This is a genomic window from Sphingomonas sp. CCH5-D11, from assembly GCF_001557395.1.
Lineage (GTDB): Bacteria > Pseudomonadota > Alphaproteobacteria > Sphingomonadales > Sphingomonadaceae > Sphingomonas.
The window spans coordinates 1-54656 of the sequence record NZ_LSKH01000186.1 but is presented as its reverse complement, the minus strand read 5'-3'; the positions used below and the strand labels follow the sequence as shown (position 1 = coordinate 54656).

At 64.7% G+C, this 54656-nt stretch carries 60 protein-coding genes, 1 tRNA gene and 3 pseudogenes (1 of these 64 running past the window's edge); 35 read left to right on the top strand and 29 right to left on the bottom strand.

Translation table 11 applies throughout. The features are described 5' to 3' along the window. Positions 1-549, bottom strand: the 5' portion of a protein-coding gene (locus AX702_RS11710; protein WP_066779746.1) for a LysR family transcriptional regulator. 339 nt of this gene lie to the left of the window's left edge; the window shows 549 of its 888 coding nt (coding positions 1-549); the start codon lies at positions 547-549; its stop codon lies off the left edge, out of view. Between the two features lie 119 nt (positions 550-668). On the opposite strand from AX702_RS11710, the gene AX702_RS11705 reads away from it, so the two are divergent. Together AX702_RS11705 and wrbA are read left to right on the top strand one after the other, a co-directional pair. Then, positions 669-1385: a pirin family protein gene (locus AX702_RS11705; protein ID WP_082746221.1), complete on the top strand. Its 717-nt coding sequence runs from the start codon at positions 669-671 to the stop codon at positions 1383-1385. 81 nt (positions 1386-1466) lie between these two features. Next, positions 1467-2069, top strand: a complete 603-nt coding sequence (gene wrbA, locus AX702_RS11700) for an NAD(P)H:quinone oxidoreductase (RefSeq protein WP_066779742.1) — start codon at positions 1467-1469, stop codon at positions 2067-2069. A gap of 115 nt (positions 2070-2184) precedes the next feature. On the opposite strand, the gene AX702_RS11695 is transcribed toward wrbA, so the two are convergent. After that, entirely contained in the window at positions 2185-2973 is a 789-nt protein-coding gene (locus AX702_RS11695) for a M15 family metallopeptidase (protein ID WP_066779740.1), read from the bottom strand. Between the two features lie 47 nt (positions 2974-3020). On the opposite strand from AX702_RS11695, the gene AX702_RS11690 reads away from it, so the two are divergent. The 4 genes from AX702_RS11690 to AX702_RS11675 all read left to right on the top strand — a co-directional run bounded on the left by AX702_RS11690 (position 3021) and on the right by AX702_RS11675 (position 5621). Continuing rightward, a complete protein-coding gene (locus AX702_RS11690) occupies positions 3021-3674 on the top strand; it encodes an RluA family pseudouridine synthase (protein ID WP_066779780.1) in 654 nt (217 codons plus the stop codon). Further along, positions 3667-4065 carry an alternative ribosome rescue aminoacyl-tRNA hydrolase ArfB gene (arfB, locus tag AX702_RS11685; protein ID WP_066779738.1) on the top strand — a complete coding sequence of 133 codons (399 nt, stop codon included), beginning with the start codon at positions 3667-3669 and terminating at the stop codon, positions 4063-4065. The genes AX702_RS11690 and arfB overlap by 8 nt, the downstream gene beginning before the upstream one ends. 51 nt (positions 4066-4116) lie before the next feature. Continuing rightward, entirely contained in the window at positions 4117-4446 is a 330-nt protein-coding gene (locus tag AX702_RS11680) for a hypothetical protein (RefSeq protein WP_066779737.1), read from the top strand. A 254-nt stretch (positions 4447-4700) separates the two neighbouring features. Then, positions 4701-5621, top strand: coding sequence for a helix-turn-helix transcriptional regulator (locus tag AX702_RS11675; RefSeq protein ID WP_156455458.1), 921 nt, complete (start codon positions 4701-4703; stop codon positions 5619-5621). A gap of 9 nt (positions 5622-5630) precedes the next feature. Here AX702_RS11675 and AX702_RS11670 read toward each other — a convergent pair whose 3' ends face one another. Further along, entirely contained in the window at positions 5631-6818 is a 1188-nt protein-coding gene (locus AX702_RS11670) for a mechanosensitive ion channel family protein (RefSeq protein WP_066779735.1), read from the bottom strand. Positions 6819-6951: 133 nt separating this feature from the next. Then, positions 6952-7902: a DNA topoisomerase IB gene (locus AX702_RS11665; protein WP_082746224.1), complete on the bottom strand. Its 951-nt coding sequence runs from the start codon at positions 7900-7902 to the stop codon at positions 6952-6954. A gap of 170 nt (positions 7903-8072) precedes the next feature. On the opposite strand from AX702_RS11665, the gene AX702_RS11660 reads away from it, so the two are divergent. Next, positions 8073-8624, top strand: a complete 552-nt coding sequence (locus tag AX702_RS11660) for a type 1 glutamine amidotransferase domain-containing protein (protein ID WP_066779730.1) — start codon at positions 8073-8075, stop codon at positions 8622-8624. Positions 8625-8664: 40 nt separating this feature from the next. Continuing rightward, complete coding sequence (gene fdhD / locus AX702_RS11655; protein ID WP_066779778.1) at positions 8665-9453, top strand: formate dehydrogenase accessory sulfurtransferase FdhD; 789 nt, start codon at positions 8665-8667, stop codon at positions 9451-9453. A gap of 54 nt (positions 9454-9507) precedes the next feature. On the opposite strand, the gene AX702_RS22900 is transcribed toward fdhD, so the two are convergent. Next, positions 9508-9807, bottom strand: coding sequence for an HNH endonuclease (locus AX702_RS22900; protein WP_082746220.1), 300 nt, complete (start codon positions 9805-9807; stop codon positions 9508-9510). 134 nt (positions 9808-9941) lie between these two features. Between AX702_RS22900 and AX702_RS11650 the strand changes: the two genes are divergently transcribed. Continuing rightward, positions 9942-10703 (top strand): SDR family NAD(P)-dependent oxidoreductase, encoded by a 762-nt coding sequence (locus AX702_RS11650; RefSeq protein WP_066779728.1) that lies wholly within the window; start codon positions 9942-9944, stop codon positions 10701-10703. After that, positions 10703-11770 carry an oxidoreductase family protein gene (locus tag AX702_RS11645; protein ID WP_066779726.1) on the top strand — a complete coding sequence of 356 codons (1068 nt, stop codon included), beginning with the start codon at positions 10703-10705 and terminating at the stop codon, positions 11768-11770. The genes AX702_RS11650 and AX702_RS11645 overlap by 1 nt, the downstream gene beginning before the upstream one ends. Before the next feature lie 639 nt (positions 11771-12409). On the opposite strand, the gene AX702_RS11640 is transcribed toward AX702_RS11645, so the two are convergent. Together AX702_RS11640 and AX702_RS11635 are read right to left on the bottom strand one after the other, a co-directional pair. Then, on the bottom strand, positions 12410-13300 hold the full coding sequence (locus tag AX702_RS11640) for an alpha/beta fold hydrolase (protein ID WP_066779724.1): 891 nt from the start codon (positions 13298-13300) through the stop codon (positions 12410-12412). Beyond that, positions 13297-14085 carry an SDR family NAD(P)-dependent oxidoreductase gene (locus tag AX702_RS11635; protein ID WP_066779722.1) on the bottom strand — a complete coding sequence of 263 codons (789 nt, stop codon included), beginning with the start codon at positions 14083-14085 and terminating at the stop codon, positions 13297-13299. The genes AX702_RS11640 and AX702_RS11635 overlap by 4 nt, the downstream gene beginning before the upstream one ends. 97 nt (positions 14086-14182) lie before the next feature. Here AX702_RS11635 and AX702_RS11630 point away from each other — a divergent pair, with 97 nt between their 5' ends. From AX702_RS11630 to AX702_RS11615, 4 genes are all read left to right on the top strand, one after another. Next, positions 14183-15520, top strand: coding sequence for a flavin-containing monooxygenase (locus AX702_RS11630; RefSeq protein WP_066779720.1), 1338 nt, complete (start codon positions 14183-14185; stop codon positions 15518-15520). Continuing rightward, on the top strand, positions 15517-16584 hold the full coding sequence (locus AX702_RS11625) for an acyl-CoA dehydrogenase family protein (protein WP_197420581.1): 1068 nt from the start codon (positions 15517-15519) through the stop codon (positions 16582-16584). The genes AX702_RS11630 and AX702_RS11625 overlap by 4 nt, the downstream gene beginning before the upstream one ends. Next, on the top strand, positions 16581-17774 hold the full coding sequence (locus tag AX702_RS11620; protein ID WP_197420580.1) for an acyl-CoA dehydrogenase family protein: 1194 nt from the start codon (positions 16581-16583) through the stop codon (positions 17772-17774). Before AX702_RS11625 ends, AX702_RS11620 begins: the two co-directional genes overlap by 4 nt. Positions 17775-17849: 75 nt before the next feature. Next, positions 17850-18614 (top strand): SDR family oxidoreductase, encoded by a 765-nt coding sequence (locus AX702_RS11615; protein ID WP_066779713.1) that lies wholly within the window; start codon positions 17850-17852, stop codon positions 18612-18614. A gap of 62 nt (positions 18615-18676) precedes the next feature. Here the strand turns inward: AX702_RS11615 and nth are convergent, their stop codons facing one another. Next, positions 18677-19345 (bottom strand): endonuclease III, encoded by a 669-nt coding sequence (nth, locus tag AX702_RS11610; RefSeq protein ID WP_066779711.1) that lies wholly within the window; start codon positions 19343-19345, stop codon positions 18677-18679. Continuing rightward, complete coding sequence (gene dapB / locus AX702_RS11605) at positions 19342-20070, bottom strand: 4-hydroxy-tetrahydrodipicolinate reductase (RefSeq protein ID WP_066779776.1); 729 nt, start codon at positions 20068-20070, stop codon at positions 19342-19344. The genes nth and dapB overlap by 4 nt, the downstream gene beginning before the upstream one ends. A gap of 114 nt (positions 20071-20184) precedes the next feature. On the opposite strand from dapB, the pseudogene AX702_RS22075 reads away from it, so the two are divergent. Beyond that, positions 20185-20298: pseudogene (locus tag AX702_RS22075) on the top strand (NAD-dependent protein deacylase); the annotation flags it as partial. 44 nt (positions 20299-20342) lie between these two features. Here AX702_RS22075 and AX702_RS11600 read toward each other — a convergent pair. Continuing rightward, positions 20343-20567: a hypothetical protein gene (locus tag AX702_RS11600; protein WP_156455457.1), complete on the bottom strand. Its 225-nt coding sequence runs from the start codon at positions 20565-20567 to the stop codon at positions 20343-20345. 42 nt (positions 20568-20609) lie between these two features. On the opposite strand from AX702_RS11600, the gene AX702_RS11595 reads away from it, so the two are divergent. Further along, positions 20610-21344 (top strand): NAD-dependent deacylase, encoded by a 735-nt coding sequence (locus tag AX702_RS11595; RefSeq protein WP_066779708.1) that lies wholly within the window; start codon positions 20610-20612, stop codon positions 21342-21344. Between the two features lie 42 nt (positions 21345-21386). On the opposite strand, the gene era is transcribed toward AX702_RS11595, so the two are convergent. From era to lepB, 3 genes are all read right to left on the bottom strand, one after another. After that, complete coding sequence (gene era, locus AX702_RS11590; RefSeq protein ID WP_066779774.1) at positions 21387-22277, bottom strand: GTPase Era; 891 nt, start codon at positions 22275-22277, stop codon at positions 21387-21389. Between the two features lie 158 nt (positions 22278-22435). Beyond that, complete coding sequence (gene rnc, locus AX702_RS11585) at positions 22436-23128, bottom strand: ribonuclease III (RefSeq protein ID WP_066779706.1); 693 nt, start codon at positions 23126-23128, stop codon at positions 22436-22438. Next, entirely contained in the window at positions 23121-23975 is an 855-nt protein-coding gene (gene lepB, locus AX702_RS11580; protein WP_066779704.1) for a signal peptidase I, read from the bottom strand. Before lepB ends, rnc begins: the two co-directional genes overlap by 8 nt. A 163-nt stretch (positions 23976-24138) precedes the next feature. Between lepB and pgi the strand changes: the two genes are divergently transcribed. Genes pgi through gorA form a run of 4 tightly spaced genes read left to right on the top strand, consistent with a single transcriptional unit; the run spans position 24139 to position 27648 of the window. Further along, entirely contained in the window at positions 24139-25632 is a 1494-nt protein-coding gene (gene pgi / locus AX702_RS11575; protein WP_066779702.1) for a glucose-6-phosphate isomerase, read from the top strand. 44 nt (positions 25633-25676) lie between these two features. Continuing rightward, positions 25677-25889 (top strand): type II toxin-antitoxin system VapB family antitoxin, encoded by a 213-nt coding sequence (locus AX702_RS11570; protein ID WP_066779698.1) that lies wholly within the window; start codon positions 25677-25679, stop codon positions 25887-25889. Beyond that, positions 25880-26299, top strand: a complete 420-nt coding sequence (gene vapC, locus AX702_RS11565; RefSeq protein ID WP_066779696.1) for a type II toxin-antitoxin system VapC family toxin — start codon at positions 25880-25882, stop codon at positions 26297-26299. The genes AX702_RS11570 and vapC overlap by 10 nt, the downstream gene beginning before the upstream one ends. Further along, the gene (gene gorA, locus AX702_RS11560; protein ID WP_066779694.1) at positions 26299-27648 is read left to right on the top strand and encodes a glutathione-disulfide reductase; all 1350 of its coding nucleotides are present in this window, start codon (positions 26299-26301) and stop codon (positions 27646-27648) included. Before vapC ends, gorA begins: the two co-directional genes overlap by 1 nt. 31 nt (positions 27649-27679) lie before the next feature. On the opposite strand, the gene AX702_RS11555 is transcribed toward gorA, so the two are convergent. From AX702_RS11555 to AX702_RS11540, 4 genes are all read right to left on the bottom strand, one after another. After that, on the bottom strand, positions 27680-28150 hold the full coding sequence (locus AX702_RS11555; protein ID WP_066779693.1) for a hypothetical protein: 471 nt from the start codon (positions 28148-28150) through the stop codon (positions 27680-27682). A gap of 61 nt (positions 28151-28211) precedes the next feature. Then, positions 28212-28670: a vgr related protein gene (locus AX702_RS11550; protein WP_066779691.1), complete on the bottom strand. Its 459-nt coding sequence runs from the start codon at positions 28668-28670 to the stop codon at positions 28212-28214. Between the two features lie 49 nt (positions 28671-28719). After that, entirely contained in the window at positions 28720-29451 is a 732-nt protein-coding gene (locus tag AX702_RS11545; protein WP_156455456.1) for a class I SAM-dependent methyltransferase, read from the bottom strand. Positions 29452-29537: 86 nt separating this feature from the next. Then, entirely contained in the window at positions 29538-29987 is a 450-nt protein-coding gene (locus tag AX702_RS11540; RefSeq protein WP_066779681.1) for a copper chaperone PCu(A)C, read from the bottom strand. Positions 29988-30168: 181 nt separating this feature from the next. Here AX702_RS11540 and dnaK point away from each other — a divergent pair, with 181 nt between their 5' ends. From dnaK to AX702_RS21635, 5 genes are all read left to right on the top strand, one after another. Next, positions 30169-32079: a molecular chaperone DnaK gene (gene dnaK, locus AX702_RS11535; protein WP_066779679.1), complete on the top strand. Its 1911-nt coding sequence runs from the start codon at positions 30169-30171 to the stop codon at positions 32077-32079. Positions 32080-32211: 132 nt separating this feature from the next. Beyond that, complete coding sequence (dnaJ, locus tag AX702_RS11530) at positions 32212-33333, top strand: molecular chaperone DnaJ (RefSeq protein WP_066779677.1); 1122 nt, start codon at positions 32212-32214, stop codon at positions 33331-33333. A 28-nt stretch (positions 33334-33361) separates the two neighbouring features. Beyond that, positions 33362-33733: a hypothetical protein gene (locus AX702_RS11525; protein ID WP_066779674.1), complete on the top strand. Its 372-nt coding sequence runs from the start codon at positions 33362-33364 to the stop codon at positions 33731-33733. A gap of 456 nt (positions 33734-34189) precedes the next feature. After that, positions 34190-34274, top strand: a tRNA-Leu gene (locus tag AX702_RS11520). Between the two features lie 5 nt (positions 34275-34279). Further along, the gene (locus AX702_RS21635; protein ID WP_082746218.1) at positions 34280-34513 is read left to right on the top strand and encodes a hypothetical protein; all 234 of its coding nucleotides are present in this window, start codon (positions 34280-34282) and stop codon (positions 34511-34513) included. A 48-nt stretch (positions 34514-34561) separates the two neighbouring features. Here the strand turns inward: AX702_RS21635 and AX702_RS11515 are convergent, their stop codons facing one another. Continuing rightward, positions 34562-35188 carry an FMN-dependent NADH-azoreductase gene (locus tag AX702_RS11515; protein ID WP_082746217.1) on the bottom strand — a complete coding sequence of 209 codons (627 nt, stop codon included), beginning with the start codon at positions 35186-35188 and terminating at the stop codon, positions 34562-34564. A 125-nt stretch (positions 35189-35313) separates the two neighbouring features. Between AX702_RS11515 and AX702_RS11510 the strand changes: the two genes are divergently transcribed. Both AX702_RS11510 and AX702_RS11505 read left to right on the top strand, forming a co-directional pair. Beyond that, positions 35314-35607, top strand: coding sequence for a hypothetical protein (locus tag AX702_RS11510; protein ID WP_197420579.1), 294 nt, complete (start codon positions 35314-35316; stop codon positions 35605-35607). 6 nt (positions 35608-35613) lie between these two features. Continuing rightward, positions 35614-36312 carry a helix-turn-helix transcriptional regulator gene (locus tag AX702_RS11505; protein ID WP_066779667.1) on the top strand — a complete coding sequence of 233 codons (699 nt, stop codon included), beginning with the start codon at positions 35614-35616 and terminating at the stop codon, positions 36310-36312. A gap of 393 nt (positions 36313-36705) precedes the next feature. On the opposite strand, the gene AX702_RS11500 is transcribed toward AX702_RS11505, so the two are convergent. Together AX702_RS11500 and AX702_RS11495 are read right to left on the bottom strand one after the other, a co-directional pair. Further along, a complete protein-coding gene (locus AX702_RS11500; RefSeq protein ID WP_066779772.1) occupies positions 36706-37071 on the bottom strand; it encodes a cupin domain-containing protein in 366 nt (121 codons plus the stop codon). Positions 37072-37173: 102 nt separating this feature from the next. Next, positions 37174-37491, bottom strand: a complete 318-nt coding sequence (locus AX702_RS11495; protein ID WP_066779666.1) for a DMT family transporter — start codon at positions 37489-37491, stop codon at positions 37174-37176. Positions 37492-38046: 555 nt separating this feature from the next. On the opposite strand from AX702_RS11495, the gene AX702_RS11490 reads away from it, so the two are divergent. The 3 genes from AX702_RS11490 (at position 38047) to AX702_RS11480 (ending at position 40097) form a co-directional block, all read left to right on the top strand. Beyond that, positions 38047-38256 carry a CsbD family protein gene (locus tag AX702_RS11490; protein WP_066779664.1) on the top strand — a complete coding sequence of 70 codons (210 nt, stop codon included), beginning with the start codon at positions 38047-38049 and terminating at the stop codon, positions 38254-38256. Between the two features lie 180 nt (positions 38257-38436). After that, a complete protein-coding gene (locus AX702_RS11485) occupies positions 38437-39066 on the top strand; it encodes an RNA polymerase sigma factor (RefSeq protein ID WP_066779662.1) in 630 nt (209 codons plus the stop codon). An 86-nt stretch (positions 39067-39152) separates the two neighbouring features. Next, positions 39153-40097: an arginase family protein gene (locus AX702_RS11480; RefSeq protein WP_197420578.1), complete on the top strand. Its 945-nt coding sequence runs from the start codon at positions 39153-39155 to the stop codon at positions 40095-40097. Positions 40098-40188: 91 nt separating this feature from the next. Here the strand turns inward: AX702_RS11480 and AX702_RS11475 are convergent, their stop codons facing one another. Continuing rightward, a complete protein-coding gene (locus AX702_RS11475) occupies positions 40189-41397 on the bottom strand; it encodes an ATP-binding protein (protein WP_066779651.1) in 1209 nt (402 codons plus the stop codon). Then, a complete protein-coding gene (locus AX702_RS11470; RefSeq protein WP_066779648.1) occupies positions 41397-42092 on the bottom strand; it encodes a response regulator in 696 nt (231 codons plus the stop codon). Before AX702_RS11470 ends, AX702_RS11475 begins: the two co-directional genes overlap by 1 nt. A 125-nt stretch (positions 42093-42217) precedes the next feature. Here AX702_RS11470 and AX702_RS11465 point away from each other — a divergent pair, with 125 nt between their 5' ends. The 5 genes from AX702_RS11465 (at position 42218) to AX702_RS11445 (ending at position 49640) form a co-directional block, all read left to right on the top strand. Beyond that, positions 42218-43267, top strand: coding sequence for an efflux RND transporter periplasmic adaptor subunit (locus tag AX702_RS11465; protein ID WP_066779645.1), 1050 nt, complete (start codon positions 42218-42220; stop codon positions 43265-43267). 8 nt (positions 43268-43275) lie between these two features. Next, complete coding sequence (locus AX702_RS11460) at positions 43276-46362, top strand: efflux RND transporter permease subunit (protein ID WP_082746223.1); 3087 nt, start codon at positions 43276-43278, stop codon at positions 46360-46362. Beyond that, on the top strand, positions 46359-47885 hold the full coding sequence (locus AX702_RS11455) for an efflux transporter outer membrane subunit (protein ID WP_082746216.1): 1527 nt from the start codon (positions 46359-46361) through the stop codon (positions 47883-47885). Before AX702_RS11460 ends, AX702_RS11455 begins: the two co-directional genes overlap by 4 nt. Beyond that, complete coding sequence (locus AX702_RS11450; RefSeq protein WP_066779642.1) at positions 47882-48547, top strand: GAP family protein; 666 nt, start codon at positions 47882-47884, stop codon at positions 48545-48547. Before AX702_RS11455 ends, AX702_RS11450 begins: the two co-directional genes overlap by 4 nt. Before the next feature lie 145 nt (positions 48548-48692). Further along, positions 48693-49640 (top strand): LysR substrate-binding domain-containing protein, encoded by a 948-nt coding sequence (locus tag AX702_RS11445; RefSeq protein ID WP_066779641.1) that lies wholly within the window; start codon positions 48693-48695, stop codon positions 49638-49640. A gap of 1058 nt (positions 49641-50698) precedes the next feature. Here the strand turns inward: AX702_RS11445 and AX702_RS22070 are convergent. The 7 genes and pseudogenes from AX702_RS22070 to trbE form a co-directional block, all read right to left on the bottom strand. Next, positions 50699-50875, bottom strand: coding sequence for a hypothetical protein (locus AX702_RS22070; protein WP_156455454.1), 177 nt, complete (start codon positions 50873-50875; stop codon positions 50699-50701). A 28-nt stretch (positions 50876-50903) separates the two neighbouring features. Further along, positions 50904-51140, bottom strand: a complete 237-nt coding sequence (locus tag AX702_RS11440) for a DUF2274 domain-containing protein (protein ID WP_066779640.1) — start codon at positions 51138-51140, stop codon at positions 50904-50906. After that, positions 51137-51289 (bottom strand): annotated as a pseudogene (locus AX702_RS22895) (TrbI/VirB10 family protein); the annotation flags it as partial. The pseudogene AX702_RS22895 and the gene AX702_RS11440, both read right to left, overlap by 4 nt. 12 nt (positions 51290-51301) lie before the next feature. Next, a pseudogene (locus AX702_RS11435) lies at positions 51302-51796 on the bottom strand (type IV secretion system protein); the annotation flags it as partial. A 19-nt stretch (positions 51797-51815) separates the two neighbouring features. Beyond that, the gene (locus AX702_RS11430) at positions 51816-52112 is read right to left on the bottom strand and encodes an EexN family lipoprotein (RefSeq protein WP_066779638.1); all 297 of its coding nucleotides are present in this window, start codon (positions 52110-52112) and stop codon (positions 51816-51818) included. Then, the gene (trbJ, locus tag AX702_RS11425) at positions 52109-52882 is read right to left on the bottom strand and encodes a P-type conjugative transfer protein TrbJ (protein WP_231731831.1); all 774 of its coding nucleotides are present in this window, start codon (positions 52880-52882) and stop codon (positions 52109-52111) included. Before trbJ ends, AX702_RS11430 begins: the two co-directional genes overlap by 4 nt. Further along, positions 52882-54656, bottom strand: a 1775-nt coding sequence (gene trbE, locus AX702_RS11420; protein ID WP_066779633.1) for a conjugal transfer protein TrbE, incomplete at its 5' end; no start/stop codon positions are given. The genes trbJ and trbE, both read right to left, overlap by 1 nt.

Sequence of the window (54656 nt, the reverse complement as noted above, 5' to 3'; positions counted from 1 at the left end):
AGGGTGCGTCGGAGTGCCGTGACGTTCAAGATAGGAGGGGGCGGCGACCATATAGGATTGGATCGAACACAGGCGCCGCGCCCGAAGCGAGCTGTCCGGCAGGTCCGCGATGCGCAGTGCCACATCGAAACCCTCAGCGACGATATCGACGCGGGCGTCGGAGAGATGCAGTTCCACCTCGATGCCGGGATGATCGCCAAGAAAGCGGGTGAGAAGCGGAGCGACATTGCTGACGCCGAAGGTCATGGGTGCGGCAAGCCGGATCCTGCCCACCGGATCCAGCGCCCCGTCGCGCGCGGCTTCTTCCGCGGCATGGGCCGAAGCAAGGATCATGGCGGCATGTTCCGCGAGGGGGCGGCCGGCCTCCGTCAGCGCCAGTCGACGCGAGGTGCGGTGAAACAGCGACTGGCCAAGATCTGCCTCGAGCCGCGAAATCGCCTTGGAGATGGTCGCCTTGCTCAGCCCGAGCGCCTCGGCAGCGCCGGTAAAGGAGCGGTGCTCGGCGACGGTGGCGAAGATGGCCCAGGCTTCGAGGTCCGGAAGGCGCATGGCGGCGACTCTTGTTTTTGATGCCGGGCGCAGCTTATTACTAGAAACAATCAGTTTCAATCGTTTCTGTTTATGTAGATCGGCTGTGATCCTACCTTCGCTTCAACACACGGAGGTTTATCATAACCGACACCCGCAACAACATCGACGTCAGACCGTTCGCCAGCCTTGGGCATGCCGATCACGGGTGGCTGGATGCGCGACATCATTTCAGCTTTGCGAGCTATCATGATCCGGCCCGCATGGGCTGGGGCGCGATCCGCGTCTGGAACGACGACACGATCGCGCCGCAGGCCGGCTTCCCGCCGCATCCGCACAGCGACATGGAGATCATCACCTATGTTCGCAGCGGTGCGATCACGCATCAGGATTCGATGGGCAATCGGGGGCGCACCGGCGCAGGCGACGTTCAGGTGATGAGCGCCGGCTCCGGCGTTCGCCACGCCGAATACAATCTGGAAAGCGAGCCCACGACGTTGTTCCAGATCTGGATCCATCCGCGCAGCAGCGGCGGCAGCCCGAGCTGGGGTGCGAAGCCATTCCCGAAGGGCGACCGCTCTGGCCGCTTCGTCACGCTGGCGAGCGGGTTCGCTGAGGACAATGATGCGCTGCCGATCCGCGCCGATGCGCGGGTGCTGGGCGCGACGCTGAAGAAGGGCGAGCGCGTCACTCATGTCGTTGGTGAAGGTCGCCACGCCTATCTCGTCGCCGCGACCGGTGCCGTGACCGTGAACGGCAAGGCCGTGTCGACCCGTGACGGCGTCGCCCTGGAGGGCGGATCTTATGACATCCTGGCCGCCGAGGACGCCGAACTCGTCCTTGTCGACGCAGAGTGATCGATACCGCGCCGCCTGTTGAGGGCGGCGCGGCGACGGACCAACATTTCGCCCGAGAGGGCCAATCAACGGAGATGCGCGATGACCAAGGTTCTTGTTCTCTATTATTCATCTTACGGCCACCTGGCGACGATGGCCGAGGCCGTGGCCGAAGGCGCGCGTGAGACCGGCGCCCAGGTGGATGTACGCCGCGTGCCGGAAACGGCGCCCAAGGAAGTTGCCGCTGCAGCCGGCTTCCGGGTTGATGAAACTCACCCTCAGATCGAAGGCGTCAATGCGCTGGCCGATTACGACGCGATCATCATCGGCGCGCCGACGCGGTTCGGGCGCATGCCGAGCCAGATGGCGGCGTTCCTCGACCAGGCCGGTGGTCTGTGGGCACGTGGTGCGCTGAACGGCAAGGTGGGCGGCGCCTTCACCTCGACCGGCAGCCAGCATGGCGGCCAGGAAGTGACGCTGTTCTCGATCATCACCAACCTGCTTCATTTCGGCATGACGGTGGTCGGCCTCGATTATGGTTATCAGGGCCAGATGACCATGGAAGCGATCCATGGCGGCTCGCCTTATGGCGCAACGACTCTCGCCGGCGGCGATGGCAGCCGGCAGCCCAGCGATATCGACCTGGGCGGTGCCCGCTATCAGGGCAAGCGGATTGCCGAAACGGCGGCCAAGCTGACCGCCTGATCCCCGATGCCTCGATCGATCGGCCGCGGCTCACCTGTATGAGGGTGGGCCGAGGCCGATCGCTCCGTTCGTGGGACACGGTGTGACGGACCACCTCCTCGGACGGTGACTGCGATCAGCGATCGCTGCGATCGCCGCGATCGCGACGCCGGTCCTTTTTCTTGCGTTTGCCTTTTATCGGCTCCTCGGCAGGTGCGGGCGCAAGCGTGGGGACGACGGCGGGCGGGACAATCATTGGCGCCGGATCGACCGCAGGATTGGCCGCGAAGTCCCGGCGCGCGCGTGCGAACAGGAAACGCGCACGTGCCGCACCGGGCGCCGCGCGAGACACGCCTACCCAGCGCCAGTGCCACGGTTCCCACTTCACGCCCTGCTTGTTGCTGGCCGGGAACGACATCTCGAAACCGTAACGCGCTGCATTGGCAGCGAGCCAGCGGAACGCCGGCTTGGCGGCCATGCAGGCTTCGGCGTCGGGGCAGCCATCGGCCGGACGGACGGTGAAATCCAGCGCATAGCCGGTTGCATGTTCGCTATGGCCGGGAGGAGCGGCCGAGATCGCCCGGTCGACCCCGCTTTCGCTTTCGCGCGTACGACAGAAGGTGCTCTGCTGATGCGACAGCGAGCGGTGGCAGGAAAAGGCGTACAGGCGGCCCTGTACCGCAGGGTCGCCGGCCGCCGCGGCAATCAACCGCTGTAGATCAGCGATCACTTCCGGCCGCAACCGGCATGGCCCCACGGCAAGATAGGCGGGCGCCGCGACCAATGTTCCAGGCGCGGCATCGCCATAGGGCAAATGGCCGAGCGCCCGCCCATCCTTGCCGATGGAGACGCTGACGCCGTTGCACAATTGTGCCTGAACGGGGGTGGCGGCAAAGAGGATGAGGAGCGGAATGTGACGACGCATCCTTGTCACTCTGGCCTCCGGACGCTGGTGATGGCAAGGGCAGCGGCATGATTGGAGATCAGGTGCTGTTCCTCGATGGCGAGGCGTTGATCATCGACAAGCCGGCGGGCCTGCCGGTCGATCGGCCGCGCGACGGCGCGATCAGCCTCGAAAATCATCTTTCGAACCTCACCTTTGGTTTCCGCCGGTGGCCGCAACCCGTCCACCGACTGGATCGGGATACGAGCGGTTGCCTGCTCCTGTCGCGCAATCCCAAGGCGCATGCCCGGTTCCAGCAGGCGTTCGAAAGCGGTGCCGTAATCAAGCGATACCTCGCCATTCTGGACGGAGTGCCGAGCGGCGGCGAGGCGGGCGAGATCGACATGCCGCTTGCGAAGACATCCACGGCGGAACAGGGCTGGCGAATGCGCCACGATCCCGCCGGCAAGGCGGCGCGCACCGCATGGCGCCTGATCAAGGTGCAGGACGGGCAAGCGCTGGTCGAGTTCCGTCCGGCGACCGGGCGGACGCACCAGATCCGGGTCCATGCGGCCGAAGGTCTCGGCGTGCCGGTGCTTGGCGACCCGGTTTACGGACGTGCGCACCGTTCCGGCATGATGCTGCATGCGGCGGAGCTGATCGTGCCGCGTCCCGGCAAGTCGGATGCCGCTGCGCAGGCGCCATGGCCCGCACGGTTCAGGGATGTGGGCTTCGATGATTGAGGTGCCCGAGGAGGCGCTGGAGGAGCGCTTCCTCGCCGCCTCCGGCCCCGGTGGACAGAATGTCAACAAGGTGGCCACGGCATGCCAGCTACGCGTTGATGTCTTTCGTCTTGGGCTGCATCCGGAAACCTACAGGCGGCTGAAGCTGCTGGCGGGATCTCGGTTGACGACATCGGGAACGCTGGTGATCACCGCGCGGCGCTTTCGCACTCAGGAAGCCAATCGCACCGATGCGCGCGAGCGTCTGGCCGAATTGCTCGTCAAAGCGGAGGAGCGCGAGGCGCGCCGCGTGAAGACCAAGCCGAGCCGCGCGGCCAAGGCGAAGCGGCTCGACGAAAAGAAGGGCAGAAGCACCGTCAAGGCAGCCCGTGGCAAGATCCGGGACTATTGAACGGTCCGAAGCGTGTATTATATTGCCCATACACCTTGTGGTAGGACGGCGATGGCGAAAAAGGGCAAGAAGAGCGGCTTTCGAATCCCGAAGGAGATCGGTGGTGTCAAAGTGCCGAAGGAGGCACGTCGCGCCGGTGAAGCCCTGATCGAAAAGGCCAACAGTCCGGCTGGCCGTCAGGCGCTCGCTTCCGGCCTGGCGATGGCCGCGACGGTCGCCGCCGCGGCTGCGGCTCGCCAGAACCGCCACGCCGAGCCCGCGGCAAAGCCAGATTCCGCCTGCGGCGCGCCAGGCGCGGGCGGCACTGATGCAAGTCGCGTGGCAGACGCCATTGGTGAAGCGGCCAATGCATTCATGAACCGAATCTTCAACCACAAATAGTTTGCCGGGGCGCAACAGATTGGCAGCGCCGCTTTCCTTGCCACCGCCGCTAAGTTAACCATCGGTGAAAACAACCGGGGGCGGGGCGTGTGGCAAAGCCATCGAGATTGGCGGATCAGTTCCTGGGGGCAGCAATTGAGCCCGGGCGTTGGCTTGATGTCTTGCAAGAACTGGCAGAGCAAACGGGATCGGACCATGCCCAGCTCATCGGGGTCGGTCCGAACTTTTCCCTGGGATTCAATTGGGTCAGCGACATGGACGCGGCCGCCCACGCGCTGGCCGATCGCGCGGAACTTATAACGCCGTCGACCAACTATCGCGTGGCGACCGGCGTTTCCCAGTCATTGCGCACCATCGCCTGGGAAGAGAGCTACGACGCCATCAAACCACGGCTGGTCGATGATGCCTATCTCGATCTCTGCAGTGATCTTCGGATCCCCTTTGGCTGCCAGACCAACCTGATCGTCGAACCGGATGGCCTCGTCGGCTTCGCGTTACTCCGGTCCCAGCGGAACGGGGCCACAACCGCGGAGACGCGCGCCCTGTTTGCGAGCGTGTGTTCGTCCGCGGGAGCTGCGGTTGCGCTCCAGCTGGGGCTGGAGCGGGAGGGCTATAAACTGGTCGCCGGCGCACTGGAGGCGATGAGCATCGCGTGCTTCGTGCTGGATCGCTCCATGGCCGTGCGCGGGACGAGCCGGGCGGCCGAAGATCTTCTCGCCAATGGTACGCTCATGCTGGTCGATGGTCATGTCGCATCACCGTCGCCTGCGGTTCAGCGCCTGCTGGCGAAGGCGACGAATGACGTCATGACGGGGCGGCTGGCTGCCACCAGCGTGACAGCTCCTGACCCCGCCGGCGCTTTGACCTTGAAGATCCACCGCCTGCCCGCACGCGAGTGGAACATGGGATTTGCGCCCTATGCGATCCTGATCGTCAACCATCCCGGCGCGGACAACGCGGCGCATGTCGCTCTGCTTCGCGACACGTACGGGCTGACCGTAGCGGAAGCGGAGATTGCCGTGATGCTGCGCCTTGGCCGCGCAAGGGATGCAATATGCGCCGCGCGCGCCATCACCCGGGAAACCCTGCGCAGTCACTTGCGATCTTTATTCGCCAAGCTGGGTGTGAAGAGGGAGACCGAGGCCATTCACCTGCTTCACACCCTGCTGCATTGATCGGGGAGATCAGCGCCGCTGCGCTGCCTGGGGCGATACTTCATGCACCGCCTGCACGTCAGGATAGGGCATGATGAGCTCACCATCGGGCGCGGCGGTGTAGGTCGTCTGCGTGGGATAGGGGATTGAAATCCCTTCCGCATCGAAGCGGCGGTAAATGGCGAGGCCAACGGCATGCCGCGCATCATAAGCGGTCTGATAGTCCGCCGCTGGCGTATCGAATTCGAGTTCAAAGTCGACCGACGACGCGCCAAAGGCGACAAAGCCCGCGCGCACGAACACCTGGCCGTTCTGCTCAACCTCTTCCTTCAATATCTCCGGAAGCCGGTTCAGCAGGTCGCGATCGGTTTCATAAGCCACGCCGATGGGCAGCTTGGTGCGCCGGCGTTCCCGCTGCGTGTTGTTGATGATCTCCTTGTCGAGGAGGTTGCGGTTCGAAATGATCCGCTGCTCCCCGTTGATCCCCCGGATACGGGTGGACTTGAGGCCGATTTCCTCGACGGTGCCGGAGCTTGCATCGTAAGTGATCGCATCGCCGCGACGGAACGGTCGATCAAAGATGATCGCCAGCGCGGCGAACAGATCGGCGAAGATGCCTTGCGCCGCCAGACCAATGGCAATGCCGCCGACGCCAAGGCCAGCGACTAGGCCCGTGACGTTCACGCCCAGGTTGTCCAGCACGACGACCAGTGCAATCGCGAACACGGCGATGGTGACCAGCAGGCGGATGAGACCCATGGCGTTCATCAGCGCTTCGCCGGAGTAATTCTCGGCACGGGTGCGATGCTCGATCGCGCCGAGGATCAGCTCACGTGCCCAGGTCGCCGCCTGGAACACCGCCGCCAGCGTGAAGAGGAAGTTGATCGTTTTCGCCACGATGGCAGGCGGATCGGCATAACCAGTCACCAGCTGCGCGGCGACCATGACGATGAAGAAGGTGCTGGTGCGCGCGATCGCACGCCCGAACACGGCCGACCAGCCCATGCCCGTGTGCGATCGACGGGCCAGCCGGGGCCCCAGGCCGCGCAGCCACAGGAGAGCGAGCGCGATGGTGGTGCCGATCGCCAGGGCGATCGCGATCTGCAGCCAGTGCGCGCTGAACCACTCGACACTGGAATTCCAGAATGCGGAGACCTGCTGTTGAACGTCGTCGGAAGAGATTTTCGGCAATGGTGCCGCGCTGTTCTTGGCTGTCATCCGATCCTTCTACGATGATTTCACTGGGCAGTGCGCCAGGACATGTCGCCATGTCGAGCGCGATAGGAATTGCGCGTGCTGCATCCGGCGGGCGTCAGCGTCGCACGCGAGGGCGCCGCGTGGAGACGGGAAGTCACGCCGCCTGTTGCGTGCTGCCGTTCTCGCCCGTTTCTAGAAAGGCGATCAGGCCGCGTTCGGCCCGGCTGAGCCAGCGCGTGGTGCGCGGCAGGTTCAAGCTTGTGCGGAACGCTTCCTGCCCATCCTTGATCAAGGCGATCAGCGCGGGATGAACATAGGACTTCCTGGCGATCGCGGGCGTGTTGCCCAGGCGCTCCGTGACCGGCGCGAGCAGCGTCTTCAGGCTGATGTCCTTCTTCGCATGCGCCAAGGTTTCAAAAGCAATCACGCTCGCTCCCCAGGTGCGGAAGTGCTTGGCGGTGAAATCCTCACCCATCGCTTCCTTGATGTAGGCGTTGACGTCCGAGGATGTGATCGGGCGTGCCTCGCCGCAATCATCGATATACTGGAACAGCTTCTGCCCGGGCAGATCCTGACAGCGCTTCACGAAGCGGGCGAGGCTGCCGTCGGTGATGGTCAGCATCCGCAGCTTGCCGGATTTCGCCTTGTACTGCAGCTTCAGCGTACTGCCACGGATCTGGGCGTGGCGATCGCGCAATGTGGTGACGCCGAAGCTCTTGTTGCTCTTGGCATAAGTCTCGTTGCCGATGCGCAGGTGCGCGATGTCCAGCAGCTTGACGATCGCGGCTATCGTCTTCTCCTTCGGATGACCCCGCAGCTTCAGATCAGCCTCGACCCGCTCCCGCAGCTTGGGGAGCCCGCGGCCGAAGGCGGCACAGAGATTGTACTTCTCATCCTCGCGCGCGGCGCGAAAATCGGGGTGGTAGCGATATTGCTTCCGGCCCTTTTCGTCCCAGCCAACCGCTTGAATATGTCCGTTGGGATCGGGACAGAACCACGCATCTCGATAGGCCGGCGGCAGGCCGATCGCGTTCAGCCGGTCGATCTCGTCGCGATCGGTGATGCGATTGCCTTCAGCGTCGAAATAGCCCCACCCATGACGCATCTTCTTCCGGGTGATCCCGGGTTCCTCATCGTCATGATACACAATCTTTGTCGACGGCACCGGCCAACCTCCACATATCGCGGGAAATGCGCGGACGGTCGCAGCGGTTCCGGAACGGGCAGATGCGCCACCGGTTGTGAGGGGGACCTGCAAACAGGAGTTCCCCCGACATGACCGATCTGTCCCACGCCCGCGTGCTCATCATTGCCACTGACGGATTTGAAGATGCCGAGCTGTTCGAGCCCCGTCAGGCGCTGCTCGACGCGGGCGCACAGGTGGCCTTGGCCTCGATCAAGACCGATCCGATCCAGGGTGTAAAAGGCGATACCGATCCGACGCGGACGATCACCCCGGACCTTACGTTGGATCAGGTGGACACCGAGGATTTCGACGCATTGCTGCTGCCGGGCGGGGTCGGCAATCCCGACAAGATGCGCATGGAGGATCGCGCCGTGGCGATCGTCGGGGAGTTCATGGACGACGACAAGATCGTGGCCGCCATCTGCCATGCGCCCTGGCTGCTGGTGGAGGCGGATGTGGTGGACGGCCGCCGCGTGACGAGCTGGCCGTCCGTGCGCACCGATCTGGAGAATGCCGGCGGGGAAGTGGTGGATGAGGAAGTCGTGATCGACCAAAACCTCATCACCAGCCGCAAGCCGGACGACATTCCCGCGTTCAGCCGCGCGCTGATCGCGGCGCTGGAGGACGAACTCGCCGGTTGACGGCTTGCGCCGCACTCATGCGCAGCCCACGGTGCCGCGCATGACAGGCGAGGTTAGGCCGGCGGCGGTTGAACGCCACTTCATCGAGGTGCCTGCCACAGGGCCGACCAGGCCAGTGTCGCGGGCGCTGGCTGATGAGGTGCCGATCGCGATCGAGTGCAACGGCCTGGCCTATGCCGTGCTGATGGCAACGCCCACTTCGGTGGAGGAGCTGGCAGCCGGATTTGCGCTTGGCGAGCGTTTGATCGATGGCGCGGATGACCTCCGCGCCATCGACGTTCAGGATGCGGGAGAGGGAATCCTTGCCCGCATCACGCTGGCACGGCGTGTGGCGGAGCGGATCACGCAGCGCGTACGTCACCGCAGTTCGGACGCATCCTGCGGCCTGTGCGGCGTGGAGACGCTCGCTCAGGCATTGCGGCCGCTGCCCACCGCCGCACGCTGGAACGGCGACGATGCCGCGGTGTTCGCGGCCTATCACGCACTGCGGGATCACCAGCCGCTCAACGCGCGGACCGGTGCGGTTCATGCCGCCGCCGCCTGCTCGCGCGCTGGTGAGGTGCGCGCGACCTATGAGGATGTTGGGCGCCACAATGCATTCGACAAACTGATCGGGTCGATGCTGCTGCGGGGACAGGGATGGGACGGCGGCTTTGCGCTGCTGACGTCGCGCTGCTCTTACGAGCTGGTGGAGAAGGCGGTGCTTGCGAGGTGCCCGATGCTGGCCACCATATCAGCTCCGACGCAGCTTGCGGTGGAGCGCGCCGCGACTGCGGGGCTGGCGCTGCGATCGCTCGTGCGCGCGGATACCTTGCTGGCGAGCGGGTGATGCTCTGGGCTGGCGAGCGGATCCGGTCCGCCAACCTCAAGTGAACCAAATTTGCTATCGTGGCCGATAGGTGGGCGCGTGAAAGTCCGCTGGCTTGTTCGCGATCCAGCCAAGAAAGCGCGCCATCGTTGGCAATGCGCGTACCGCTTCCATGTTCGCCAAACGCGCCAATGTCTTGTTGTCGACGGTAGCATGGATCGCCCGATGGCAGATCGGGTGAACCGGTGCGGTTTGCGTCCCGCCTCTGCTCTTTGGGACGACGTGATGCCACTCGATCCGCGAGCCAAGTGGCCGGCGACACAAAGCGCAGGCGGCTGGTAACGGTGTTTCACTGCGCGCTTCCGCGGCGGCCATGGCGATCTTGCGCTTAACCCGTCCCATCGCGCGTTCATATAGTGGCAGCGAGACCGGCTTGCAGCGCCGCGCGCAATCGGCATAACAACAGATAAGTCAGCCGGCTTACGATCGGCGACACCAGGAGAAGATGCATGGCGGAACCGCACCCCTTGTTCGATCTGACGGGCAAGGTCGCGCTGATCACCGGGGGCTCGCGCGGGCTCGGTCGAGAGATGGCGCTGGCCTTCGCGGATGCGGGCGCGGACGTGATCGTGTCGAGCCGCAAGGCCGAAGCGTGCGAGGCGGTGGTCGCCGAGGTGCAGGCGAAGGGCCGCCGCGCCGCCGCCATCCCGGCGCATGCGGGCAAGTGGGACGAGATGGATCGGCTGGCCGATGCGGCATGGGAGACGTTCGGTCGGCTCGATATCCTGGTCGCCAATGCCGGCATGGGGCCGCTGGTGCCCAGCCATGAAGTCTCGGAGGCATTATTCGACAGCGTGGTCGGGCTGAACTTCAAAGGGCCGTTCCGGCTGATGGCCAATGTGGCGCATCGGATGGCTCAACCAGAGTCGAACGGCGGCGAAGGCGGAGCGATCCTCGCGACTTCCTCCATTGCCTCGCTGCGGCCCACGCCGATGGTGGTGCCCTATGCCGGGGCGAAGGCGGCGCTGAATGCGATGGTGTCCAGCATGGCGCGTGAATACGGGCCGAAGGTGCGCGTCAATGCGATTGCCGCCGGGCCGTTCCTGACCGACATTTCGAAGGCGTGGACCGATGAGGCGCGCGAGAAGACCGACAGCGCCTCGGGTCGGCCGGGGCGGCCGGAAGAGATCGTCACCAGTGCCCTCTACCTCGCCAGCCCGGCGTCCAGCTTCGTCACCGGCACCGTCATCCGCTGCGACGGGGGCTGCTGATGGCGCGCGATCTGGAGGCGACGGCAGTCGATGCGGCGTGGCTGACCAAGCGGCTGCGCGGCGCCGGCGTGCTGCGCGAGGCGAACGTGACGGCGGTCAGCGCCACCCCGGTAGGCGTGGGAATGTTGGGCGATTCGATCCGGTTCGAAGTGAGCTATGACGCGGACGAGGGCGCACCGGGATCGTTCGTTGGCAAGTTCGCCAGCGCCGATCCGACCAGCCGGCAGACCGGTGCGGGCTTCGGCCTGTACGAGCGCGAGGTGGGTTTCTATCGCGAAGTGGCGCATACCGTTGCGATCCGCTCGCCCGGGTGCGTCTCGGCCGAGCATGATCCGTCCGACGGCACCTTCGCGCTGCTGCTGGAAGATCTGACGCCAGCGCGGCCGGGCAATCAGCTGACCGGATGCGACATCGCCGATGCCGAGCGCGCGATGGAGCAGGCGGCGGCACTGCACGGACCGCGCTGGAACGACGCCAGCCTGCGCGACCATGCGTTCCTGAATGTCAGCGGCGCGCGCGAGTTCGTGATCCAGGTCTTCCCCGATTGTCTGGCCGAGTTTCACCGCCGCTATGACGGCGTGCTGGAGCCCGAATATATGGCGGTTTGCGATCGCTATGGCGCTCTTATGGCGAGCGCGCCGGTGCAGGAGCCGACCAGCTTCACGCTGACGCACGGCGATTTCCGGCTCGACAACATGCTGTTCGACGCGCGCGGGGGCGAGGTGCCGCTGGCAGTGCTCGACTGGCAATCGCCAGCAATCGGGTTAGGCGCGGTGGACGTCGCCTATTTCATGGGACTGGCGATCTCGATCGAAGACCGGCGGCGGCATGAGCGGCATCTGCTGGAATATTATCTGGAAAGCCTGCGCGGCTATGGCGTGCGGGATTATGATTATGACGCGCTGTACCGCGATTACCGGCTGACCTTGCTGTCGGGCGTGTCGACCGCGGTGTTCGCCTCGGCCTCAACCAAGCGGACCGAGCGTGGGGACGCGATGTTTCTGGCGATGGCGCGCGGCGGATGCGCGCAGGCAATCGATTGCGATGCGCTGGCGCTGATGGGGTGAGGGGTAAGCTGGTTTGGGGTGGATTGCGGACGTTGAGCGCTCTGAACTCGCGGCGTAGGGTGAGCTATGGACAATGGCCCAACCCGCGCTGAACTCTGGAAGAGTTTCATCGTCGAGAGATGCGAGTATCCTGCGCCTGCTCTTCTCCGTGCACAGATTAAAAGCGGAGAGGCTCACGACTTTTGTAAGTGCGGATGCAACAGCTTTGCTCTCAGAGTCAATTCTGCGGAACTGAAACCATTATTGCCGCCGGCTGCCGACCGAAACAGGCAAGGCCGACGGTCCATATATCACGCAGACTTTTTTATGTCGGATGGCAAGACGTTGGAGATAGTGTTGTTTGCCGACGCTCGCGGCCATCTTGACTATGTCGAGGTGGATTGTTGCGCCAATAGCTATCCCGTGCCCGTTGACGTGGTAGCAGAGCGGCGCCCGTTTCACACTTGGGCTTCGGGCAACCTGTTCAGAGAGACATAGGATGTCCGCTACTGGGCGACTGCGGCCACGTCTCGTTCGTCGTTAACCCCGCAGAGGCGGGAATCCATCACTCCGCACCTCGCGGAGAAAGCGAACGCTGCATAAACGGGGAGCGCCTTCGCGGAAATGACGGATGAGGTGGCGCGAGGGTGCGGCCTGATGTCACGCCTTGGGCAGCCACTCCGTTAGGATCGCGTTGACCGCCTCCGGCGCTTCCTGCTGCACCCAGTGCGACACGCCGGACAGCCGCCGGATCGTCAGGTCCGGCACGTAGCGGTCAGTGCCGTCGAGCGTTTCGAGGCCGAGCGCCTTGTCCTCCTCACCCCAGACGATCAGCGTCGGCACGTCGACCTTGCCGTCGCCGGTTGGCATCGATCGCCGGTGGCGGGCGGCGGCGCGGTACCAATTTACCATCGCGGTGAGCGCGCCGGGGCGCTGCGCGGCTTTGGCGTAGACATCAAGAACGTCGTCGGGAAAGCGGCTCTTGTCGACCGCCATGCCGCGGAACGCCTCGCGGATGCCCTTCGCATCGTTGCGGCCGAGCGACCATTCGGGGACGAAGGGGAGCTGGAAAAAGGCGACGTACCAGCTGCGCTTGCGCTGCGGCCCGTGCTTCAGCGCTTCGGCGAAGCAGGCGGGGTGAGGCAGGTTCATGACGACCAGCCGCTCGATCGGGCGCTTCTTCCAGATCGCGAACAGCCAGGCGATTGCGCCGCCCCAATCGTGTGCCATCAGCGTAAGTTTCTTCGCGCCGCTCGCGTCGAACAGCGCCGCGGCGTCCTCGACGATCTTGTCGGGGGTGTAGTTCGCGACGCCTTTGGGGCGGAAAGACGCGCCATAGCCACGCTGATTGGGCGCCCAAGCACGGTAGCCCATCTCAGCCAGCAGCGGCATCTGGTAGCGCCAGGAGAAATTCAGCTCCGGGAAGCCGTGAAGGCACAGGATCAGGTGATCGCCGCTGCCGGCCTCCGCCACCTCGAACGAACGACCATTCACCGTCACGTCCCGGATCGTGATGCCGCTGTCCGCGGGCGGAGACCAGCTGGAGGTCATGCGGCGGCGCCTTCCGCCGCCGCGGCGGCGTAGCGGTAGAGGTTGGGCTGGCCGGTCCAGGCGGTCTGGCCGCCGTCTGCGACGAACGCGGCGCCGGTGACATAGGAGGCGGCGTCGGAGGCGAGGAAGGCGATCACCTCGGCCATTTCCTCCGGCGTGCCAGCGCGCCCCATCGGGATGGTATCGTGCCAGCCTGCTTCGAGGCCGGGGATCGCCTTCGCGCCGGCGGTGAGCGGCGTGGCGATGAGGCCCGGGCAGAGACAATTGACGCGGATACCCTCCCGGGCGTGATCGACCGCGAGGCTGCGGGTGTAGTTGATGACGCCGGCCTTCGCCGCATTGTACGCGGTGAATCCATAGTCGCCACCCAGCCCAGAAATCGACGCAGTGTTGACGATCGCGCTGTTGCGTCCGGTCATATGTGGGATGGCGGCGCGACAGGCGTAGAAGACGGCGTTCAGATCGATCGCGATCACCCGCTCCCATGTCTCCGGCTCAAGCTCGGGCGTGCGGCCAAAGCACCCGATCCCGGCATTGTTGACGAGAATGTCGATGCGGCCGTGTTCCTCGGCGGTGCGGGCGACGAACGCTTCCACCGCAGCGCGATCGGCGACGTCGGCGGTGAGCGCGAGGCCGCCGGTTTCGTCAGCAATCGCCTGTGCCGCCTCAGGTGCCAGATCCACTACCACGACCATCGCGCCTTCGCGTGCCATCAGCCGGGCCGTCGCCGCGCCGATGCCGGAACCACCGCCAGTGATCAGCGCCATCTTGCTCTTGAACCGCATCCTATTCTCCTTTGTGCGGCCCGGTTGATTCGGCGCTCGCTTCCGGCCATCATAACTTTCGTTATGGCTGCGAAAAGAGGCAGCCGGGGAGAGGGACATGGCGGAGAGGAAACGCGCCTGCATCATCGGGGCGGGCTGCTCGGGCTTCACAACTGCAAAGCGGCTGAAGGATGAAGGCATCTCGTTCGATTGCTTCGAGATGTCGGACGATATCGGCGGAAACTGGTACTATAAAAACCCGAACGGCAAGTCGGCTTGTTATCAATCGCTGCATATCGACACGTCCAAGTGGCGGCTGGCGTTCGAGGATTACCCCGTCCCCGCGAACTGGCCCGACTTTCCCAGCCACGCGCAGCTCTGGCAGTATTTTCGCGATTACGTCGACCATTTCGGGCTGCGCCCGCTGATCACCTTCAACACCGAGGTGAAAAGGGCGGAGCGTTCGGCGGGCGGCGGATGGCTCATCACGCTGTCGACTGGCGAGACGCGCGAATATGAGACGCTGTTCGTCTGCAACGGTCACCATTGGGATCCCAATGTGCCAAGCTACCCCGGCACGTTCGACAATCCGCATTATCATGTTCACAGCTATCGCGATCCGTACGATCCCGTGGATCTGCGCGGCAAGAACGTGGTGGTTGTCGGCATGGGCAATTCCGCCATGGATGTTGCCAGCGAGCTGTCGCAGCGGCACCTGGCGAAGAACCTGTGGGTTTCTGCTCGGCGGGGCGTGTGGGTGCTGCCCAAGATGGCGGGGGGCAAGCCGATGGACAAATCGGCGATGCCAACCTGGATTCCGCGAAAGATCGGCAAGGCGCTGGCGCGGCGGGCCGTGAAGAAGCTGGTCGGTCGGATGGAAGATTACGGCCTGCCCAAGCCGGACCATGAGCCGCTTGACGCCCACCCCAGCGTCTCCGGCGAGTTCCTGACGCGGGCAAGCTGCGGCGACATCAAGTTCAAGCCTAACATCAAGGCGCTGGAGGGAACGCGCGTCCGCTTCGAGGATGACAGTGTCGAGGCCGTCGACGCGATCATCTATGCCACCGGGTACAAGATCAGCTTTCCCTTCTTCGACGATCCCAGGTTGCTGCCCGACACGCAAAATCGCTTCCCGTTGTTCAAGCGGATGGTGATCCCAGGGATCGATGACTTGTTCTTCATGGGGCTGGCCCAGCCGTTGCCGACGCTGGTCAATTTCGCGGAGCAGCAGTCCAAGCTGGTCGCCGGGTTCATGACCGGCCGCTACGCGCTGCCGTCAGTCGCTGAGATGCAGCGGATCACGAAGGAGGACGAGGACCGCGAACTGGGCGACTATTACAAGTCGCAGCGGCATACGATCCAGGTCGATTTCGCGCGCTATGTCGCGGATCTGCACAAGGAGGTCGCCAAGGGCGAGCGCCGCGCCCAGGCACAGACTGGAAGGCAGGCGGCGTGACCGACACGTTGGTCCGCCCTTCCGTATCGGAACGTACGCTCGACGCGGATGACCGGGCTGCGCTGGTCGATAGCATGCGGCGCTTGCTCGCTGACCGCTGCACGGAAGCGGATGTCCGCCGGATCATGGACAGCGAGAGCGGCCATGATCCGGCGCTCTGGCAATCGCTGGCGGACCTTGGCGTCGTCGGGCTGATCGCGCCGGAAAGCGCAGGCGGCGCAGGATTGGGGCCGGTCGAGCTTGGCCTCGTGATGGAAGAGGCGGGCGCGGCCTTGCTGCCCGCGCCTTTGCTCTCGACGGTGATCGCCACCATGCTGGCACCGGACCTGCCCGGATTGGCCGACGGGTCGCGGATCGCCGCCGTCGCTTTTCTCGACCGTTTCGACTGGACTGGCCGAAGTGCCGTTCGCATCGAGGGCGAGTGCGTCACCGGCACGGCGCGCTTCGTGCCTGACGCGGCGATTGCCGACACCATCCTTGTCGCGGCCGATAAGGGCATCTTCGCGGTGGAGCGTGAACATGCGGACTTCACGCCGCTGCCGGTGTTCGACCGCACACGGCGCATGGCTGATGTTTCCTTCCGCGGGCCGGCGCGGCGGATCGGCGACGCCAGCCGGATCAAGGCGGCGCATGATCTCGGGATCGTCGCCCTAGCCGGCGAGCAGGCCGGCGGCGCGCGGCGTATGCTCGAGCTTGCCGTGGCCTATGCCACGGATCGTCACCAGTTCGGCCGTGCGATCGGCAGTTTCCAGGCGATCAAGCATATGGCGGCCGACCTGCTGCTGGAGAGCGAGTCCGCTACTTCCGCCGCGCGCGATGCTGCGCGTCAGCTGGCTGATGATACTCCAACAGCCGATGCCGCCGTGGCGCTGGCGGCGTTCGCCTGTGCCGATGCATTCGTGCGCGTGGCGAAGGACGGTATCCAGATGCACGGCGGGATTGCCTTTACCTGGGAGCATCCGGCGCATCTCTATCTGCGTCGTGCCCGATCCGGCGCGCAGCTGTTCGGCGACAGCACCGTCTGGCGCGAAGCATATATCGGGGTGCTGGAGGCGCAGGCATGAGCATGACCGACGAACAGCTCCGGGCCGAGGTCGAGGCATGGCTGGCCGAGCACTGGAAGGGCGTACCGGCGCATCATGAGAGCTTCGGCCGCGATCCGCGCAGCGAGTGGCTGGCGAAAGTGCGGGATGCTGGCTGGGCCGTGCCGCGTTGGGCAAACGAATGGTACGGGCGCGGGCTTTCAAACGATCAGGCGAAGATCGTGGAGCGTGCCTTTGCGGCGGTCGGCGCGCCGGGGGCCGGCCAGGACCGGTCCAACCTGTGGGCGAACACTGCACTTGCCCACGCCACCGACAGCTTCAAGCGGACGATCGTGCCGCAGCTGCTGGCTGGCGAAGTGGGCATGTGCCTGCTCTACTCCGAACCCGGCGCAGGATCGGATCTTGCGGCTGTGCGCACGCGTGCCGACAGGGTCGAGGGCGGCTGGCGCGTCACCGGGCAGAAGGTGTGGACCAGCGGGGCGCGGGTCGCCGATTATGGCATGCTGATCGCGCGCACCGATTGGGACGTGCCGAAGCACCGCGGCATCAGCTTTTTCTTCTTGCCGATGAAGCAGGAGGGAGTGGAGGTCCGCCCGTTACGCCAGATTACCGATGAGGCACATTTCAACGAGGTGTTCATCGACAATGCCTTCATCCCGGAAGAGAATTTGCTTGGACCGCTGAACGGCGGCTGGGGCGTGCTGCAGACCGCGCTTGCCTATGAGCGTTCAGTGATGGGTGACGGTGCGCGCGGGCCACGATCGGGCGCGGAGGGGCCGAAGGGCGATTATTCGCTACTCGGCCTGGCGCGCGAGGCAGGGCGGCTCGGTGACCCGGTGGTGCGGCAGGATGTGGCGCAGGCGATCGCGTGGCGTGTGCTGAACAAGCTGAATACGGCTCGCGCGAAGGCCGAACTGGCGCAGGGCACGTCGTCTTCGATCATGTCGCTGGGCAAATTGGCGATGAGCCGTATCCTTCATGAGGAAGCGCGCGTGCGCACTATGTTGCTCGGGCCGGAAAGCCTGCTGGAAGGTCCCGATCATCCGCGCGCGGAAGATGCGAACTTCCTGACGCTGAACGCCTATTTCACCTCCATTGGTGGTGGCACGGATCAGATCCAGCGCAACATCATCGGTGAGCGGGTGCTGGGCTTGCCGAAGGAGCCGGAGGTGGATCGCACCATCCCATTTCGCGAGGTGCGCGCAGGCTGACGGATCAACGGACCGGCCGGGGATGAAGGCACGTGAGATGCCTTGTTACTGCCGGTCCATCACGGGAGAAGATATATGGGCAGGTCGATCTTCATCACAGGCGGCGCGTCCGGCATTGGGCTGGCTGCCGCACGGCGGTTTGCGCGCGAGGGCTGGACCGTCGGCATCGGCGATATCGATGAGATCGGAATGCGCCGGGTCGGCGAGGAACTGGCTGCCTTCACGGTCCGCCTGGACGTGCGCGATCGTGCCGAATGGGCGCGCGCGCTGGAAAGCTTCGCCGCCCATGCCGGCCAGATCGACGTGCTCCTGAACAATGCTGGAATCGCCCGTTACGGCATGTTCGAGGAAGTGAGCCCCGAAGAGTCGGATCTGCAGGTCGACATCAACGTGAAGGGGGTGATCAACGGCGCCTATGCGGCGCTGGACTATCTGAAAGCGACGCGCGGTCGGTTGGTGAATGTCGCGTCGGTTGCCGGGATCGTCGGATCACCTGGCCTGGCGGTCTATTCGGCGACCAAACATGCCGTGCGCGGCCTGTCCGAGGCGCTCGACGCCGAGTTCACGCGCCACGGCATCGATGTCGCATGCGTCATGCCGTTCTTTGTCGAGACACCGATCCTCGACGCCGGATCATCGGGAACGAACCGGACCATCAGGGACGCGATTGGACAATCGCCGGTCTATACGGTGACGGAAGCGGCAGACGTCGTCTGGCAGGCGACGCACGGCCGAGATCGGGAATATATCGTCGGGAAAGCCGGGCGGCAGGCGAACTTTGCCCGTCGTTTCATGCCCAACCGGCTGCGCAAGCGGATGAAGGCCGCGTTCGCATCCTGACGCCTGCGCAAGAGGACGCGGCGCGGCTGAGAAAGGGCGTTCGGTGGCGGTAGCAGCATGTGCTAACCGGCCGCCGGCGCACTCTTCTTCGTGGCAGGCGGCGGCGTCTTCGGCTTGAAGGCGCAAAGGTCGATAACCGGACAACGCCAGCATTCCGGCGTCCGCGCCTTGCAGATGTAGCGGCCGTGCAGGATCAGCCAGTGGTGCGCGTGTAGGCGGAACGGCTGTGGCACCGCCTTCTCCAGCTTCAGCTCCACCGCTAACGGCGTCTTCCCGCGAGCGAGCCCAGTGCGATTGCCGACCCGGAATATGTGGGTGTCGACGGCGAATGTCTCCGCACCGAACGCCACGTTCATTACGACGTTGGCGGTCTTGCGTCCGACACCGGCAAGCTGCTCCAGAGCCGAGCGATCGGCCGGCACTTCGCCGCCATATTGATCCACCAGCGCCTGGCTCAGGGCGATGACGTTCTTTGCCTTGCTGTTGAATAGCCCGATGGTCTTGATGTGCTGCTTCAGCCCGTCTTCGCCCAGCGCCAGCATCTGTGCCGGGGTCTTCACTTCGGCGAAGAGGCGGCGCGTTGCCTTGTTCACGCCGGCGTCGGTCGCCTGGGCTGAAAGAACGACGGCCACGAGCAACTGGTAAGTGTTGCCCGACTCAAGCTCGGTTTCGGGATGCGGGTTGGCCTCGGCAAGACGGCGGAAGAACTCGAAAATGTCGGCCTTTTTCAAAAGCCAAGAACCTCCGCCATGCCATAGCGCCCGGCTGGCCGGCCCGCGAGCCACATTGCAGCCTTGACCGCGCCGCGAGCGAAGATCGAGCGATCCTCACCGCGATGGCCAAGCTCGATCCGCTCGCCTTCGCCGGCGAAAACCACCTGATGATCGCCGATCACCGTGCCGCCGCGCAGTGAGGAAAAGCCGATCGTGCCTTCCGTGCGCGCCCCGACAAGCCCCGCCCGGCCGTCGACGCGCTCTTCATTCAGCGTCGTATTTCGACCCCGAGCGGCCGCCTCGCCCAAGAGCAACGCCGTGCCCGAAGGTGCGTCCACCTTGTGCCGATGATGCATCTCGACAATCTCAATGTCCCATTCCGGGCCGAGCCGCTGCGCTGCCTGCTGCACCAGAATGCCGAGCAGGGTGACTCCCAGTGAGGTGTTCCCGGTTTGGAGCACGGCGATCGTCTCCGCTGCGCGGTTGATCAGCGTGTGGTGCGTCGCGCTGAGGCCGGTGGTGCCGATCACGATGGGCGTCCCAGCATCCACCGCCGCGGCCAGATGCGCCTCCAGCGCGGCAGGTGTCGAGAAATCCACAAGAACGTCAGAGTCATGCGCCAGGGGAACGGGATCCTCGCGGGCGTCCACGCCGCCGGCGATCGACGCGCCCTCGTCCGCGGCAATGGTAGCGATGACGCGACCCATCCGTCCCGCGCTTCCGTAGATGCCGATCGCGGTCATGTGCTTCCCTTGATGCTTGTTCCACGCCCCGATACCGCCCGACACCACGGGCGTCGAGAGGTTGACATGCATCAATGTCGCATGTCGTCCCGCCATGAACTATTGGCTGGTGACATGAACGATGTGCACAGCATTGTGATCCTGACCGGCGCAGGAATTTCGGCGGAAAGCGGCCTTTCCACGTTCCGTGGCCCGGGTGGTTTGTGGGAAGGTCACCGGGTCGAGGAGGAGTGGCCTTCCGATAAACAGTTATCGGCGCTTGCCCCTGACGATTAGATCGCTCGACCGTAGCGCTCAATCAGGTTGTGAGTTTCCGCTTCCATGTCCGGAAACGCTTCAAACAGGGGGGTCAGCACGGCCTGCCCGATCTCTGCGATAGCGGAAGCAAGCCCGAGCCGCAGATCCTCGCTTTGGTCATCATGCTCTCTCAGGAGAGGCACAAGCTCCGCGAGTTCCCGGGAGGCTCGGAACGCTGAGCCGATGACAATACGGGCCAAGTCTCTGTCCATCATGCTGACCTGATCGGATATACCAACCGGATGAGCAAGCACTCGAACATCGTCATCCTCACCGGCGCAGGTATCTCCGCTGAGTCAGGCGTGCCGACCTTCCGCACCAAGGGCGGCGAAACCTATTGGGAAGTTTACGAAGACGACCTTGTTCCGAAATACCACCGGGTTGAGGACGTGTGTACGCCGGAGGCGCTCGCGGCCGATCCGGTGCTCGTCCATCGCTTTTACGACATGCGGCGCGCGGCCTTGGCGGCGGTTCAGCCCAATGCCGCGCATCAGGCGCTGGCCCGGCTTGACCGCAGCTGGAGCGGCGACCTGCTGATTGTCACCCAGAACGTCGATGATCTGCACGAACGCGCCGGTGCGCGCCGGCTGCAGCATATGCATGGCGAATTGAACTCTGCCCTGTGCGCGGCGTGCGAGGCGCGGGCGCCGTGGCCCGATCCGATGCCCCCGGGTCAGCCTTGCGCCATGTGCAAGCAACCTGCGCTGCGTCCAGACATCGTGTTCTTCGGCGAGGTTCCCTATGGCATGGAGCGGATCGAGGAAGCGCTGGCCGGATGCGACCTGTTCGTTTCGATCGGGACGTCTGGAGCAGTCTATCCGGCGGCGGGTTTCGTGCAGCTCGCGCGCCGTTTCGGGGCGGAGACGCTGGAGCTCAACCTTGAGCGGTCCGCCGGCAGCGGCTGGTTCGCGCAGAGCCGGCTGGGTCCCGCGACCCAGCTCGTGCCGGCATGGGTGGACGAGACTTTGGCGGACTAATCAGGAGGTTGGCGAACGACTTTGGCCGGTTCGCCAATCCGTTCAGTCCACCCAGTCGAGCCCGATATCCCGATAAACCCCGCGGTCCTCGTCCCAGCCCGGCTTCACCTTGACGTGAAGATACAGGTGCACCGGGCGATCAAGCAGAACGGCCAGTTCGGCGCGGGCGCGGGCACCGATTTCCTTGATCCGCGTGCCACCCTTGCCGAGCACGATGGCCCTTTGGGTAGGCCGCTCGACGAGGATCTGCTGGTGAATTTCCGCGGCACCGTCCGCGCGATCGACGAACTTTTCGGTCTCGACGGTCGCGGCATAGGGAAGCTCGGCGTGCAGCTGCAGGTATAGCTGCTCCCGGGTGACTTCGGCGGCGAGCATCCGTTCGCTTGCGTCGGAAACCTGGTCTTCGGGAAAATGCCACGGCCCCTCGGGCATCGCCGCAGCGATCGCTCGCTTCAGTTCGGGGAGGCCGTCGCCCGTCGAGGCGCTGACGAAATAGGTCGCCGTAAACGGGACAAGTGCATTCAGCTTTTCCGCGTGAACCAAAAGCTTCGGCTTATCAGCGACATCGACCTTGTTCAGGATAAGAAGCTTGGGCTCCGGCCGAGCCGCAATCTGCTCCGCGATGTCAGTGACCTTCGGGCCCAGACCACCCTTGGCATCCACCACGAACGCCAGCACATCGGCGCCCTCGGTCCCGCCCCAGGCAGCGGCGACCATGGCGCGATCGAGGCGGCGTTTGGGGTCGAAGATGCCGGGCGTGTCGACGAGCAGGAGTTGGGCATCGCCCTCCATCGCAACGCCGAGCAGGCGCGTGCGGGTGGTTTGTGCCTTGGGGCTGACGATGGCGACCTTCTGGCCGACCAGCGCGTTGACGAGCGTGGACTTTCCGGCGTTGGGCGCGCCGAGAACGGCGACGAGGCCGCAGCGGGTCATGCGAATTCCTTTATCGAGGCGCGCGCGGTTGAAACCGACCGGCGCAAGCAAATGACGGTGAGAAGCGGAGCGATTTGGCCGCGGGGTGGATGTCTGCGGATCACGAGCGGCCTTTTACCGGATAAAATCGGCCGCGGACACTCAAGTGCTGGCCAGCATCATTTCTTGCGCGTCTTTTTGGCCGGCGCGACGCGGACTTCGCGCAGCAATGCCTCGGCAGCGGCGGTTTCGGCTTCCTGCTTGCTGCTGCCCTGCGCCTCGCTTTCGGCGAGTTTGGGAATGGCGGCCTTTACCGTGAAGCGCGGGGCATGGCCGGGGCCGGAGCGATCGACCACCTCATAGACGGGCGGCTTGCGATTGTTAGCGGCGGCCCATTCCTGCAGCGCGGACTTGGGATGCTGCGGCGCGGCCGAGCCGGCGTGAATGCGATCCGCCCACAAGCGGCGCACGGCGGCGCGAGCGGGACCAAGACCGCCTTCGCGGTAAAGCGCGCCGAGCAGCGCCTCGATCACATCGCCGAGGATATTGTCGCTGTCGCTCGCGCCATCGTCGCGCGCCTGTTTGCCGAGCCGCAGGTGCGCAGGGACGCCGATTGCGCGGGCAATGTCTGCGCAGACGGCGCCCGTGACCAGCGCGTTGAGCCGTTTGGACAGGGCACCTTCCGGCTCATCGGGGAAGGTGTCGAACAGCCATTCCGCCATGGAAAGACCGAGCACGCGATCGCCCAGGAATTCGAGCCGCTCATAATGCGCGTCGCCGCGGCTCGCGTGAGTGAGCGCGCGTTCCCAAGTCGGCAGATCCTGTGGCGCGTGATCAAAGGTGCGTTCAACCCAAGCGGCAAGATCAGTCAAAACCGCCTCCGATCCGATCCCAGCGCGCGGCGGTGAACCAGGTCCAGGGCAGCAGCCAGCTGGCGGAGCCGTCCGTCGACCAGAAGATGATCACGGCCTTGCCCTGCACACGATCGAGCGGGATGAAGCCCATGCCCTGCGCCTGGCCCGGCAGCGCCTCTTCGGCAGAGGGGAAGCGGCTGTCGGCGGAATCGTCGCGATTATCGCCCATCAGGAACACGTGACCGGCTGGCACGGTGAAGACCTGCGTGTCATCCGCGTCGGGAATGTACCGCTGATCCAGCACCTCATAGCTGCGGCCGCCCGGCAACGTTTCGCGGAAGCGCGGAATGCGGCAGGTGGCGCCCTGCGGCGTAGGGGCGATGAACGTGGCGTCGCAATGCCGCTCATCGAAATTCGGCGAGAGTGGCACCACGAAATCAGCAATTCGCTGTTTCGCGATCGCCTGGCCGTTCAGGAACAACTGGCCCCGGCGCATCTGGATCGTGTCGCCCGGCAGGCCGATCACGCGTTTGATCACGTCATGGTCGTCCTCTCCCTTGGACCGGAAAACCACCGTATCGCCGCGCGCGGGCACGCTGCCGAACAGGCGCCCCGACACCGGCGGCACGCCGAACGGCATGGACCAGCGCGAATAGCCGTAGTTCCACTTGGAGATGAAGAGGTAGTCACCGATCAGGAGGCGCGGCAACATCGATTCCGAGGGGATCGAGAAGGGCGCAAAGACAAAGCTGCGGAACAGCCATACGATCAGCGCGAGCTTCAGAAGGAAGCGAAGCGTGTCGCTGGCTTCCGACCGCGGCTTTGCAGCGCTGGTCATGGGCTTGGCGGGAGTGGTTTCGGCCATGCTGGCGGCGTTGCCGATGCCGTGCGGCGCGTCAAGCCGCTGGAACGATCACCCCTGTGTTCCTGTTCGTGTCACACTTGTAGTTAAGGACGCGTTCCGTGTTAACGCGGAGGCGTAACAATCGGGGCGCATCGGCCCGGCTTCGAACCGTGGAGAAGTGAGAATGACGGATTGGTCGACGATCGAGGCACTTCCGCAGATCCGGCTGGAGCAGCTATTCGCCGACGATCCCGAGCGGCTGGCGAAGCTGTCGCTCGACGTGTCCGGTATCCATTTCGATTTCTCCAAGACGCACCTGACGCGCGACGCCGTTGCCGCGTTCGAGAAGCTGGCGAAGGAAGCGGACCTGGCCGGCAAGCGGGATGCGATGTTCGGCGGGGCGCATGTCAACGTGACCGAGGATCGCCCGGTGGAGCACACCGCCGAGCGGGGCGAAGGCAAGGCCGAAAGCGTGCAGCGCGCGGCGGAATATCATGCCCGTATGCGGATGCTGATCGATGCGATCGAGGCGGAGGCGTTCGGCCCGGTGCGCCACGTGCTGCATGTCGGCATCGGCGGATCGGCGCTTGGCCCCGACCTTCTGGTTGATGCGCTGGGACGGGACAGCGAGCGTTATGACGTGGCGATCGTATCCAATGTGGACGGGGTCGCACTGGAGGATGTGTTCGACCGTTTCGATCCGTCGGCGACGCTGCTGGTGGTCGCATCCAAGACGTTCACCACCACCGAAACCATGATGAACGCGGACAGCGCGATTGGCTGGATGCAGGAAAATGGCGTCGAGGATCCCTATGGCCGGGTCATCGCGCTGACCGCATCGCCGGAAAAGGCGATCGAATGGGGCGTGGACGAGACGCGCATCCTGCCGTTTTCCGAAGGCGTGGGCGGCCGCTATTCCTTGTGGTCGTCGATCGGCTTTCCGGCTGCGATCAAGCTGGGCTGGGACCAGTTCGCCGAGCTTCTGGAAGGGGCGGCGGAGATGGATCGCCATTTCCGCCTGTCCGCGTTGCACGAGAATGCGCCGGTGCTCGCGGCCTTTGCCGACCTTTATTACACACAGGTGCGCGGATGCGAGACACGCGCGCCCTTCGCCTATGACGAGCGGCTGCGCCTGCTGCCGAGCTATCTCCAGCAGCTCGAGATGGAATCGAACGGCAAGGGCGTGACGGTGGACGGCAAGCCGGTCGGCCGGCCGACCGCGCCGATCACCTGGGGCGGGGTGGGGACCGATGCGCAACATGCCGTGTTCCAGTTGCTGCATCAGGGTACGCATCTGGTTCCGGTCGAGTTCCTCGCCGTGATCGAGGCTGGTGATACGCTGGCGGAGGAGCATCATCGCCAGCTGCTGCTCAACGCATTTGCGCAAGGTGCGGCGCTGATGAAGGGGCGGGCGAACCCAGACGATCCGTCGCGCGCCTATCCAGGCGATCGGCCGTCGTCGACCATCCTGCTCGATGTGCTGGACGCACGCACGCTTGGCGCGCTGATCGCCTTTTACGAGCATCGCGTGTTCGTGAACGGCGTGCTGCTGGGGATCAATTCGTTCGACCAGTTCGGCGTCGAGCTGGGCAAGGAAATGGCGAAGGCGGCGGCAAAGGGCGGGGGCGATTTCGACCCCTCGACGACCGACCTGATCCGGCGCGCCGGGCTGGAATAGAGCGGGCGCAGACGCTATGTGTATGACTCTACGGAGTCATACACATGCGGACCAATATCGTTATCGATGACGAACTCATCGAAGAAGTGATGAGGGGCTTTGGCGTGCGGACTATGCGCGAGGCTGTGGATCGCGCGCTTCGGGAGTCGTTGGCGTTCATGCGGCAACAGCAGGCTGTTGAAGGTATGCGGGGGCTCGGCTGGGAAGGCGATCTGAATGAGCTGCGGACGGACAAGCCGCTCCCTGGATGGGATTGATCTTCGTCGATTCCGGCGTCTGGATCGATAACCTGCGAGATCGTCTGACGCCGCAAACGGACGTCATTCTGAACCCCCGCTCGAGCCGCCAGCGACTGGTCCTGGGTGATTTGGTTCTGGCCGAGGTTCTGCAGGGGACGCGTGACAACGCCCATCTAGCGCGGGTGCGATCGTTTTTTGCAGACTTCTATCCTATGGTCGTCTGCGATCATCGTGTGGCGGTGGAAGCTGCGCGCAACTTTCACCGGCTCCGCGCGCTCGGCATCACCCCGCGCAAGACGATCGACACGCTGATCGCCACGCGCTGCATTCTTGATCGTATCCCGCTGCTTTACAGTGATCGGGATTTCGATCCTTTCGTCCAGCACCTCGGGCTCATATCTGCGCTCGACGCCAGTGGAGTGAATTGATGCCCGATTTCGATTACGACCTTTTCACCATCGGGGCCGGTTCCGGCGGCACGCGGGCGTCGCGGGTGGCGGCGGCGCATGGTGCGCGCGTGGCGGTGGCGGAGGAATATCGCGTCGGCGGCACCTGTGTGATCCGCGGCTGCGTGCCCAAGAAGCTGCTCGTCTATGGCGCGCATTTCGCGGAGGATCTGAAGGATGCGCAGCGCTTTGGCTGGCGCGTGCCGGACGATTGCGCGTTCGACTGGAAGTGCCTGCAGGAAAATGTGCTGGCGGAGGTCGACCGGATCAACAAGGCGTACACGACGACGCTGGAGTCCAACGGCGCCGAGATCATCCACCAGCGCGCGACGATCGCCGGTCCCAATGAAGTGACCCTGGCGGACGGCACGACCAAGACGGCCAAGCACATCCTGGTCGCCACCGGCGCACGGCCGCATGTTCCGGAGTTCCCCGGCTCCGAACATGGCATCACCTCCAACGAGGTGTTTCACCTGGACGCCATTCCCAGCCGCGTGCTGATCGCGGGCGCCGGCTATATCGCCAACGAGTTCGCGGGCATTTTTCACCAGCTTGGCGCGCACGTCATCATCATGAACCGCACCAAGGACATCCTGCGCGGCTATGACCTGCAGATCCGTGATCGGCTGCTCCAGATCAGCATGATGAAGGGACTGGAATTCCGGTTCGACGCGACCTTCGAAAAGATCGAGAAGCGCGAGGACGGCTGTCTGGAAGTGCACATGACGGGGCACGACCCCGTGGTGGTGGATTGCGTGATGTACGCGACCGGCCGGGTGCCCAACACCGACGGGCTCGGCCTTGAGAATGCCGGCGTGGAGGTGGACGCCAAGGGTGCGGTGCCGGTGAACGACGACAATTGCTCCACTTGCCCGTCGATCCATGCCGTCGGCGACGTGACCAACCGCATCCAGCTGACGCCGGTGGCGATCCGCGAGGGGCAGGCGTTCGCCGACAACCTCTTCGGCAAGGGCGGCGCATCGGTGGACTATGATTGCGTGCCGGCGGCGTGCTTCAGCCACCCGCCGATCGCCGGCGTCGGCATGACGGAGAGCGAGGCGCGGCAGAAGCTGGGCTCCGTGAGGATCTATTCGTCCGACTTCCGGCCGATGAAGAACGTGCTGGCGGGCCGCGACGAGCGATCGCTGTACAAGATGGTGTGCGATGCCGAGACGGACCGGGTGGTGGGCATCCACATGATCGGGCCGGATTGCCCCGAGATCATCCAGGCGGCAGCGGTATGCGTGAAGGCCGGGCTGACCAAGGCGCAGTTCGATTCAACAGTGGCGCTGCACCCGACCATGGCGGAAGAGCTGGTGCTGATGAAGTGAGCTGACGAGCGAGCGGACCAGCCGCCGCGCGTCAGGCGGTTGCCTGGTCTCCCTCGCTCGTCAGCCGTTCGGCGACGAGCGCGGTGACGACCGACTGGAGGACATGAAGCGCCCAGCGTTCGGACGCCTTGCGCGGGCCGGCCTCGACCTCGCCCTCGGTGATGCCGAGGAGTGGCGCGATGCCGGCGATATTGATGACGTAAAGGGCGGTGCCGAACATCGCGCCGAGCGCGGCGGGGGGCACATTGGGCGCCCATTGCCGAACCTGCGCATAGAGGCCGCCGAAGGCTGCGGACGCGCCGAGGTGATTGGCGAACTCCACCATGCTGGTGCCGGTGTCGCCGATCACCTCGCGCGAGCCGGTGGTGCGGTCGATCCAGTCGACCGCGTCGCGATCGAGCGTCTTGCCGAGCACGCCGCTGCGCCGCCCCGCCCACATCGCCGCCGTGGTCACGATCCCGGCCACGATGCCGCCTGCGATCGCCGCGTTGCGCCTGTTCATTGGTCCTGCTCCCCGATCACGCGTCGGCAAGGGAAAGCCGCGGCTGCTCCTTGAGTTCCGCTCAGCAGCGGCTGAAGGGCAGGATGCTCTCGTAGGTCGAAAGGTCGGGCGCGCCGACGATGCGCGCGCCGGCGCGCAGCAGGAAGGCGTGGCGGACGATCTCCGCCTGCTGTTCGATGCCATAGCGCTTGAGCGGCCACCCGGGCACCACGCTGTAATGGTAGCGGCAGAAGGGATGGCGCGCGAGCGGCAGGAAGATGCCGCGCTGGTGCTGCCAGACGTGACACATTTCGTGGATGAACAGCCCCTGCTCGCCAAGCGGGGCGGCGGCGAAATCGTCGCGGTAAAGGCCGCCATGGGGGTGGAAGTGGATGCGACCGCGCGGCGCCATCACGACATGGCGCGGCTGGAGCGGCCACCATCGGTGGTGGCAGACCTCAACCTGCTCCAGATCGATGGCATCGCCGTAGATGGAGCGGGCGAGTTGCTTCTCGCCATCGGTGAGGCGCCGGATGGTCATTGCCGCCAAGGTAGGCAGTTCGGCGCGCCGGTCCAGCGCCCTGCGCGCTTCAGCCAGCGGTGGCGGCGAGGCGGTAGAGCACCCAATCGCCACGATCGGCCAGGACGTGCCAGCAGCCGTTGTCTTCGAACGCCTCGCGGTGGCGCGGATTGACGTAAAGCGCGAACACGGGATCGCCGGCACCGGCGCGCTGCTCCAGCCTGGCCAGCACTTCGCGCAGGATCACCGGGCCGAAGCTGTTGTAGATATAGGCGAAGAAGGGGCCAGGCGGTGGGTCGAAGCTGCCGGCGTCGCCCAGCACCATGTCGCAGCGGATCGGCGCGCCACTGACGGCCGCGAAGCGATCCGCGTTGGCGAGCGCGACCGTGTGAAGCTCGGGCGCGAACTCAACGCCAATGGCGCGCGCGAAGCCCAACCTGGCGGCAATCATGACGACCCGGCCCTTGCCCGAGCCGTAATCGACGAAAGCGAAGCGCGCCGGGTCGATCGCGGCGATGGCCATCGCCTCCGTCAACGCGACGCCATTGCTGGCCTGATAACCGAAGCCGAGCAGCGCACGATCGCGCGCGACGTTCAGCGCGGACAGGTTCATCGTCCCGCCCGTGTCCGTTCCCCAGCGCCGGTCGAACGCCTGATCCGCGCGCCGCGCCCGCGCCGCCGCGGGGCTGAAGCTACGGGCGGCATGGCGGAGCGTCTTGAGGGTCAGCGCGGCGATCTGCCGGGGGCTGCGCCCTTCCACCCGGCGTCTCACCCGGTTCTGCCATGTCGCAAGCTTGATCATCGCCACAGTGATGCCGCGCAAAGGTTACGGACCAGTGATCTGACCCGGCGATTGCACAGCGATGCCGGTACATCCGCCATCGGCGATCAGTCGACAGACGGTGCCGGATCCCCTGCGGCGATGACGCGTGCCTTGTGCTGTATCCGGGTCGAATCGGCAAAGGTGAAGGTGAGGGTAAGCGAAGTGCCCGGCTTCACCTGAGGGTTCACGCCGAACAGCATGGCATGTTTGCCGCCGGGCGCGAACCGCACCTCACCGCGTGCGGGGACGGGCACCTGATCGATCGCGTCCATCGTCATGCCGCCGCCCGCCGCCGCCATGCTTTCGTGAAGCTCGGTGCGCAGGGCTAGATCCGTCCGGACGCTGACCAACGTTGTGGCCGCCGGCCCGCCAGAGACGGTGAAATAGCCAGCCGCCGGCCGCCCCTCGACCGCGGCAAGGCGCACCCAGGCATCGCTGATGGACAATTGCGGCTCGGGCGCACATCCAGTGAGGGCGGCAGCGGCAATGGCAAGCGCGGCGGCAGTGCGGAACAAGGGCTTCTCCCAGGCGAAACGATGCCGGATCGCTACGCCGCGCCGTCTCCGGCGGCAAGCTGGGGAGGTGCCTTGCGGCGTGGGAACCGGCACCTATATCGCGCTTCGTCAACGCTGTTCCGTCGCCGTAACGGGGCGAAGCGGCAGGTTTTTTGTTTGAGCAGGGGCTAGAAGAGCACTCATGGCAAAAGTTATCGGTATTGATCTTGGCACCACCAACAGCTGCGTCGCAGTGATGGAGGGCGGCAAGCCCAAGGTGATCGAGAATGCGGAAGGCGCGCGCACCACGCCGTCGATCGTCGCCTTCGCCAAGGATGGCGAGCGGCTGGTCGGCCAGCCGGCCAAGCGGCAGGCGGTGACGAACGGCGACAACACCATCTTCGCGGTGAAGCGCCTGATCGGCCGCCGCTTCGACGATCCGATCACCAAGAAGGATACCGAGCTCGTCCCGTATCACATCGTGCGCGGCGCCAATGGCGACGCCTGGGTGCAGGCCGGCGGCAAGGACTACAGCCCGTCGCAGATCAGCGCCTTCACGCTGCAGAAGATGAAGGAAACCGCCGAGAGCTATCTTGGCGAGACGGTCACGCAGGCGGTGATCACCGTGCCGGCGTATTTCAACGACGCGCAGCGCCAGGCGACCAAGGACGCCGGCCAGATCGCGGGCCTTGAAGTGCTGCGCATCATCAACGAGCCGACGGCGGCGGCGCTCGCCTATGGCCTGGAGAAGCAGGACGGCAAGACCATCGCGGTCTATGACCTTGGCGGCGGCACCTTCGACGTTTCGATCCTGGAGATCGGCGACGGCGTGTTCGAGGTGAAGGCCACCAATGGCGATACCTTCCTGGGTGGCGAAGACTTCGACAACAAGCTGGTCGATTACCTGGCAGAGGGCTTCAAGAAGGATGAGGGCATCGACCTCACCAAGGACAAGCTCGCGCTGCAGCGCCTGAAGGAAGCGGCCGAGAAGGCGAAGATCGAGCTGTCGTCGGCCGCCTCGACCGAGGTGAACCTGCCGTTCATCACCGCCGACCAGAATGGCCCGAAGCACCTCGTCAAGACGATCAGCCGCGCCGACCTGGAGCGCCTGGTCGATGACCTGATCAAGCGCACGATCGAGCCGATGAAGAAGGCGCTCGCCGATGCGGGCGTGAAGGCCAGCGACATCAGCGAGGTTGTGCTGGTGGGCGGCATGACGCGCATGCCCAAGGTGCGCGAGGCGGTGAAGAACTTCTTCGGCAAGGAGCCGCACACCGGCGTGAACCCGGACGAAGTCGTGGCGATGGGCGCGGCGATCCAGGCGGGCGTGCTGCAGGGCGACGTCAAGGACGTGCTGCTTCTCGACGTGACGCCGCTGTCGCTGGGCATCGAGACCCTCGGTGGCGTGTTCACCCGCATGATCGATCGCAACACCACGATCCCGACCAAGAAGTCGCAGACCTATTCGACTGCCGATGACAATCAGCAGGCGGTGACGATCCGCGTGTTCCAGGGCGAGCGCGAGATGGCGGCCGACAACAAGATGCTCGGCCAATTCGATCTCGTCGGCATCCCGCCGGCACCGCGCGGCGTGCCGCAGATCGAGGTGACGTTCGACATCGACGCCAACGGCATCGTGAACGTGTCGGCCAAGGACAAGGGCACCGGCAAGGAGCAGCAGATCCGCATTCAGGCATCGGGCGGTCTGTCGGATGCCGACATCGAGAAGATGGTGCAGGAAGCCGAGCAGTTCGCCGAGGAGGACAAGAAGCGCAAGGCTGGTGCCGAGGCGAAGAACAACGCCGAATCGCTGATCCACACCACCGAGCGCCAGCTTGCCGACAATGGCGACAAGGTGGACGAGGCGCTGAAGGGCGAGATCCAGGCCGCGATCGATGCCGCCAAGGCGGCGGTCGAGGGTGGTGATCCCGAGGCGATGAACGAGAAGAGCCAGGCGCTGGCGCAGGTCGCGATGAAGCTGGGACAGGCGATCTACGAGAAGCAGCAGCAGGCTGAGTCTTCCCCGAACGCCGATGCCGGCACCGATGCGCCGAAGGAAGATGATGTGGTCGACGCCGAGTTCTCGGAAGTTGACGACAATCAGAAGGCGTAATGGGTTCGCCCTCTTCCCACCGGGGAGAGGGCAGCCGAACGAAGTGAAGGCGGGAGAGGGGCAGGTCGGAACGGCCGATGACTGCCCTTCTCTCAACCCTCTTCCCGGAGGGGAGAGGGCTATGAGGTCCGCATGACCGAAGTTGATTTCTACGAACTGCTGGAGGTCGAGCGTTCGGCCGATGCCGGGACGATCAAGTCCGCATACCGCAAGCTGGCGATGAAGTATCACCCGGACAAGAATGCCGGGTGCAAGGATTCTGAAGCCAAGTTCAAGGCGGTCAGCGAGGCTTATGACTGCCTGAAGGATCCGCAGAAGCGCGCGGCCTATGACCGATACGGCCATGCCGCCTTTCGCAACGGCGGTGGCGGCGCAGGCAATGGCCATGCGGATTTCTCCGGCTTCTCCGACATTTTCGAGAGCGTCTTTGGCGAATTCATGGGTGGTCGCCCGGGCGGTCGCCAGCAGGTGCGCCGCGGCGCCGATCTGCGGTACGACATGGAGATCACGCTGGAGGAGGCCTTTCACGGCAAATCCGCGGAGATCACGGTCGATGTGACGGCCGCCTGCGACACGTGCCACGGTTCAGGCGCGCGTGCCGGTAGCCATCCGCACACCTGCAACACCTGCGCCGGGCACGGCAAGGTGCGGGCACAGCAGGGCTTTTTCGTCGTGGAGCGCGCTTGTCCGGTCTGCAACGGCTCCGGTCAGGTGATTGACGACCCCTGCCCGGACTGCCGCGGGGATGGCCGGATCGAGCGTACCAAGACGCTGAGCGTCGAGATCCCGCCGGGGGTGGACGAAGGGACCCGCGTGCGCATGACCGGCGAGGGCGAGGCTGGTGCGCGCGGTGCGCCGGCCGGCGACCTTTATATCTTCCTTCACGTGAAGCGGCACAGCCTGTTCGAGCGCGAGGGGACTACGCTGTTCGCGCGCGCGCCGATCAGCTTCACCACCGCGGCGCTCGGCGGATCGCTCACCATCCCGGGGCTGGATGGGCGGAACCATGAACTGCGCATCCCGGCTGGCATCCAGTCCGGCAAGCAGCTGCGCCAGCGCGGCGCCGGCATGCCGGTGCTGCAGGGCAGGGGCTTCGGGGATCTGGTGGTGCAGATCGACGTTGAAACGCCAACGCGGCTGTCCACCCGTCAGCGTGCCTTGCTGGAAGAGTTCCGCGAGACGGAGACGGGGGATGAATGTCCTGCGAGCCAGGGCTTCTTCTCCCGCCTGAAGAGCGCCTTCGCCGGGGAATGACCGCGGCGAGGGCAGAAGGAGAAGGTCGATGCGTATCCTGTTCCCGGTTGCCCTCGCCATCGTGACCTTCGCCGCGCCGGGTGCCGCGCGGGATCGGAACGCCGTGCCCGCCGCAACACCCGCGGGCGCGCCGCAGACCTGCATCCCGATCAGCAGTATCCGCGAGAGCCTGGTTCGCAGCGACCAGATCATCGACTTTCGCGTGAACGGCGGCCGCTATTATCGCGTCACGTTGCCGAACTCCTGCCCGCAGCTCGGGTTCGAACGACGGTTCAGCTACGCCACGTCGCTCAGCCAGTTGTGCGCGCAGGACATCATCACCGTGTTCAGCGTGAACCCGCCGATGCGCGGCGCAAGCTGCGGGCTGGCGCCGTTTCAGCCGGTCGAACTCGCCAAGTAAGGCGACCTGCGTAAAACCGCTGGCGCCCGCCGCCGACCGCTGCTAGGCGCTCCTTTCCGGCACCCGTAGCTCAGCTGGATAGAGCGCTGCCCTCCGAAGGCTGTCAATAGAATTTAGGCTGGGCCGGAAAGTCGCGATAAGTCAAAGACATAGCGACCTGCCAAGCTGCTTTAAGCGCCGGTGAGGTCGCTGGTGCAACCACATTGCAACCAAACGGCTGAGCAGTTTCCGATTTCAGCCGAATGCAGAGCTGTCGCGATCAACCGGGCGCCAAGCGGCTCGACGCGTGTGCGGCAAGGTTGGTGGACGCGCAGGATCTCAAAAAAGGAGTTTGTTTAGTTCTATAGAACTTTTTTCGGTTCCGATGCGAAAACAGGCACTTACGGGCGATCTGATCGGCTCTCCCGAATAGTGCCGAAATCGGCTAGGAGCCACATAGGAGCCAAGGGGCTCAACGCGGGTGTGGTGAAATTGGTAGACGCGCCGGATTCAAAATCCGGTTCCGAAAGGAGTGTCGGTTCGAGCCCGACCACCCGCACCAAGTACTTGGCCGGTTTCGCCATGGTCCACGCATTCTGGGCCGAGAACGGCGAATGCAGGATATCACGCACCAGCGCGATCGATGCGCACCATGATCGCGCGCGCTACTCGTGGGTGATCACGTGGCCCGACGGACGCCGGTTCGACGGCATGGATGCCGTCACCTTGGACCGCGCGACCGGCAAGGTGCGGCGGGTCGACGGGTTCTTCGGCGCGCTAAAGCCGCTTGAGAGTGAATAGGGAGACGCGTGCTATCGGCCCGCTCGGCTCGATCCGCGCTGCGCGGCGCTAAGGCAGCCATCGCACCGCCAAAGCGTCCACCTCGGCCAGCGCGCGAGCCATCGTTGCTTCGGCAGCGTCGGGACCGGCGAAAAGCATCGGCCGGGCCGTCACAAAGGCGAGGTCGGTCACGCCCATGAAGCCCAGGACCGCGCGGATGTGCGGCGTGAGCGCGTCCATGCCGTCGAACATCTCGCCGGGTCCATAAGAGCCGCCGGCGGCGACCAGGACCGCCACCCTGAGTTCGCCGAGCAGTCCTCGCGTCCCCGTCTCGTCTGACACGAAGGTCAGGCCGTTGCGTGACACATGGTCGAAGAATGCCTTTAAGGTCGAGGGCATGCCGAAATTGTAGATCGGCGTCCCGATGACGAGCGCATCTGCCGTCAGCAGACGCGCAGTGAACGCATCGGAGTCGGCGATCGCCGCCCGCATCTCGGGCGAGTGATCGGCGACCGGAGTGGCGACGGCGGCCGCTTCCCACGCGCCGAAGTGGCGGGGCGGCGAGAGCGCGAGGTCGATCCGGTCGACGCTCGATCCCGGCGCGCCTTTGGTCAGCGCCTTGACGAAGTGTGCGGACAGGGCGCGGGAGTGAGACCCTTCGATCCTCGCGGAAGCGTCGATGTGAAGGATCTTCATGAGGTAACCGAGCTATTGGTGCTGCGGTGGAGCTGTGGCAGGTCTCAACTGACGGATCCTGTCAGTTGGCTTCGGGCAGGAAGCGGCGGTGCAACCGCTCGAAAGGAACGCCCGTGACGACCCACGTGATCGAAACCGTCATCTTCCGGCTCATCGATGGGGCCGACCCGGAGGTGTTCGCCAAGTCAGCCGAGGCCGTCAGCGCCTATGTGGACGGCTGCCGAGGGTTCGTGTCGCGGCGGCTGTCGCGCGGCGAGGACGGGGCCTGGATCGACCATGTCGAATGGCGGGACATGGACAGTGCTCAGGCGGCGGCCGCGGGCATCGCGAAGGAGCCGGCGAACGCTCCGTTCCTGCGCGCCATCGATGGCTCGTCCGTAAAAATGATGCATACGAGCGTCGCGATCAGCGTGAATTGAGGCGGCATGCGGCGCGCGGAGCGGCTGGCCGATATCGTCGAGATCGTCCGCGACGGACGCCTCCATGCCGCCCGCGAGCTCGCCGCCGCCCTGTCCGTCTCTGAGCGAACCGTCTACCGCGACATGGATGCGCTGGTCGCCTCGGGCGTGCCGGTCGAGGGCGAGCGCGGGGTCGGCTATCTGCTGCGCGAGCCCGTGTTCCTGCCCCCGCTCGCCATGTCGCTGATCGAGCTGGAAGCGCTGAGCCTCGGCATGGCTATCGTCGGCGAGGCCGCGGACGCGGAGCTCGGCGCGGCCGCCCGCAGCCTGATGGCCAAGCTGGAGGGCCACGCCTCGGTGCGGCGTCGTTCACCCGCGTCCTGGGGGTTCGGCGTCTACGAACTTGCGCAGACCCGCGCGGGTCTGGCCCACATGCCGCTGCTCCGCCGAGCGATCCGTGAGCGTCTCACTCTGGCGATCGTCTACAGATCACTTACGGGCGAGGTGAGCGAGCGCGACATCCGGCCGCTTCAGATTGACTACTGGGGGCGGGTCTGGACTTGCTCGGCCTGGTGCGAGCTGCGCGGCGCGTTCCGCGCCTTCCGAGTCGATCTCATCGAGACCTGCACATCAAACGGCCGAACCTTCAAGCTCGAACCCGGCAAGACAATCGAGGATTACCTGAAGCTTGTCGCGGAAGAACTGGATCGCCAGCAGCACTCTTAGAAGGCTGCCAAAAGCCCGGGCGATCTCGAAAATCATTTCGGTAATACAGTCATTTAGACTGACTCGCTGTCGTCGCGTTCGCCCGAGGGACACTTGTGCAACCACATTGCTCAGCATTCCCCGTCGAAAGTGCGAGAGGGCTTAGTGGATCAGCGTCATAGCCTTTTACCCATGGCGCGACCTGCGCTACCCATGCTGGCGACGACTAGCGCAGTAGCGGCAGTCACCTAGCCGGTCTCGCCGAGTGTGTACGTTTAGGCGGGCGCCTTTCTGGGCCGGTGCGGCTGCTCTTCCCAAACCTCATCCGACAACCATAACGACGTCATGTCTTATCTCGCTCGGGTCACTTTCAGGGTCGACCGGCGCGGGCTCCTTGGCATCAATCCCGTGCCGTCACGCGATCCGTTCGAGTTCGCGCACTGTGCGCTCGTTCTCCACGTTGCCCGAGTTGAGCGTGGTGTTGGGCTCCAAGAGCACGACGTGACACTCGTCGCTCAACGCCTCGGGGCGGTGTTCCACGCCCTTGGGCACGATGATGAATTCGCCCGCATCAAGATCGACATTGTGATCGCGGAACCCCATCCTAAGCTTGCCCTCGACAACCAAAAACAGCTCGTCCTCATTGTCATGATGATGCCAATGGAAAGAGCCGCGGAATTTGGCGAGCTTGATCTGAGTGTCGTTGATATCGCCCGCAACCTTGGGGCTCCATGCATCTGGGAACGTTGAGAACGCATGATTCAGGTTCACCTTCTTCATCGAAATCATCCTTTCTGCTGCTATGACCGCATCGTTAGCCGCCAACTTGCAACAGCGTCTCATCGATAGTTTGCCAGTCGCATCTTGACCGCAGCGCGCCCTTTAGTGCGCCAGCTTCAGGGTGATTACGCCGCCGATGATCAAAGCAACGCCGAGAAATCGCCCGATCGAAGTCGGATCGTCGTACATCATTACTCCTACCAGGAAGGTGCCTGCCGCACCGATGCCGGTCCAGATCGCATAGGCAGTTCCGATCGGGATCGACTTCTGAGCGAACCAGAGCAAAGCGCCACTGACACCCATGCATCCCACCGCAATAAGGATACCGCTGGAGCGCGTAGCGGGCACTTGAGCCATCTTCAGGCCGACGGGCCACCCGATCTCGAAGATCCCGGCAAATAGAAGTGCAATCCAACCCACCACAAAGCACCTTTGGTCTACAATTTGAACCGCGCGGCACGCAGTACTCCAAACGTGCCCTGCCTACTTACGACGCGACGCTTACGATCCATATCACGACGGCCAGCGTCGCCAGAGCGAGTACTAACCCTATGCACGATGCCGGCCGCGTCCGCATTAGCGATCACGGCGCGCGCTAAGTCGAAGTTCGATGGAGGGACGTTGCACGTTCGGCGCAGGTGACGTGCGAAGGCCAAGGCGCCGATTTGCGCAACTACTAGGTCAGGGTCGTCATCGATTGGCGCACAGGGCTGTCGATGGCCAGATTTACGTCGTGAGACAGCGAATATCGAGGAGATCAGGTCAGGTTCTAATTTGGGCTGGCGAGACATCACCGGGCCGTCTGAGATGAATAAGTGGCTCACCCACCAGTGACATCCCTGCGGCACGCCTAGGGCTGATCGCATATGACAGTCGCCTCAGACTTCGAGAAGCTTCCCGTGAACCCTGGACACGACCTCCACACGATGTGGACGTGGACAGCGGACAGAAGGTCTTCCGTGAAGGAGAGTGGCGATGAGCGATAACCGTTTAGAAGGCGACTGGCTGCAGGTGCGCGGTTGGGTCAAGCAGCAGTGGGGACGCCTCACGGACGACGATCTGATGGTCATCGATGGAAGTATCGATCGGCTCGCCGGGCGCGTGCAGGAACGATACGGCTACGAGCTCGATCGCGCTGAGCGCGAAGTCCATGACTGGAACGCGCGCCGCCTGCAGAATTTCTGAACGGTGAGCGACCTTGGAGCCGAGCCAGCCGTCAGCGGAGGCAATTCGGGAGGCGCATTTCCTGGTCTTCGGCCTGGGGGTCGCGCTTCCGACCGTACTTCTGCTCGCGGTGAGACTCACGCTCGCACCCTAAGCAATGAGGGTCCGTCCAACGAGGCTCCTCCGAGGCGAGTTCTGAGTATGTCAGTAGAAGAGAGCCACATCAGCGTGCCTTGTGCGGACCTTGTATCCGATGACGTGTTTGGTGCCGCGATCCTCGATCGCTCGGGGCCATTGCGACGCTATGCTCACCGGTTGACGGCCAACGCCGTCGACGCTGACGACCTGCTGCAGGACACGATGCTGCGGTGCTGGAGGGCGCGAGCCTCGTTTGCTTGGGGTTCAAACCTGACCGCGTGGATGCGACGCATCATGCGCAACAGCTTTCTCTCCGAACGCCGTCGGGGACGGTTCGTGACGGAGCTTCATCCGGAAGCGAGCGAATCTGTAACGGCGGTGATTATCGACCAAGAAAGAGTTTGCGAGTTGGATGACGTCGCCAAGACAATGACAACGATGCCCGCGGAACACCGCGACATCCTCCTGCTCGCTGCGGAGGGCATGTCGATGGATGACGTCATGAAACGTCTCGATGTTCCAGAGGGAACCGCGAAAAGCAGGCTGTCCCGAGCCAGGCGGCAGCTCCGGGAACGCCTGGAGACCGAGCCTTCTGCCAGTCCGCCTGCTGGACGCAAAAGCATCTCACCGCTTCCCCCATCAACCTGCAAACCGCTCCGACGCCGGGACTGGTCCGGCGTCATGATCGGTTAGCGCTCAAACCACTAAACGGAGAACTCATGTCCACCCTTCGGAACAAGCTCGAACGCATCGTTATCGTTGACATCGACGGCTCAATCGTGCGGCAGCCCGAAACCGTGGCGCGGTTCGATCCGATCGTCGTCGATGCGCGCGACCTCCATGATCGGTTGCGATACTGGTCGACCAAGGAGGACCTGGCCGAGTTGGGCGCGCGCGTCGGCGACAAGGTTCCGACGTTGGAAGGCGCGATCATCTTGTTCGGATCCAGCGACTTTCACAACCTGAGCTGGCTTTGGATCAGCCTGCTCGAACCGCGCCCGTTCTCCGTCATCCATTTCGACAACCACACCGACTGGGTGAAAGTGCCGCCGGCGGAGGCGGTTCATGCGGGTTCATGGGTGCGCCACGTGCTGGACATGCCTCACATCGCGCGGGTCGCCCAACTTGGCGTGAACGGCGACCTCGAAATGCAGGTCGTGCCGCCGACTCCGACGGGGCCTCTGACCCATAGTTTCGAGCTCTTCGATACGGGTCGTCTAGAAACCTTTCCTCATTCGCTTCGCGAAGCAACCTATCTTGGCGAAGTGTCCGTGCCGAGCATCTGCGGCACGGCGGACAAAGGCACGCTCACGACGAGGGTGCGCTGGCGGACGATCGAAGAGGAAGGCATCGAGGCCGTGATGGCGGGTGTGCTAGACCGCATTCCGACAGATGAGGTCTATATCTCCATCGACAAGGACGTCCTGCGGGACGAAGACTGCTTCACCAATTTCTACAACTGGCAACAGGGCACGCTCAGCCTTGATGAACTGACAACCGCGCTGGCGATGATCTCAGAACGCAAAACCATTATTGCGATGGATGTCAACGGCGATGGGTCTCCTGCCAACTTCGACGACAATAGCGTCGGCAAGCGGTTGTTCTCAATCAAGGATCGCAAGCTCACGCCCGAGATGTTTCGAGACCCCAAGCTCAATGCGTTGAACGATCGATCGAACGTGCGGATCGTCAGCACGGTCCTCCAGACGGAGTTCGCGGTCTGAAGCTCCGTGAGGATCGGTCTTACTTAGGGGGATCGACATACTGGTGCGGCGAGTGCGGCCTGCAGCGCGACCGTCTTGAAACCGAAGTCCGTCAGCGTCGAGGCGCTGCCGGAGCCTCAAACTGTTCGCGCATAAACCAACCGCGATTTCTGCCTGCCGAAGCCGCGATCTCGACCGCGAAAACAGCGCCACCTCCCGGGCGTGGCTCGGCGTAGGCACGTCCACCATGTTGCATGGCAATGGCGCGGACGACCGCGAGACCGAGACCTGAGCCGCCTGAGTGACGCGCGCGCGACTCTTCGGCGCGCCAGAAGCGGTCGAACGCGGTGAGGTATTGGCTCGGTTCGAGACCAGGTCCGCGGTCGAGGACAGAGATGCGCGCCAGCGATCCGTGGCATCCGGTTTCAATAAGAACCTGTCCGCCACTCGCCGCGTAGCGCCGAGCGTTGTCGAGGAAGACGGAAACAATCTGGCGCATCTGCGTCGCGTCGGCCCATGCGGGCGCGGTGCCGAGCCGAGTTTCGATCGCAAGACCTGCGGCGTTGAGATCGGGCCCGAGCGCTGCAATGACGCTTTCCGCTTCTTCTGCCAGGTCAATGCTGGTCCGGACTGCTTCTAACCGACCGGCGCTGGACAAGCTGAGCACACGCAGTCTGTCAATGATGGCTGAAAGCATCTCGGTCTGTCCGACGAGACCCGCGAGTTCGCGTTCCGAAGGGCTGAATACGCCGTCGAGCATCGCTTGGAGCCGCGCGCGCAAGACCGTCACCGGCGTTCTCAACTCGTGCGCGATGGCGGAGCCGGTTTCGGTCAGCTCGCGCTCGGCGGTTTCTAGGACTTGCGCCATACGGTTGAAGTTCGCGACGAGCTCGGCCGGCTCGCCAATCGTTCCGCGCGGAGCGTTGGCTCGCTCGCCATAGTCGCCCGCCGCGATGAGTCCGGCAACGTTCGCCACGCTTTGAATCGGCTTACCAAGTCGCCGGCCGAGCGTGACGCCTATCGCCGCCCCGACCCCTAATCCGAGGACGCACAACGCGACGATTACAAAGGTCTCAAGCTGAAAAATCTCCGCGCGGGTAACCACGCGGTTGATGTCCTCGGTATTGCCGACGTTCAGCTGCAATCCGACGTCGAGCCGCTCGAGCGCTTCTCGTGTGCTCGGAGAGACACTCGACAGCAGTGTCTCCATCGCGAAGTGATAATAAATCGCCAGGCCGCCGATGACGATGCCGACGCCGATCAATGTGGCGAGCGCGGTCGAGAGGGCGAGCTGGCCGGCGATCGACTTGGCCCAGCGCATCAACTGAGGGCCTCGAGACGATATCCGATCCCCCGCACAGACTCCATCATCTCGCCCCCTCCGGCATCGGCGATTTTCCGGCGCAGATTGCTGATGTGGCTGTCGACCGTACGCTCAACGGCCTCGCCCTCCGGGAGACACGCATCGATGAGCTCACTGCGTGTAAAGGCCTTGCGAGGTGTCTCGGCCATATGGACAAGAATGCGAAACTCGGTCGGCGTTAGATCCAGCGACGTTCGGGCCTCCTTGACCGACACCTGTGCGTGATGAGCCACGCGATCGATCTCGAGGGCACCGACCCTCAGAGCTCGGGTGGACTGCTGACCGCGCGTGCGGCGAAGCACCGTTCTGACCCGCGCCACCACCTCTAGGGGATTGAACGGCTTGACGACATAGTCATCGGCGCCGACGCGCAGCGCGAGGAGCTTATCGAGGTCTTCCTTCAGCGCCGTCACCATGATGACGGGCGTGTCGGAGGTTCGCCGCAGCTGAGAAAGTACTGCAAGTCCGTCCAATTTGGGCAGCTTGATGTCGAGCAAGACCAGATCGGGGTTCAGCATCGAGTGGTGATCTAACGCTATACGTCCGTCGCTTGCGTGAACGGTGCGGAATCCCTCGCGCTCGAGATACGCGATCAGAACCTCCGCAATCTGCGACTCGTCTTCAGCGACTAGGATCAGCGCGTTTTCGGCCATGGAGAACGTCCTCTACCGGGTATGGGCCTAGTATAGGCCGCGGCAGCAGATGGCGCGACACCTCTGCACGAAACCTGCACGATTGATGCACCGCAGTCCAACGTGCGGCTGGTTGACCGGCTGTCATGACCCGCTCTCATGTTCTGCCGGTTCTGTCAGCGCTGGCGTTAGCGGCGTGCGCCGAGGAGGCTCCGCCACCGGAGGTGCCGCCGACGGCCCTGGTTGCGGTCGCCGAGCCGGCGTCCGACCCGCGCGGGATCGTGACCGGCATCATTCGCAGTGGTCGAACGCATCAAGTCGCGACCGAAACAGGAGGACGGGTCGTACGCCTCAGCGCGGCGATCGGGGATCGCGTCGAGGCTGGAACGGTGCTTGCGACGCTCGATACGCAGGGTCTCGCTCTGGCTCTGGATTCCGCGCGCGCGGACGAAGCGCGGCTGGCTGCGCAGGCGGAGGAGCGACGAAGGAGAGCCGGACGGTTTCAAACGCTCGATGGGAGCGGCTCGGTAAGCCGTGCCGAAGCGGACGCCGCTCGCGCGGAGGCACTAGCGGCGGATCAGGCACTGGCGGCCGCGCGCTCTCAGCGCGCTGAGGCCGCGCGACGCCTCGGTACAGCGACACTTAGAGCGCCGGCCAGCGGGGTGATCGTCTCGCGCCAAGCGGAGCTTTCGGCGCAGCTTCAGCCTGGTGCCGTTCTGTTCGAGATCGAACCTGACGGCGCTCGCGAAATCGTATCGCCGGTTCCGGCGCAGGCGTTGGCCGACCTTACCGGCAGCGGCTTCACGCAGTTCCGTTTCTCCGGGGAGACCGGGACGGCTCGCTTTCTCGGTGTAAGCGCCAGAGCATCGGCGACTGGCGCGCGGGAGGCGCGTTTCGCGGTCGTTGGGGGTAGTCCGCCCATCGGAGCCGCTGTGGAACTCAGCCTCGGCAGCGCGGGAGAAACTGGAGTGTCGGTCCCCGCGGCGGCGCTCGTGAATGACCGCAGCGGGCGGGCCGGGTTGTTTGTCGTTGGGCCGGGCAACAAACTTCGCTTGGTACCGGTAAGCCTGCTCGAACTCGTCGCTGGCCGTGCCATCGTCACCGGTGAGGTCCGTGCAGGCTCGCAGATTGTTTCGGCGGGCGGTAACTTCCTAACCTCGGACATGGTCGTCAGGCCCGTCCGCGCAACGCGCTGAAGCGGGTGATGACCATAACCGCACAGGCGCTGAAGCGCGTCCGTTTCACCCTCGCAGCTGCGATCGCGGTGTTTCTCGTCGGAGCGGCAATGCTGCTCGACTTTCCGGCAACTGAAGAACCCACAGTACCGATCCGCACCGCAACCGTTGAGGCCTATCTCAGCGGCGCGCCCACTGACCGCATGGAGCGGCTCGTCGCACGGCCGATTGAAGACAAGGTGCGCGAGATTGCCGACGTCGAGCATATCGAGACCACGGTGCGGCCTGGTTCCGTCCTCATCTACGTCAATCTGTACGATAGTGTCGCACCGGACCGCCTTCCTGCCATTTGGCAGCGGCTCCGGGTCAAGGCAGCGGAAGCTGCGCCAAACCTGCCGGAGGGCGCCCTCGGTCCTCTCGTCAATGATGAGTTTGGGCGCGTATCTGTCTTAACGCTCGCTTTGACCGGCAGAGGCTATTCGGCCGGCCAGCTTCAGGACGCCGCGCGCGCTGCTCGCAGCCGCCTTCAATCAGTGCCTGGCGTGGCGCAGATCTCACTTCATGGCGTGCGCGAGGAGAGGGTGTACGTCGACCTCGCGATGCCAAGTCTCGCGGCGGCAGGACTGACGGCCGATGGCGTTGCAGCCGCGCTCGCGCGACGCAACGTGGTCTCGGCCGCTGGTGAGATCCACGCCGGCGGCCGCGTGCTGACGCTCCTTCCGACTGGTGACCTGCCCGATGAAGCTGCGCTCGCCGCCATCCCCGTTCCCCTGCCAGGGGGCGGTGCGGTTCCGCTGGGATCGATCGGTCGCATCGAGCGCAAGGCACAGGACCCTGTTGCCACCGCTGTTCTCTCGAACGGCGAACCGGCCATCGTGTTGGGCGTAGCGATGCGGGAAGGTTCAAACGTCATCAGCTTCGTGGATCGGCTCCAGGAAAAGGTCTCCGAAGTCCGAGCCGACCTGCCGGCCGGAATGAAGCTTGAGCCGGTCACCGATCAGGCAAAGGTCGTGGGAGCGGAACTGAGCAAGGTCGGTCAGATCTTCCTGGAAACGGTCGTTGTCGTCATGGCGGTCGTGGTCTTCTTCCTGGGTTGGCGTGTCGGTCTCGTGACAAGCGCGATCGTGCCGCTGACGGTGCTGGGAACGCTGATCGCAATGCGATTGCTTGGCATCGATCTCCATCAGGTTTCGATCGCCGCGGTCATCATCGCGCTCGGGTTGTTCGTCGATAACGGCATCGTCGTTGTCGAAGACTACGAACGCCGAATAGGGTTGGGCGAAGAACGCCAGGCCGCGGCGGAGGCAGCCGGTCGGACCCTCGCGGCGCCATTGCTGGTGTCGTCGCTCGCGATCATCATTGCGTTTCTGCCGCTGGTCGGCGGCGCCAGCGCAACCGCTGAATACATGCGCTATCTCGCCGTGGTGATGGCGATCACGTTGTTGCTGTCGCTTTTCATTGCGCTCACGGTTACGCCCCTGCTCGCTGCGCGCTATGCGCACGCGCCGGCGCATGGGTCCGAAAACAAAGGGTTCATTGCTCGCGTCACAAGGTGGTATGGCGGCAAGGTCGGCACGATCGTCCGGCGTCCATTGGTTTTCATCGGTATCCTGAGCGCCATGCTCGCCGGGTCGTTCGCGCTTGTCGCGCTCGTGCCGACCGAACTCCTTTCGCCGTCAGCGCGCAAGCAGGTCCAGATTCCGGTCGAACTCGACGCGGGGACTGAGCCCCGCGAGACCTACCGCCTGGCGCAAGCGCTGTCGGCGCGGCTCGCCGACGTCAAGCGTTTTCCCGAACTCGACGGCAACGTGGTTTATGTTGGCGACGGCGGCCCGCGCTTCATCCTCGGCCTGAATCCCCCTGGGCCGGCCAGCCATCGCGCCTATGCGGTCGCGAATCTGAAAGGTGACGCGGACATCGAGGCGACGCTTGCCAAACTGCGCACCGATCTCCGGCCAACTTTTCCTGCCGCCCGGATTGAACCCAAGCGATTTTCGCTCGGCGCCTCGGAGGCAGGCGTGGCCGTGTTTCGTCTGACAGGTCCTGATCGCGAAGTGCTCGATACGGCTGCGGCTCGGCTCAAGGACGAACTGCGCGAGGCCGGCATGACAGACATCAAGGACGATGCAGAGACGAGCATTCCGCAACTGGTGTTGACGATCGATCATGCGCGTGCCGCCGCGGCCGGGGTTACGCCTGCTGATGCGGCGCGCTCGCTCGAGAGTGCGTATTCGGGCCGATCGGTCACGGTCTTGCGCAACGGCGACGTGCTCATACCGGTCGTCCTGCGCGCGAGGGAAGAAGAGCGGCTGAGCCCTGAACGAGTCTCCGCCATGCCAGTTTTTGGCGCGAACGGTCCCGTGCAGCTTGGCGAGATAGCCTCCGTCAAGCTCGATCTGCAGCGCAGTGTCCTGATGCGTCGCAACCTCGAGTCCGTTGTGACCGTGAACGCGCGGCGCGCCGATCTGACTGCGCAAGGAGTCGCCGACGAGATGGCGCCGGCGCTCGAGCGGCTTGATCTGCCGAATGGACATCGGGTCGAGATGGGCGGCGAGATCGAGGAAGCGACCGAGGCGAACGCGGGATTGGCCGGGTTCCTGCCCCTAGCGGTGCTCGGCATGGCGGCATTGTTTCTCTGGCGCTTCGGCTCGCTCCGCGAGACCGCGATCATCATGCTTTCGGTTCCGTTCGTCTTTATCGGCGCTACGCTCGGTTTGTTGGTGTCGGGGCAGTCGATGACGTTCACCGCGACGCTCGGACTGCTCGCGCTCGCGGGGATCATCGTCAATAACGCGGTGCTGCTGATCGAGCGCCTTCACGAAGAGCGCGCCGCGGGGCGCGACCTCTTGGACGCCATCGCGGCAGCGGCCGTGGTTCGACTTCGGCCCATTGTCATGACGAAATTGGTCTGCGTGCTGGGTCTCGTGCCGCTGTTTCTGTTCGGCGGCGCGCTTTGGAAGCCGATGGCGGCGGCGATGATCGGAGGTCTGCTGCTCGGAACGCTGATCACATTGGTGCTGATCCCCGCTCTTTATGCCCTTCTGTTCGGAGGTTTGGGGCGTAGTCGCGCAGGACCGCCGCGCTCGGACCCTTCAGCAGAGGGAGCGGCAAAGTGACCCCTCTCCGCATCTTGAGGCTCGTTGCGACAACCAGTCTGCTGGCCGGCTGCGCGACCGTCGGACCCGACTACAGGACGCCGGCACCACAGGACCTCCAAGCGACCGGCAGGTTCATGGCCGACCCGCTCCTTGCCGAGCGCCGGGCGATCCGGCCTGCGCCCGAGCTCGCGACTTGGTGGGAAGGTTTCGGCGATCCCGACCTGTCGCGCATCGTCGAGCGTGCGGCCAACGCCAACCTGGACATCGCCGCTGCGCGGGCTCGGTTGGACCGCGCTGCGGCGGCGGTCAAGCTCGCCCGCGCCGAGCAGTTGCCCTCAGTTGGACTGCAAGGACAGGCGGCCGTTCAACGGCAATCGCTCGAAGGCCAGCTCGGTCCGCTTGTCGAACTCGCTCCCGGTTTCGAGCGAACGTTCGACTCCTACTCGGTCGGAGCCTCGGCATCTTGGGAAGTCGACCTGTTCGGCGGCGCGCGTCGCGGGCGCGAGGCGGCCAGCGCGGACGCGCAGGCGGCCTATGCCGATCTCGCGGCCGCCCGCATCACCGTCATCGCCGAGGCTGCCGACGCTTATATTCAGCTGCGCCTTCTCCAACAACGCCGAGTGCTTCTCGGCGAGCAGATTGCGGCGGCGGCGAGCCTGGACCGGCTTGCGCGCGGGCGCGTCAGCGCAGGGCTGGCAGCCAGCCAGGACAGCCGGCGCACGGCCGCGCAACTGCGGCAGCTTGAAGCCGGACTTCCGATGCTTGAAGCTGCCGCCACGGCGCAGCTCAACCGTCTCGACGTGCTCATGGGAGCCAAGCCCGGGACTTACCGCGCCGAGCTCGCAGTGGTCCGGCCGGTGCCGACCCCGCCGGCATTTGCGAATACCGGAGGAGCTGGCGACTTGCTGAGGCGGCGGCCCGACCTGCTCGCGGGTGAGCGGCGGCTCGCTGCGTCTAGTGCCAGGATCGGCCGCGCGATCGCGGAGTACTATCCCAAAATCTCCCTTTCCGGCCTGCTTGGCTTTGAGGCACTCGATCCAGAGCGGCTTCTAACGGGGAATGCGCTCACCGCGAGCCTGGCGGGCGGGCTGCGCTGGCGCCTGTTCGACTTCGGGCGCGTCGATGCGCAGGTCGCAGACGCTCGCGGCGCGGAGCGAGAAGCCCTGGCCAGTTATCGGCAGCTGGTTCTGCGCGCTGTGGAAGAAGTCGAGACCGGCATCGTGGCGCTTGTCCAACGCGAGGCGCAGGCCCGTAAACTGGCTCAGGCCGAGGGTGACCTCACTTCAGCCCGGAATAGCGCGCGCGCAGCGTACCGCGCCGGCGTTCAGCGGCTCGACGAGACCCTTGATGTCGAGCGCCAACTGCTTGCGGTGCGGGACGAGCGGGCGCAGGCACAAGCTGAAAGCGCACGCGCGACTGTCTCCGTCTTCCGTGCCCTCGGCGGCGGCTGGACGGCGGAAGATAGGACTGCGCGAGCGGGCGCCGCTCCAGTTCCTCCGTCCGGCGCGTCGCAGGACCACAGCGGACTGCCCAGCGTATGACCAATGAGGGCATCTGGGCTGCCATCACGGGTCTTGGGCTCCTGGATGCCTTGAACCCATTCACCGTCGCGGCAATGGCCTATTTGCTGGGATTGCGGGACGCCATCTCGCGTGGGGCCACGTTTCTCGCGGGCACCTTCGTAACTTATGCGGGATTTGGCATCGCGCTCGTGAGCGGCTGGGCGGCGTTTGCCGAGTACGTCATGCCCCTGGTGCCCGAGTGGGCTGGACCGGTCGCTATGGTTGTCGGTGGGTTGGCCTGCGTCGGGATCGGGATCTACACCCTCAAGGGCGCGACGACGCCAACGCTGCCCGACGCCCCAACCGTCACGGCCACTTTTCTTTTCGCGATTGGGTCCACAGTCGCGGATGCGGTGACGGCGGTGCCTTATTTCGCGGCTGCCGAGCGTATCTCTCATGCGCCGAGTTGGACGATCATCCCTCTGATGCTCGTCTGGTACAATCTCCTCTACTGCGCCCCGTTGATCGCAATGCTCATCATTCGGGTTGCCGCCAAATCATCAAGCGCGCGCGTGTTCGGATGGATGCGCGAAACGATGAACAGGGCTTTCGCCCTGATCATCCCTCCGGCGCTTCTTTTGGGCGGCGTGTGGCTTCTGTGGCTTGGAGGAACCGCAATGCTTGATCTTTCCAAGGCGTGAAAATGCGGTGGGCTAAGGATGAGTTAAAAGCCGAATGTAAGATGCTCTGCAACGGCGCGAACGCTTCACATCGAGCGATGGTGATGGAGGCGCCAGCCGTTTATAGGACGGTCCGCTCGGCGCCCCTGGCCAGTCCAGGTAAGTGATGGAGCTTCGACACCTACGGCATTTCGTTGCTGTTGCGGAAGAGCTCCATTTCGCGCGAGCGGCGGAGCGGCTCGGCATGGAGCAGTCGCCGCTCAGCCATTCGATCCGCAACCTCGAAGCCGATCTTGGGGTCGCCCTCTTCCACCGTACGACGCGACGGACGTGGCTGACGCGGGCTGGCACGCGCTTCTACAAGGAAGCGTTGCGCATCCTCGAAGCGGCCGACGCCGCGCGCCTCTCTGCGAGGAACGGCGACCTTGATCGGCCGGAGAAGTGCTCGATCGGTCTTGCTGAGCACTCGGCAAGCGAGCCCTTCACGCGGTTCCTGTTCGAGCTCGAGAACCGCGCGCCGCCAATACTTATCGACCTTCACGAGGTCGCGGGAACGGAATCAGCGGGTCGGCTGACTGATCGATCGCTCGACTTGGTTGTTGCGTTGGAACCGATTGAGGCGCGAGGGTTGCAAGCGGTGCGCGCTTGGAGCGAGCCGCTGTCCATGGTGCTGCCGCTCGGTCACCGGCTGGCCGGGCGCGACCGGATCTCGCTGCGCGAAGCCGCCAACGAGTCGTTCGTTCTTCCCAATCCCCAGGTGTTCGCGGGATGCGAGCAGCAGCTCCTAGCACTGCTCAAACGTCACGGCGTCGAGCCGGCGCGGCGAACGCTGGTCAAGCATCAGAACACGATGGCGAGCCTGGTCGGGACCGGGCGCGGCGTTTCGCTCCTGCCCGTCTCTCTGGCTGGCGGCCTTACCTCCGTCGCCGTCGTTCCGCTGATCGAACCCGACGCGGTGATGATAAGCTGGCTGGCCTTCCGGGAAGGCGACGAGGCTGACTACGTCGCCTTCGCGCGCGAGATCGCCGCCGCAATCGACGCTGGGGCGGAGCTTCCGTCGGCGCTCGCAAGCGACGCTAGCGCCGCTTCAGAGACTCTCGATCCGTCGTCGTGAACGCAGCCAACCCATGTGGCGCTACAACTGAGCTGAGGCGAAAGCTATCAGAGTCGTGAATACGTTGGCCCGGTGTCCCTCTAAGGTCAACGCGTCTCGGTAGAGCGCCGCAGGAGCATCACGAAAAGCTTTGAGAAGTTGAAGGAGCTGCAGCGACACCATGAAGTCGAGCTTGCGCGACGGTTTCGGCCGACACTCACGTCATTCTTTCTTCGTCGCGCCTGCGGTTAGGCTGAGGCAGGGAAACTTTCGCAGGAAGCGTTCTTCCGCATGATGGGTAGCCCGTCAACCGCATCTGCAAGCTTGCGCCGTCGCGCTTCTCAACGCAGCCTCAACAAACGCCGCCGTAAAGCGAGCGTTAACTTCCCTACTAGCTAAAAAAATAGGATGCGTTCTTGCATGGCTGGGCGACGAAGGATTGGAAACGATATTGCTCGGTCAAGCTCTCTGTCTGTTGGCAATGGCGATGCCAGTACTTGCACCGGCCCCGATGTCCCAAGGCGGCCCCACGCATCCAGTATCGCTCAGACAGGCTGAAATACGTAAGGCAGTTACTGGAAAGGCGGTGAGCTATTCGCCCCCGGACTGGGCGGATTCAGGCGTGCGTGAAGAATACCATAGCAACGGCATTTGGCGTGGAATACGATATGGGCGCGGCCCGATCCCGTTTGCCGGACGATGGACCATCCGGAATGATCAGCTCTGTGTCCAAGCAGATAAAGAGACCATAGCCGCACGGTTCCCGAGTGGCGAGCGTTGTCGGCATGTCTGGCGAGACGAGGCAACAGGCCGGTTGTGGATTGACCACCTTATGATCGCGCCATCAGCCTCTCCCGGCGTCGGAGCACAGCTGCTAACTATCAGCGAGCTGTCGCCGGAGCGCTGAAAGGTGATTGCGTAAGCGCACAGCTGATTTTGACCGACGGCCGGCCGCCTTTTCCCGATGCTAGTGCCCGGCTTTCGAATACCCACAAGTCATCCGGAGCCGCGTCTCGCCGACGCTGATATCCGTGAGCCCGGACCAGCCGTGCCAAATAACGATATTGCCGGGTGGCGGGTCACAAGTGCGCCAGGAGGCCGCCGTGACGAGCGATATGGTGAAGGTACGTCGACAATGTTCGTCTGAGGGCAGTGTCGCGGGGACGATCAGCCAGGCGGTCGAACAGCATCACCTCGCTCGCCGTCAGCGCCAACGACGGCGGTGCGTTCGGCACGATGCGGTTCACCACGATCATCCGGAACAGCCGCCAGGGTCGGCGTCGTTTAGCTTACTCGACCGGGCTTGACCGCTTGTCGCATCCGCCGGAAGCCGCGGTCGCGATCCATGAACGCCGCCAGCATGTGCGGCACCAAAGCTGCTGCGTCGACCGGCTCTCCATAAGCGACGGCATGGGCCTCGGCATAGCGGTCGAGGTTTCGCTTCAGCTCGGCGGAAACGACGATCGTGAGTCGCACGGTTTCGGCTTTAGGAAGCGGCCCGAGCCTCAGCTTGTCGCTCATGGCGTCCCTCCAGCGGTTCGCGGCCGCGCGCCATAGGGCCGCAGCACCAGGTCCTTGTTGACGATCACCCGCACCGGGAACCCCGGTCGGACTGTCAGCGTCGGTTGGATGTTGAGATTCCGCCGGGTAATCTGCTGGCCGACCTGGTTGAACTCGAGGATTGAGACGAAGAGCTGCACGGCGAGGATGAAGAAGCTGATGATGACGATCAGCCAGGCGATGAACAGCACCGCGATCGTGTCGATGTTGGTGAAGACCGACGGGAAGCCCGCGAGACTGCCGATCTTGTCCATCATCGGCTGGGCGGCCTCGACGCCGACGGTGGCGAGGCGTCCGGGCTGAAGGAACTCGCCTTTGCTGATCGACGAGCCCGACGCTTTCAGGCCGAGCCCGGCGAACGAGCGGAAGATGATCGAGGCGAGCCAGTTGAAGTTGCCGATGATGAAGGCGAACGCGCCGACGTAGAGGATCTTCTTGATGAGGCGCGGCATCACGTCCTCGCCGCCCATCGCCCAGAAGAGCGCGGCGAGCGTAACGTCGATCACGACCAGCGTCGTCGAGAGATAGGCGACCTCGGGCTGCAACAGTCCGAACCCGCTGTCGATGTAGCGGGAGAAGGTGTCGAGGAAGCGATCGACGACGCCGAGATCGTTCATGGGTGCGCTCGCGTGGTTGTCAGTTGGAGGGCGGCGGCGCGGGCGCGTCCTGCGCGCGCCCGCCCGGCGTGTAGCGGACGCCGTCGCCCTGGAAGCGCCGACGCTCGGCCTCGCCCGCCTCGCGGCATTGCTTGTCGTCAGCCTGGAGATCGCCCGTCCGGCACGCCTCCTGAACTTTCGCCAGGCGATCGGCATCGGCGGCGAGCCGGTCGACCGCGTCGCGGGCCTGCGGCTCGCTGCACGCGGCCATGACGAGCGACAAGCCGGCGGTCACGGATAGCGCCGCCACGACGACATTGCGCCGGGCGCGGCTCATCGCTCGTACGCCCGGACGGGGGCCGGCGTGTAGGGCACGCCGCGCTCCTGGAACCGCTGGCGGTTGGCGCGGCCCTGCTCGTCGGCCTGGAGAGCGCGCGCCTGTTCGAGCGCGGTCGAGCGGCCTTCGGCAATGCGGAGCTGCTGGTCCTGCATCGTCTGCTTGGCGATCAGCGCGAGGAGTTGATTGGTCGCCTGGGTCGCCTGCAGGATGCCGACCGCGCCCTGGCTCGATCCGACGATCTGGTTTAGGGTCCCCTGGTCGGCGGTGATCGCGTCGTTGAGCTGGGCCTGGACGCCCAGCGTCGTGCGCAGCCCTTCGAGCGAGTTCGACCACTGGGTCCGCGCGTCGGCGAGCGTCTGCGCCGACGATGCCCCGCCGGGATAGCCGTTCGGGTATTGCTGCCGGAACTGCTGGTCGAGCCGGCTGACCTGGGTCGCCAGGCCCTGCGCCTGCGCGAACAGGCGGCGGGTCTCATTGAGGTCGGCCTGGAGCTGGGCGAGCGGCGAGGTCGCGAGGTTGGCGAGGTTGCGGCCCTCGTTGACGAGGCTCTGGCCCTGGTTGAGGAGCGATTGCGCCTCGTTCTGGAGCGAGCGGATCTGGTTGTTGATCTGCTGGAGCGTCCGCGCCGCGGTCAGCACGTTCTGGCTGAAGTTCGACGGGTCGTAGACTGTCACCTGCGCCGTGACCGGCGCGGGCGCCAACCCTACTGCGGTCGTCGCCAACATGAGCGCGGCGAACGCCGCACCCTTCCTCGTCCTGGTCATCATCAAATCTCCTCTGCTGGGTATTGGAAGTCGGGGATCAAGTCGGCGGCCCAGGCGAGGTCGCGCGCGACGAGCCAGGACGACGCGAAGTCTTTCGGCCAGGACACCGCCAGCACGTCGTCGATCATGGCGTGGTCGCGCGGGGTCGAAGCGGCGACGAAGGCGAGCGCGACCGGGCCGAGGCCCAGGTCGAATAGCCGGTTCCCAAGCCGCGACTGGACGTAATAGTCGCGCTTGGGCGTAGCGCGCGCGATCATCTCGATTTGACGCGCGTTGAGCCCGAACCCCTCGTAGATCGGCCGGAGCTGCGGCTCGACCGCTTGCGGGCTCGGGAGGAAGATGCGGGTCGGGCAGCTCTCGACGATCGCCGGCGCGATCGGCGATCGCTGGATGTCGGCGAGCGACTGCGTCGCGAAGACGACGCCGACGTTCTTCTTGCGGAGTGTCTTCAGCCACTCGCGGATGCGGGACGCGAACACGGGGTCGTCGAGGAAGACCCAGGCCTCGTCGAGGACGAGCAGCGTCGGCCGGCCGTCGAAGCGCGCCTCCAGCCGGTGAAACAGGTAGGTCAGGACCGGCAGCACGATCGACTTCGCATGGAGCAAGTCCTCCATCTCGAAGGCTTGAAGGTCGGAGAGCGCGAGGTCCTCGCGATCGGCGTCGAGCAGGCGGCCAAACGGCCCGTCGAGCGTATAGGGCTGGAGCGCCTGCCGGAGCTTGTTCGACTGGAGCAGCGTCGCAAGGCCTGACAGCGTTCGCTCCTCGGGCGGCGCGGAGCCGAGCGAACCGAGCGCCGACCACACCGCGTCCTTGACGTCGGGCGTCACCTCGACGCGCTCGTGCGCGAGTAGCGCGCCCACCCATTCCGCCGCCCAGGCGCGCGTCGCGGCGTCGTCGACGTCGCGCAGCGGCTGGAAGGTCAGTCCGCCATCGAGGCCGAGATCGTGAAAGCGGCCGCCCAGGCCCAGCATCGCGGCGCGGACCGAGCGGCCCTTGTCGAAGACGTAGATCTGCGCGCCGGCGTATTTGCGGAACTGGACGATCAGGGTCGCGAGCAGCACCGACTTGCCGGCGCCGGTCGGGCCGACGACGAGCGCGTGACCGACATCGCCGACATGGGTGGTCAGCCGGAACGGGGTCGAGCCTTCCGTCCGTGTGACGAGCAGCGGCGGGCCGTCGAGATGGTCGTTGCGGGTCGGCCCGGCCCACACCGCCGAGAGCGGCATGAGGTGGGAAAGGTTCAAGGTCGAGACGATCGGCTGGCGCACGTTTGCGTAGACCTGGCCTGGGATCGAGGAGAGCCACGCCTCGACGGCGTTCAGCGTTTCGGGCGCGGTGACGAAGCCGCGGCCCTGGATGACGCGCTCCGCCGCCTTGAGCCGCTCGGCGGCGACGCGCGGGTCCTCGTCCCAGACGACGACGGTGGCGGTGACGTAGCCGAAGGCTACCTGGTCGGAGCCGAGCGCCTGCAGCGCCTCGTCGGCGTCGACCGCCTTGTTGGCGGCGTCGGAATCGACCAGCGGGCTCTCCTGCTGGAACACGCTCTCGCGGATCAGCGTGACGATGCCCTTGCGCTTGGCGAACCATTGCCGACGGAGCCGCGTCAGCTCCTTCTCGCCGTCCGCCTTGTCGAGGAACAGGAAGCGCGTCGTCCAGCGATAGGGGAAGCCGAGCCGGTTCAGGTCGTCGAGCAGGCCCGGCCAGGTCGAAGCCGGGAAGCCGCGCACGGTGAGGACGCGGACATGCGCCTCGCCGAGCATCGGCTCGAGCCCGCCGG

What these genes read in the sequence shown, in the direction of transcription:
- dnaJ (WP_066779677.1), top strand. Translation starts at nt 32,212, where the DNA reads ATGACCGAAGTTGATTTCTACGAACTGCTGGAGGTCGAGCGTTCGGCC.
- AX702_RS11570 (WP_066779698.1), top strand. Translation starts at nt 25,677, where the DNA reads ATGCGGACCAATATCGTTATCGATGACGAACTCATCGAAGAAGTGATG.
- AX702_RS22070 (WP_156455454.1), bottom strand. Translation starts at nt 50,875, where the DNA reads ATGATCGTGGTGAACCGCATCGTGCCGAACGCACCGCCGTCGTTGGCG.
- vapC (WP_066779696.1), top strand. Translation starts at nt 25,880, where the DNA reads ATGGGATTGATCTTCGTCGATTCCGGCGTCTGGATCGATAACCTGCGA.
- AX702_RS11645 (WP_066779726.1), top strand. Translation starts at nt 10,703, where the DNA reads ATGGCGCGCGATCTGGAGGCGACGGCAGTCGATGCGGCGTGGCTGACC.
- dapB (WP_066779776.1), bottom strand. Translation starts at nt 20,070, where the DNA reads ATGACCGCGATCGGCATCTACGGAAGCGCGGGACGGATGGGTCGCGTC.
- AX702_RS11675 (WP_156455458.1), top strand. Translation starts at nt 4,701, where the DNA reads ATGGACGCGGCCGCCCACGCGCTGGCCGATCGCGCGGAACTTATAACG.
- AX702_RS11470 (WP_066779648.1), bottom strand. Translation starts at nt 42,092, where the DNA reads ATGGCCGAAAACGCGCTGATCCTAGTCGCTGAAGACGAGTCGCAGATT.
- AX702_RS11695 (WP_066779740.1), bottom strand. Translation starts at nt 2,973, where the DNA reads ATGCGTCGTCACATTCCGCTCCTCATCCTCTTTGCCGCCACCCCCGTT.
- AX702_RS11555 (WP_066779693.1), bottom strand. Translation starts at nt 28,150, where the DNA reads ATGAACAGGCGCAACGCGGCGATCGCAGGCGGCATCGTGGCCGGGATC.
- AX702_RS11440 (WP_066779640.1), bottom strand. Translation starts at nt 51,140, where the DNA reads ATGAGCGACAAGCTGAGGCTCGGGCCGCTTCCTAAAGCCGAAACCGTG.
- AX702_RS11525 (WP_066779674.1), top strand. Translation starts at nt 33,362, where the DNA reads ATGCGTATCCTGTTCCCGGTTGCCCTCGCCATCGTGACCTTCGCCGCG.
- pgi (WP_066779702.1), top strand. Translation starts at nt 24,139, where the DNA reads ATGACGGATTGGTCGACGATCGAGGCACTTCCGCAGATCCGGCTGGAG.
- AX702_RS11660 (WP_066779730.1), top strand. Translation starts at nt 8,073, where the DNA reads ATGACCGATCTGTCCCACGCCCGCGTGCTCATCATTGCCACTGACGGA.
- arfB (WP_066779738.1), top strand. Translation starts at nt 3,667, where the DNA reads ATGATTGAGGTGCCCGAGGAGGCGCTGGAGGAGCGCTTCCTCGCCGCC.
- AX702_RS11445 (WP_066779641.1), top strand. Translation starts at nt 48,693, where the DNA reads ATGGAGCTTCGACACCTACGGCATTTCGTTGCTGTTGCGGAAGAGCTC.
- AX702_RS11680 (WP_066779737.1), top strand. Translation starts at nt 4,117, where the DNA reads ATGGCGAAAAAGGGCAAGAAGAGCGGCTTTCGAATCCCGAAGGAGATC.
- AX702_RS11500 (WP_066779772.1), bottom strand. Translation starts at nt 37,071, where the DNA reads ATGAAGAAGGTGAACCTGAATCATGCGTTCTCAACGTTCCCAGATGCA.
- AX702_RS11635 (WP_066779722.1), bottom strand. Translation starts at nt 14,085, where the DNA reads ATGCGGTTCAAGAGCAAGATGGCGCTGATCACTGGCGGTGGTTCCGGC.
- AX702_RS11615 (WP_066779713.1), top strand. Translation starts at nt 17,850, where the DNA reads ATGGGCAGGTCGATCTTCATCACAGGCGGCGCGTCCGGCATTGGGCTG.
- AX702_RS22900 (WP_082746220.1), bottom strand. Translation starts at nt 9,807, where the DNA reads ATGGCCGCCGCGGAAGCGCGCAGTGAAACACCGTTACCAGCCGCCTGC.
- trbJ (WP_231731831.1), bottom strand. Translation starts at nt 52,882, where the DNA reads ATGATGACCAGGACGAGGAAGGGTGCGGCGTTCGCCGCGCTCATGTTG.
- wrbA (WP_066779742.1), top strand. Translation starts at nt 1,467, where the DNA reads ATGACCAAGGTTCTTGTTCTCTATTATTCATCTTACGGCCACCTGGCG.
- AX702_RS11460 (WP_082746223.1), top strand. Translation starts at nt 43,276, where the DNA reads ATGACCATAACCGCACAGGCGCTGAAGCGCGTCCGTTTCACCCTCGCA.
- gorA (WP_066779694.1), top strand. Translation starts at nt 26,299, where the DNA reads ATGCCCGATTTCGATTACGACCTTTTCACCATCGGGGCCGGTTCCGGC.
- AX702_RS11475 (WP_066779651.1), bottom strand. Translation starts at nt 41,397, where the DNA reads ATGCGCTGGGCCAAGTCGATCGCCGGCCAGCTCGCCCTCTCGACCGCG.
- era (WP_066779774.1), bottom strand. Translation starts at nt 22,277, where the DNA reads ATGACCCGCTGCGGCCTCGTCGCCGTTCTCGGCGCGCCCAACGCCGGA.
- AX702_RS11505 (WP_066779667.1), top strand. Translation starts at nt 35,614, where the DNA reads ATGCGGCGCGCGGAGCGGCTGGCCGATATCGTCGAGATCGTCCGCGAC.
- AX702_RS11450 (WP_066779642.1), top strand. Translation starts at nt 47,882, where the DNA reads ATGACCAATGAGGGCATCTGGGCTGCCATCACGGGTCTTGGGCTCCTG.
- AX702_RS11515 (WP_082746217.1), bottom strand. Translation starts at nt 35,188, where the DNA reads ATGAAGATCCTTCACATCGACGCTTCCGCGAGGATCGAAGGGTCTCAC.
- AX702_RS11620 (WP_197420580.1), top strand. Translation starts at nt 16,581, where the DNA reads ATGAGCATGACCGACGAACAGCTCCGGGCCGAGGTCGAGGCATGGCTG.
- AX702_RS11430 (WP_066779638.1), bottom strand. Translation starts at nt 52,112, where the DNA reads ATGAGCCGCGCCCGGCGCAATGTCGTCGTGGCGGCGCTATCCGTGACC.
- AX702_RS11640 (WP_066779724.1), bottom strand. Translation starts at nt 13,300, where the DNA reads ATGACCTCCAGCTGGTCTCCGCCCGCGGACAGCGGCATCACGATCCGG.
- AX702_RS11630 (WP_066779720.1), top strand. Translation starts at nt 14,183, where the DNA reads ATGGCGGAGAGGAAACGCGCCTGCATCATCGGGGCGGGCTGCTCGGGC.
- AX702_RS11690 (WP_066779780.1), top strand. Translation starts at nt 3,021, where the DNA reads ATGATTGGAGATCAGGTGCTGTTCCTCGATGGCGAGGCGTTGATCATC.
- dnaK (WP_066779679.1), top strand. Translation starts at nt 30,169, where the DNA reads ATGGCAAAAGTTATCGGTATTGATCTTGGCACCACCAACAGCTGCGTC.
- AX702_RS11485 (WP_066779662.1), top strand. Translation starts at nt 38,437, where the DNA reads ATGTCAGTAGAAGAGAGCCACATCAGCGTGCCTTGTGCGGACCTTGTA.
- AX702_RS11550 (WP_066779691.1), bottom strand. Translation starts at nt 28,670, where the DNA reads ATGACCATCCGGCGCCTCACCGATGGCGAGAAGCAACTCGCCCGCTCC.
- AX702_RS11670 (WP_066779735.1), bottom strand. Translation starts at nt 6,818, where the DNA reads ATGACAGCCAAGAACAGCGCGGCACCATTGCCGAAAATCTCTTCCGAC.
- fdhD (WP_066779778.1), top strand. Translation starts at nt 8,665, where the DNA reads ATGACAGGCGAGGTTAGGCCGGCGGCGGTTGAACGCCACTTCATCGAG.
- AX702_RS11665 (WP_082746224.1), bottom strand. Translation starts at nt 7,902, where the DNA reads ATGCGTCATGGGTGGGGCTATTTCGACGCTGAAGGCAATCGCATCACC.
- AX702_RS11465 (WP_066779645.1), top strand. Translation starts at nt 42,218, where the DNA reads ATGACCCGCTCTCATGTTCTGCCGGTTCTGTCAGCGCTGGCGTTAGCG.
- AX702_RS11595 (WP_066779708.1), top strand. Translation starts at nt 20,610, where the DNA reads ATGAGCAAGCACTCGAACATCGTCATCCTCACCGGCGCAGGTATCTCC.
- AX702_RS11650 (WP_066779728.1), top strand. Translation starts at nt 9,942, where the DNA reads ATGGCGGAACCGCACCCCTTGTTCGATCTGACGGGCAAGGTCGCGCTG.
- AX702_RS11490 (WP_066779664.1), top strand. Translation starts at nt 38,047, where the DNA reads ATGAGCGATAACCGTTTAGAAGGCGACTGGCTGCAGGTGCGCGGTTGG.
- lepB (WP_066779704.1), bottom strand. Translation starts at nt 23,975, where the DNA reads ATGGCCGAAACCACTCCCGCCAAGCCCATGACCAGCGCTGCAAAGCCG.
- AX702_RS11545 (WP_156455456.1), bottom strand. Translation starts at nt 29,451, where the DNA reads ATGATCAAGCTTGCGACATGGCAGAACCGGGTGAGACGCCGGGTGGAA.